The organism is Streptomyces sp. NPDC051243 (genome assembly GCF_044455405.1).
Classification (GTDB): domain Bacteria; phylum Actinomycetota; class Actinomycetes; order Streptomycetales; family Streptomycetaceae; genus Streptomyces.
On the sequence record NZ_JBITES010000008.1, the window covers coordinates 414,562 to 470,109 of the forward strand.

At 67.7% G+C, this 55,548-nt stretch carries 61 protein-coding genes (2 of these 61 cut by a window edge); 9 read left to right on the forward strand and 52 right to left on the reverse strand.

The window, feature by feature from the left end; all coding sequences use genetic code 11:
- From ACIBAG_RS22730 to ACIBAG_RS22930, 41 genes are all read right to left on the reverse strand, one after another.
- Positions 1-600 carry the start of a UDP-glucose dehydrogenase family protein gene (locus ACIBAG_RS22730; RefSeq protein WP_399107312.1) on the reverse strand. The gene continues 711 nt to the left of window position 1, outside the view, so the window shows 600 of its 1,311 coding nt (coding positions 1-600); the start codon lies at positions 598-600; its stop codon lies off the left edge, out of view.
- A 34-nt stretch (positions 601-634) separates the two neighbouring features.
- Entirely contained in the window at positions 635-2,431 is a 1,797-nt protein-coding gene (locus ACIBAG_RS22735) for an ArnT family glycosyltransferase (protein ID WP_399107313.1), read from the reverse strand.
- Complete coding sequence (locus ACIBAG_RS22740) at positions 2,431-3,456, reverse strand: glycoside hydrolase family 26 protein (protein ID WP_399107314.1); 1,026 nt, start codon at positions 3,454-3,456, stop codon at positions 2,431-2,433. Before ACIBAG_RS22740 ends, ACIBAG_RS22735 begins: the two co-directional genes overlap by 1 nt.
- On the reverse strand, positions 3,456-4,874 hold the full coding sequence (locus ACIBAG_RS22745; RefSeq protein ID WP_399107377.1) for a glycosyltransferase family 2 protein: 1,419 nt from the start codon (positions 4,872-4,874) through the stop codon (positions 3,456-3,458). The genes ACIBAG_RS22740 and ACIBAG_RS22745 overlap by 1 nt, the downstream gene beginning before the upstream one ends.
- A gap of 420 nt (positions 4,875-5,294) precedes the next feature.
- Positions 5,295-6,161: a tRNA pseudouridine(38-40) synthase TruA gene (truA, locus tag ACIBAG_RS22750; protein WP_399107315.1), complete on the reverse strand. Its 867-nt coding sequence runs from the start codon at positions 6,159-6,161 to the stop codon at positions 5,295-5,297.
- Positions 6,162-6,324: 163 nt separating this feature from the next.
- Positions 6,325-6,819 (reverse strand): 50S ribosomal protein L17, encoded by a 495-nt coding sequence (gene rplQ, locus ACIBAG_RS22755; RefSeq protein WP_399107316.1) that lies wholly within the window; start codon positions 6,817-6,819, stop codon positions 6,325-6,327.
- Between the two features lie 181 nt (positions 6,820-7,000).
- The gene (locus ACIBAG_RS22760; RefSeq protein ID WP_003966937.1) at positions 7,001-8,023 is read right to left on the reverse strand and encodes a DNA-directed RNA polymerase subunit alpha; all 1,023 of its coding nucleotides are present in this window, start codon (positions 8,021-8,023) and stop codon (positions 7,001-7,003) included.
- A 153-nt stretch (positions 8,024-8,176) separates the two neighbouring features.
- Positions 8,177-8,581, reverse strand: coding sequence for a 30S ribosomal protein S11 (gene rpsK, locus ACIBAG_RS22765; RefSeq protein WP_003956432.1), 405 nt, complete (start codon positions 8,579-8,581; stop codon positions 8,177-8,179).
- 66 nt (positions 8,582-8,647) lie between these two features.
- Positions 8,648-9,028 (reverse strand): 30S ribosomal protein S13, encoded by a 381-nt coding sequence (gene rpsM / locus ACIBAG_RS22770; RefSeq protein ID WP_019753104.1) that lies wholly within the window; start codon positions 9,026-9,028, stop codon positions 8,648-8,650.
- Positions 9,029-9,215: 187 nt separating this feature from the next.
- On the reverse strand, positions 9,216-9,329 hold the full coding sequence (gene rpmJ / locus ACIBAG_RS22775; RefSeq protein WP_003998809.1) for a 50S ribosomal protein L36: 114 nt from the start codon (positions 9,327-9,329) through the stop codon (positions 9,216-9,218).
- A gap of 60 nt (positions 9,330-9,389) precedes the next feature.
- Positions 9,390-9,611: a translation initiation factor IF-1 gene (gene infA / locus ACIBAG_RS22780; RefSeq protein ID WP_003948620.1), complete on the reverse strand. Its 222-nt coding sequence runs from the start codon at positions 9,609-9,611 to the stop codon at positions 9,390-9,392.
- A 261-nt stretch (positions 9,612-9,872) separates the two neighbouring features.
- A complete protein-coding gene (map, locus tag ACIBAG_RS22785) occupies positions 9,873-10,709 on the reverse strand; it encodes a type I methionyl aminopeptidase (RefSeq protein ID WP_399107378.1) in 837 nt (278 codons plus the stop codon).
- 139 nt (positions 10,710-10,848) lie between these two features.
- Positions 10,849-11,511 carry an adenylate kinase gene (locus ACIBAG_RS22790; protein WP_399107317.1) on the reverse strand — a complete coding sequence of 221 codons (663 nt, stop codon included), beginning with the start codon at positions 11,509-11,511 and terminating at the stop codon, positions 10,849-10,851.
- Positions 11,511-12,824: a preprotein translocase subunit SecY gene (secY, locus tag ACIBAG_RS22795; RefSeq protein ID WP_399107318.1), complete on the reverse strand. Its 1,314-nt coding sequence runs from the start codon at positions 12,822-12,824 to the stop codon at positions 11,511-11,513. The genes ACIBAG_RS22790 and secY overlap by 1 nt, the downstream gene beginning before the upstream one ends.
- A gap of 245 nt (positions 12,825-13,069) precedes the next feature.
- Positions 13,070-13,525, reverse strand: a complete 456-nt coding sequence (rplO, locus tag ACIBAG_RS22800; RefSeq protein ID WP_014674382.1) for a 50S ribosomal protein L15 — start codon at positions 13,523-13,525, stop codon at positions 13,070-13,072.
- Positions 13,526-13,527: 2 nt separating this feature from the next.
- Positions 13,528-13,710, reverse strand: a complete 183-nt coding sequence (gene rpmD, locus ACIBAG_RS22805) for a 50S ribosomal protein L30 (protein ID WP_003998814.1) — start codon at positions 13,708-13,710, stop codon at positions 13,528-13,530.
- Positions 13,710-14,315, reverse strand: a complete 606-nt coding sequence (gene rpsE, locus ACIBAG_RS22810) for a 30S ribosomal protein S5 (protein ID WP_003998815.1) — start codon at positions 14,313-14,315, stop codon at positions 13,710-13,712. Before rpsE ends, rpmD begins: the two co-directional genes overlap by 1 nt.
- A gap of 43 nt (positions 14,316-14,358) precedes the next feature.
- A complete protein-coding gene (rplR, locus tag ACIBAG_RS22815; RefSeq protein ID WP_071364959.1) occupies positions 14,359-14,742 on the reverse strand; it encodes a 50S ribosomal protein L18 in 384 nt (127 codons plus the stop codon).
- 3 nt (positions 14,743-14,745) lie between these two features.
- On the reverse strand, positions 14,746-15,285 hold the full coding sequence (gene rplF, locus ACIBAG_RS22820) for a 50S ribosomal protein L6 (protein ID WP_031477828.1): 540 nt from the start codon (positions 15,283-15,285) through the stop codon (positions 14,746-14,748).
- Positions 15,286-15,309: 24 nt separating this feature from the next.
- Positions 15,310-15,708 carry a 30S ribosomal protein S8 gene (rpsH, locus tag ACIBAG_RS22825; RefSeq protein WP_015658459.1) on the reverse strand — a complete coding sequence of 133 codons (399 nt, stop codon included), beginning with the start codon at positions 15,706-15,708 and terminating at the stop codon, positions 15,310-15,312.
- 213 nt (positions 15,709-15,921) lie between these two features.
- Positions 15,922-16,107, reverse strand: a complete 186-nt coding sequence (locus ACIBAG_RS22830; protein ID WP_003948630.1) for a type Z 30S ribosomal protein S14 — start codon at positions 16,105-16,107, stop codon at positions 15,922-15,924.
- A 5-nt stretch (positions 16,108-16,112) separates the two neighbouring features.
- Positions 16,113-16,670: a 50S ribosomal protein L5 gene (gene rplE, locus ACIBAG_RS22835; RefSeq protein ID WP_016434630.1), complete on the reverse strand. Its 558-nt coding sequence runs from the start codon at positions 16,668-16,670 to the stop codon at positions 16,113-16,115.
- On the reverse strand, positions 16,670-16,993 hold the full coding sequence (gene rplX, locus ACIBAG_RS22840) for a 50S ribosomal protein L24 (RefSeq protein WP_031477830.1): 324 nt from the start codon (positions 16,991-16,993) through the stop codon (positions 16,670-16,672). Before rplX ends, rplE begins: the two co-directional genes overlap by 1 nt.
- Before the next feature lie 2 nt (positions 16,994-16,995).
- On the reverse strand, positions 16,996-17,364 hold the full coding sequence (rplN, locus tag ACIBAG_RS22845; RefSeq protein ID WP_003998823.1) for a 50S ribosomal protein L14: 369 nt from the start codon (positions 17,362-17,364) through the stop codon (positions 16,996-16,998).
- Between the two features lie 175 nt (positions 17,365-17,539).
- Positions 17,540-17,824 carry a 30S ribosomal protein S17 gene (rpsQ, locus tag ACIBAG_RS22850; RefSeq protein ID WP_399107319.1) on the reverse strand — a complete coding sequence of 95 codons (285 nt, stop codon included), beginning with the start codon at positions 17,822-17,824 and terminating at the stop codon, positions 17,540-17,542.
- Positions 17,824-18,048, reverse strand: a complete 225-nt coding sequence (gene rpmC, locus ACIBAG_RS22855; protein WP_007494763.1) for a 50S ribosomal protein L29 — start codon at positions 18,046-18,048, stop codon at positions 17,824-17,826. Before rpmC ends, rpsQ begins: the two co-directional genes overlap by 1 nt.
- On the reverse strand, positions 18,048-18,467 hold the full coding sequence (gene rplP, locus ACIBAG_RS22860) for a 50S ribosomal protein L16 (RefSeq protein WP_030967307.1): 420 nt from the start codon (positions 18,465-18,467) through the stop codon (positions 18,048-18,050). Before rplP ends, rpmC begins: the two co-directional genes overlap by 1 nt.
- Positions 18,468-18,472: 5 nt before the next feature.
- Positions 18,473-19,297 (reverse strand): 30S ribosomal protein S3, encoded by an 825-nt coding sequence (rpsC, locus tag ACIBAG_RS22865; protein ID WP_399107320.1) that lies wholly within the window; start codon positions 19,295-19,297, stop codon positions 18,473-18,475.
- Positions 19,297-19,644, reverse strand: coding sequence for a 50S ribosomal protein L22 (gene rplV, locus ACIBAG_RS22870; protein WP_388809630.1), 348 nt, complete (start codon positions 19,642-19,644; stop codon positions 19,297-19,299). The genes rpsC and rplV overlap by 1 nt, the downstream gene beginning before the upstream one ends.
- 43 nt (positions 19,645-19,687) lie before the next feature.
- The gene (gene rpsS / locus ACIBAG_RS22875) at positions 19,688-19,969 is read right to left on the reverse strand and encodes a 30S ribosomal protein S19 (RefSeq protein ID WP_003998828.1); all 282 of its coding nucleotides are present in this window, start codon (positions 19,967-19,969) and stop codon (positions 19,688-19,690) included.
- Between the two features lie 12 nt (positions 19,970-19,981).
- The gene (gene rplB, locus ACIBAG_RS22880; protein WP_399107321.1) at positions 19,982-20,818 is read right to left on the reverse strand and encodes a 50S ribosomal protein L2; all 837 of its coding nucleotides are present in this window, start codon (positions 20,816-20,818) and stop codon (positions 19,982-19,984) included.
- Between the two features lie 40 nt (positions 20,819-20,858).
- A complete protein-coding gene (rplW, locus tag ACIBAG_RS22885; RefSeq protein ID WP_399107322.1) occupies positions 20,859-21,278 on the reverse strand; it encodes a 50S ribosomal protein L23 in 420 nt (139 codons plus the stop codon).
- Positions 21,278-21,931, reverse strand: a complete 654-nt coding sequence (gene rplD / locus ACIBAG_RS22890) for a 50S ribosomal protein L4 (protein ID WP_399107323.1) — start codon at positions 21,929-21,931, stop codon at positions 21,278-21,280. The genes rplW and rplD overlap by 1 nt, the downstream gene beginning before the upstream one ends.
- An 8-nt stretch (positions 21,932-21,939) precedes the next feature.
- Positions 21,940-22,584 (reverse strand): 50S ribosomal protein L3, encoded by a 645-nt coding sequence (rplC, locus tag ACIBAG_RS22895; RefSeq protein ID WP_019753089.1) that lies wholly within the window; start codon positions 22,582-22,584, stop codon positions 21,940-21,942.
- A gap of 18 nt (positions 22,585-22,602) precedes the next feature.
- Complete coding sequence (gene rpsJ, locus ACIBAG_RS22900; RefSeq protein ID WP_003948644.1) at positions 22,603-22,911, reverse strand: 30S ribosomal protein S10; 309 nt, start codon at positions 22,909-22,911, stop codon at positions 22,603-22,605.
- A 444-nt stretch (positions 22,912-23,355) separates the two neighbouring features.
- Positions 23,356-25,062 (reverse strand): hypothetical protein, encoded by a 1,707-nt coding sequence (locus ACIBAG_RS22905; protein ID WP_399107324.1) that lies wholly within the window; start codon positions 25,060-25,062, stop codon positions 23,356-23,358.
- Positions 25,063-25,067: 5 nt separating this feature from the next.
- The gene (locus ACIBAG_RS22910) at positions 25,068-25,535 is read right to left on the reverse strand and encodes an adenylyltransferase/cytidyltransferase family protein (protein ID WP_399107325.1); all 468 of its coding nucleotides are present in this window, start codon (positions 25,533-25,535) and stop codon (positions 25,068-25,070) included.
- Positions 25,532-27,067, reverse strand: a complete 1,536-nt coding sequence (locus ACIBAG_RS22915; protein ID WP_399107326.1) for a fibronectin type III domain-containing protein — start codon at positions 27,065-27,067, stop codon at positions 25,532-25,534. Before ACIBAG_RS22915 ends, ACIBAG_RS22910 begins: the two co-directional genes overlap by 4 nt.
- An 80-nt stretch (positions 27,068-27,147) precedes the next feature.
- Positions 27,148-28,668: an oligosaccharide flippase family protein gene (locus ACIBAG_RS22920; RefSeq protein ID WP_399107327.1), complete on the reverse strand. Its 1,521-nt coding sequence runs from the start codon at positions 28,666-28,668 to the stop codon at positions 27,148-27,150.
- 17 nt (positions 28,669-28,685) lie between these two features.
- The gene (locus tag ACIBAG_RS22925) at positions 28,686-30,341 is read right to left on the reverse strand and encodes a hypothetical protein (RefSeq protein ID WP_399107328.1); all 1,656 of its coding nucleotides are present in this window, start codon (positions 30,339-30,341) and stop codon (positions 28,686-28,688) included.
- Positions 30,338-31,735, reverse strand: coding sequence for a hypothetical protein (locus tag ACIBAG_RS22930; protein ID WP_399107329.1), 1,398 nt, complete (start codon positions 31,733-31,735; stop codon positions 30,338-30,340). The genes ACIBAG_RS22925 and ACIBAG_RS22930 overlap by 4 nt, the downstream gene beginning before the upstream one ends.
- A 232-nt stretch (positions 31,736-31,967) precedes the next feature.
- On the opposite strand from ACIBAG_RS22930, the gene ACIBAG_RS22935 reads away from it, so the two are divergent.
- Positions 31,968-33,215 carry a glycosyltransferase gene (locus ACIBAG_RS22935; protein WP_399107379.1) on the forward strand — a complete coding sequence of 416 codons (1,248 nt, stop codon included), beginning with the start codon at positions 31,968-31,970 and terminating at the stop codon, positions 33,213-33,215.
- A gap of 4 nt (positions 33,216-33,219) precedes the next feature.
- Here ACIBAG_RS22935 and gmd read toward each other — a convergent pair whose 3' ends face one another.
- The 4 genes from gmd to ACIBAG_RS22955 form a co-directional block, all read right to left on the reverse strand.
- A complete protein-coding gene (gmd, locus tag ACIBAG_RS22940) occupies positions 33,220-34,260 on the reverse strand; it encodes a GDP-mannose 4,6-dehydratase (protein ID WP_399107330.1) in 1,041 nt (346 codons plus the stop codon).
- Between the two features lie 153 nt (positions 34,261-34,413).
- Positions 34,414-35,124, reverse strand: coding sequence for a CDP-alcohol phosphatidyltransferase family protein (locus ACIBAG_RS22945; RefSeq protein ID WP_399107331.1), 711 nt, complete (start codon positions 35,122-35,124; stop codon positions 34,414-34,416).
- 113 nt (positions 35,125-35,237) lie between these two features.
- Positions 35,238-36,401, reverse strand: a complete 1,164-nt coding sequence (locus ACIBAG_RS22950) for a glycosyltransferase (protein ID WP_399107332.1) — start codon at positions 36,399-36,401, stop codon at positions 35,238-35,240.
- Positions 36,398-36,985 (reverse strand): putative colanic acid biosynthesis acetyltransferase, encoded by a 588-nt coding sequence (locus ACIBAG_RS22955; protein ID WP_399107333.1) that lies wholly within the window; start codon positions 36,983-36,985, stop codon positions 36,398-36,400. The genes ACIBAG_RS22950 and ACIBAG_RS22955 overlap by 4 nt, the downstream gene beginning before the upstream one ends.
- A 103-nt stretch (positions 36,986-37,088) precedes the next feature.
- Here ACIBAG_RS22955 and ACIBAG_RS22960 point away from each other — a divergent pair, with 103 nt between their 5' ends.
- Positions 37,089-38,063: a GDP-L-fucose synthase family protein gene (locus ACIBAG_RS22960; protein ID WP_399107334.1), complete on the forward strand. Its 975-nt coding sequence runs from the start codon at positions 37,089-37,091 to the stop codon at positions 38,061-38,063.
- 132 nt (positions 38,064-38,195) lie between these two features.
- Here the strand turns inward: ACIBAG_RS22960 and ACIBAG_RS22965 are convergent, their stop codons facing one another.
- Positions 38,196-39,542 (reverse strand): sugar transferase, encoded by a 1,347-nt coding sequence (locus tag ACIBAG_RS22965; RefSeq protein WP_399107335.1) that lies wholly within the window; start codon positions 39,540-39,542, stop codon positions 38,196-38,198.
- Between the two features lie 540 nt (positions 39,543-40,082).
- Here ACIBAG_RS22965 and ACIBAG_RS22970 point away from each other — a divergent pair.
- A complete protein-coding gene (locus tag ACIBAG_RS22970; protein WP_399107336.1) occupies positions 40,083-40,592 on the forward strand; it encodes a hypothetical protein in 510 nt (169 codons plus the stop codon).
- Positions 40,593-40,770: 178 nt separating this feature from the next.
- On the opposite strand, the gene tuf is transcribed toward ACIBAG_RS22970, so the two are convergent.
- The 5 genes from tuf to ACIBAG_RS22995 all read right to left on the reverse strand — a co-directional run bounded on the left by tuf (position 40,771) and on the right by ACIBAG_RS22995 (position 46,154).
- Positions 40,771-41,964, reverse strand: coding sequence for an elongation factor Tu (gene tuf, locus ACIBAG_RS22975; protein ID WP_399107337.1), 1,194 nt, complete (start codon positions 41,962-41,964; stop codon positions 40,771-40,773).
- A gap of 154 nt (positions 41,965-42,118) precedes the next feature.
- On the reverse strand, positions 42,119-44,245 hold the full coding sequence (fusA, locus tag ACIBAG_RS22980) for an elongation factor G (RefSeq protein ID WP_399107338.1): 2,127 nt from the start codon (positions 44,243-44,245) through the stop codon (positions 42,119-42,121).
- Positions 44,246-44,284: 39 nt separating this feature from the next.
- Entirely contained in the window at positions 44,285-44,755 is a 471-nt protein-coding gene (rpsG, locus tag ACIBAG_RS22985) for a 30S ribosomal protein S7 (protein ID WP_003998848.1), read from the reverse strand.
- 2 nt (positions 44,756-44,757) lie between these two features.
- Positions 44,758-45,129, reverse strand: coding sequence for a 30S ribosomal protein S12 (rpsL, locus tag ACIBAG_RS22990; protein ID WP_003948652.1), 372 nt, complete (start codon positions 45,127-45,129; stop codon positions 44,758-44,760).
- Between the two features lie 353 nt (positions 45,130-45,482).
- A complete protein-coding gene (locus tag ACIBAG_RS22995; protein ID WP_399107339.1) occupies positions 45,483-46,154 on the reverse strand; it encodes a DUF1707 and DUF4190 domain-containing protein in 672 nt (223 codons plus the stop codon).
- 301 nt (positions 46,155-46,455) lie between these two features.
- Between ACIBAG_RS22995 and ACIBAG_RS23000 the strand changes: the two genes are divergently transcribed.
- The 6 genes from ACIBAG_RS23000 to ACIBAG_RS23025 all read left to right on the forward strand — a co-directional run bounded on the left by ACIBAG_RS23000 (position 46,456) and on the right by ACIBAG_RS23025 (position 53,259).
- On the forward strand, positions 46,456-47,172 hold the full coding sequence (locus tag ACIBAG_RS23000) for a Crp/Fnr family transcriptional regulator (protein ID WP_399107340.1): 717 nt from the start codon (positions 46,456-46,458) through the stop codon (positions 47,170-47,172).
- Between the two features lie 122 nt (positions 47,173-47,294).
- Positions 47,295-48,062: a hypothetical protein gene (locus ACIBAG_RS23005; protein ID WP_399107341.1), complete on the forward strand. Its 768-nt coding sequence runs from the start codon at positions 47,295-47,297 to the stop codon at positions 48,060-48,062.
- Positions 48,059-50,314, forward strand: coding sequence for a hypothetical protein (locus ACIBAG_RS23010; RefSeq protein ID WP_399107342.1), 2,256 nt, complete (start codon positions 48,059-48,061; stop codon positions 50,312-50,314). The genes ACIBAG_RS23005 and ACIBAG_RS23010 overlap by 4 nt, the downstream gene beginning before the upstream one ends.
- Before the next feature lie 22 nt (positions 50,315-50,336).
- Positions 50,337-51,686: a hypothetical protein gene (locus tag ACIBAG_RS23015; protein WP_399107343.1), complete on the forward strand. Its 1,350-nt coding sequence runs from the start codon at positions 50,337-50,339 to the stop codon at positions 51,684-51,686.
- Positions 51,683-52,204 carry a Pycsar system effector family protein gene (locus ACIBAG_RS23020; RefSeq protein ID WP_399107344.1) on the forward strand — a complete coding sequence of 174 codons (522 nt, stop codon included), beginning with the start codon at positions 51,683-51,685 and terminating at the stop codon, positions 52,202-52,204. Before ACIBAG_RS23015 ends, ACIBAG_RS23020 begins: the two co-directional genes overlap by 4 nt.
- A gap of 32 nt (positions 52,205-52,236) precedes the next feature.
- A complete protein-coding gene (locus tag ACIBAG_RS23025) occupies positions 52,237-53,259 on the forward strand; it encodes a M48 family metalloprotease (RefSeq protein WP_399107345.1) in 1,023 nt (340 codons plus the stop codon).
- A 76-nt stretch (positions 53,260-53,335) separates the two neighbouring features.
- Here the strand turns inward: ACIBAG_RS23025 and ACIBAG_RS23030 are convergent, their stop codons facing one another.
- A protein-coding gene (locus tag ACIBAG_RS23030; RefSeq protein ID WP_399107346.1) for a DNA-directed RNA polymerase subunit beta' crosses the window boundary here: on the reverse strand, positions 53,336-55,548 show its 3' portion. The gene runs 1,687 nt beyond the window's last position; the window shows 2,213 of its 3,900 coding nt (coding positions 1,688-3,900); the start codon falls outside the window, past its right edge — the gene reads right to left on this strand; the stop codon is at positions 53,336-53,338.

Below are 55,548 nucleotides of genomic sequence, written 5' to 3' on the forward strand. Positions count from 1 at the left end.
GACCAGCTCGGCGGTCGGGAAGTCGGCGGTGACGAGCGGGGTGCCGGCGGCGAGTACGGGGGCGTACACGGCGCGCAGAATCGTTTCGGCACGCTCCGACCGCACCCCGAACACCAGCCGGTCCGGCCGCAGCGTGTCCTCGACCGCGAACCCTTCCCGCAGGAACTCCGGGTTCCAGGCGACCTCGACCCCGGCGTGCGCCTCGGCGAGCCGCCCCGCCGTCCCCACCGGCACGGTCGACTTGCCGACCAGCAGCGCGTCGGGTCCGGCGTGCTCGGCGAGGGCCGCGAAGGCGGAGTCGACGTACGTCAGATCCGCTCCCTCGGAGTCCTTCCGCTGCGGCGTGCCGACACACACGAAGTGCACGTCGCCGAAGGCCCCGGCCTCCGCGTAGGAGGTGGTGAAGCGGAGCCGGCCGCTCGCCGTGTGCTTCGCGATCAGCTCGGGCAGCCCGGGCTCGTGGAACGGCACCCGGCCCGCCCGCAGCGCGGCGACCTTGTCCGGGTCGACGTCGACTCCGAGGACGTCGTGGCCCAGTTCCGCCATGCAGGCGGCGTGGGTGGCACCGAGGTAGCCGGTGCCGATGACGGTGAGCCGCATACGTACGGCCTTTCTTGCTTCCGCGCGGATGCGCTCAGGAGGTCTTGATCCAGATGCGGTACTCGCTGGTGCCGTTCGCGTTGCGGAACGGGATCTCGGCCAGCAGCCGGTAGTGCGAGTTGCCCTTCACCTCGGCGGCGATGATGTCGTCCACCCTCGGGTTGGTGAGCCCGTCGAGGACGATCAGGTCGAAGTCGCCGTCCTTGACCGCCGCCTTGTAGGCCTCGTCACCGCTGTAGTACTTGCCCTTCTCGTCCTTGTACTCCATGCCGAAGAGGCTGTGCCACTGCCGGTGGCTGGACTTGTCGTACAGGTAGTAGACGGGCACCTCGGGCGTCGAGGCGAGGTAGTTGCCCTCGCGGTCCACATGGGACTCGATGGCGTTGATCATCTTCGTGGAGTTCGGCCAGATGTCGAAGCGCCAGTCGGCCTGCTGGATGCCCAGGCACAGCACGGCGGTCCAGAGCATGATGCCGAGCTGCGGATAGCGGAAGTGCGCGCCCACCAGCCGGGTCACTCCCACACCGGCCATCGGCGCGGCGAAGAGCAGACCGAAGCCGACGTGCTTGAACAGCGAGACCACGGTCCCCAGATGGATCTGGTACGCCGGTGCCAGGACGGCCGTGCCGCACAGGACCAGGCCCAGCAGGGCCCGCCAGCGCCAGCCGGGGTTGCCGAGGCGCAGAGCCAGCGGTGACTCGTTCATCCGGCTGCGCCGGACGTACGAGACGGCACCGCCGACGGCCGCCAGGAACATCAGCCCGCCCCACTTGACGGTCTGCTCCAGCAGGAACTCGGTGGTGTCGGTGCCATGGGCGCGGTTGGTGGTGGTCTGCCGCACACCGTCCATCAGGTCGGTGGTGTACATGCCCGCGGCGAGCAGACCGCCGATGCCGAGCGCGAGCAGCACCATACGCGCGAACGCCTTGCCGCCCTTGTGCGGCCACGCGGTGAGCAGCGCGAGCACGACGATGGTCGGCAGGTACAGCGCGGACGCGTACTTCACGCCGACCGCCAGCACCCCGATGGGTGCGGCCAGCAGCACGGCGATCACGGGCGCCCGGTCGGTGCGCACGACGATCCACGTCGTCAGGGCAAGCAGGAACACCGCGGCCGCGTCGTAGGTGGCGAAGTAGCCCATGACGACGGTCGACTGCAGCACCGCGAAGAGCGCGGCGCCGGCCAGCGCGGCCCGCTCGTTGAACAGGCGCCGCGTGAACGAGTACAGCAGCCCGGTCGTGCAGAGCATGAAGAACAGGCTCAGGCTCCGCGCCCCGGCGAGCCCGAACCTCGCGTCCACGATCGCGGCGAGCACCGGATACAGCTGCGGCGAGCCGGAGAAGTACGCGGCGTAGTCGCGGGGCATCTCGGTGCCGTTGAGCAGACGGTCCAGCTCGGCGTGGCCGGCCGCCAGGTACAGCGCCTCGTCCTGGAACGCGGTGTTGGACAGCCGCAGCGACAGCGCCGCCTGGATGGCCATGATGCACAGCAGTACCGCCCGGCTGACCCAGGCCCGCCGCCTGCTCGCCGCCATCTCCCAGCCGGCTTCCGGCGTTTCGGGGATGTGGTACTCGGGCTCGTCCGGCACCTGCTGGTACTGGACCGTGCGCAGGGCGTAGGTCGGCTGGTCGTCGTGCATCCCCTGCGGCTGCTGGGGGACGGCTGCCGGGTACGGCGCCTGCTGCTGTTCGTAGGCCTGGTACTGGTCGTCGTACGCATAGCCCTGCTGAGCGGGGCGCCGCCCGTTCGAGTTGAACCAGGTGGAGGCGTCCTCCTCCTCGGCGTACGGATCGAAGGGCTGAGGTGTGTAGTGGTCGTGTCGGGAGGTCATCACGGCTTCCGTACGTCGAAGCCGAAGCTGTCGTCGGCGGCCAGGCGCTTGAACTCCTTCAGCGCCAGCGGGCTCGCCTCAAGTCGCCAGTCGGCACGCTTTTTGTGGTTGAACCAGACGAAACCGAGCATGTCGTCGTCCGCCGTGACGCCCGCGAACAGGTTGCGGATGTCGGCACGCCGCCGCTCACCCGCCATAGCGGCGGTCTCCAGCAGGATCATCGGCTTCTTGGTGAAGGTGCGGACCTGGTCCCGGGTCGCCCCGAAGACGCTGTCGAAGGCGCTGTCCTCCTCGATCGTCCAGTAGCCGATCAGGCCGACCCAGTCGACGTAGGCGTCGCCCGGGTAGTACGGCTTGAGCTTGACGCTCTTGACCGGGTTGACGATGTTGGGCGACCAGGCCCAGATGACGTTCGAGGCGCCGACGTCGACGAAGGTCTCGTGGAGGTGCCGCCAGGCGGCCACGTAGTCCGCGGGGGTCACGTTCTTCGTGCCCCACTTCTCCCAGTGCCCGTTGAACTCGTCGGCGAAGGAGATCACGACGGGCAGGTTCAGCTTGCGGACGGCGGTCGCGTACTCCTTGATGTACGCGTCCGACTTGCCGGCCGCGATGTCGGCGACGGGCGTGTCGAAGGGCTCCCACGACATCAGCGTCATGGCGCCCTCACGCCAGGCGTTGCGCACCCCGGTGGCGTCGAAGCCGTCACCCCAGGCGGCGTAGTACTCGATGAGGTTCGGCTGCTTGCCGACCATGCTCGTGTACGTGTCGATGCCCGTCATGGAGTTGGGAGCGCCGTCGACGGCGGCCCCGAAGTACTTCTTGTCCGGCTTCAGCAGGGGTACGACGTCGTAAGGGATGTCTGCCTCGGAGCTCTCCGAGGAGTCCGCGCCGGCCTCGGCCTCACCGGCGCCGGCCGAGGCGGAGCCGTCCGAGTCCTCGCCGAGGACCGAGCAGCCGGTGAGGGCGAGCGCGCCGGCGAGCAGGCAGGCCGCCACAGCCGTACGGACACGGGTGAACGTCCGCATCAGGCAGCCACCTCCTTCTCCCGCGGCTGCACCAGGACCCGGCCCACGACCAGGGCGTAGAAGAGCCCGGAGGACAGGATCAGCGCGAAGTCGGGAGCGTCCATGGTGAACGTCCGGTAGACCGCTCCCAGGACCCAGATCAGCGCGGTGCCGCCGCTCCAGACCCACATGCCGATCCAGAAGCGCCGGGTCTTGTTCTTCTTCGCGCCGGAGGAGCCGGTCGGCTGCCAGCCCATGCGGTTCTTGCGCAGGATGTCCCAGATGGCGAAGACGTGGGCCCAGCCGTACATCAGCCGGGCGGCCCAGGCCTCCAGGCGGTAGGGCGCCTTGTGCCACATCGGGAAGACGATCGTGGTGTAGATGATGCTGGGCAGCACCAGGGCAAGGTGCTCGACCATCAGCTTCTCCGGCATCATCAGCAGCAGCACGATCGGGATGACCGGGGCGGCGAAGGTGAACAGCGCCGTGTGGATGTAGTAGAAGAAGCCGGACATGTAGCACAGGCGGCTGGAGAGCCTGATCTTCGCCTGCCAGAACTTGCGGCTGCCGAGCAGGCTCATCGAGCCGGAGCACCAGCGGTACTGCTGGTTGAAGAAGGCGCCGGCCGTGTCCGGGCACACGCCCGTCGACACCGCGACCGGCACGTACCGCAGATCCCAGCCGAGCCCCCGCAGATCGAACCCGGTGTGCACGTCCTCGGAGTGCTCGATCAGCGTCGTACCGCCGTTGGTCTCCAGCGCCGCCCGCCGGTACACCGCACAACTGCCCACGCAGATGGCGCCGTCGCTGCCCTGCCGAGACACCTGCACCGACCGGTAGAACAGCTCCTGCACCGCACCGGCCCCGCGCTCGATCCAGTTCTGCGAGTCCAGCACCCGGAAGTACTGCGGCGACTGGACGATCCCGATGCGCGGGTCCGCCTCCATGTACGGCAGCAGCTCCTGGAGCAGGTCGGAGCGCGGGGTGAAGTCGGCGTCCAGGATCAGGATGTACTGCCCGTCGGACTGCCCGAACCCGAAGTGCAGGTTGCCCGCCTTCTTGAACCAGCCGCGGTTCTCCCGGGTGCCGTAGCGGAACCCGAAGTCCCGGGCCATGGCGGCGAGTTCGGGACTTGCCCCGTCGTCCAGCACGAACGGAACGCACACTCCCGGATACCGGTCGGCCATCTCCCGCACATGCCGCCAGGTGTTGTGCAGCACCTCGATGGGCTCACCGCACACCGGAAGGAAGACATCGACCGTCGGATACACGTCCGGCCGCCAGTTGTGCACGAGCCGCTTGTGGTGCGCGATGTCGAAGTCCCGGGTGAATCCGTTCACCCGCAGCGACACCAGGTAGTACAGCACCGTGAAGACGAGCAGCGGCGTGTAGATCCACAGCACCGGCGTCGACTGCGCCAGCTTGAACTGGCTCACCACCAGACAGCAGAAGCTGATCAGCGAACTGATCGTCAGAATCCACAGATGCCGTCTGGCGTAGGAGTACTTCTCCTTGTCCGTCGGCGGCAAGGGCAGCAACCCCAGCGGAGCGCCCTCACCTCGCCCCGCCTTCCGCCGTCCACCACCACTGTTCTGGCGCACGGCACGGCGCCCCCCGGTCCGCGCAGGACCAACTGAACTCATGAAAGACCCACCCCCGGGCCCGGATACGGCCCGTTGACCCCCACCCTCTGCTCGGCCTTCCCCATGTCGATTTCTCGAACAACGGCCAAGCAGCTCGAACTACCGCCCGAGAGGCGAAAGGCTATACGAGAGGTAAGAAGGTCGTAAGGGGCATCAAGCAGACTTACGCCCGGTAAGTCCCGACATGTGCACTATCTGGCCTCAAATGTCAGGTAACTAACAGGTTTCGCATCCAGACGTCCCGGGCAGGGATCGCCTGTTTCGCGCTTCCTTGTTCCGCGCGGCCAGCAACTCGTCGGCCGGGTACCCGACCTCTTCGAGGGTCAGCCCGTGCGGCCGTACGACATGCACGGCGGAGTCCCTGACCCCCGCGGCGAGCACCTTGCCGGGCCAGTCGGCGGGCCGGTGCCCGTCCCCGACGAACAACAGCGCCCCGATGAGCGACCGCACCATGTTGTGGCAGAAGGCGTCGGCCCGGACGGTGGCGGTGATGATCCCGTCGTCCCCCCGCACGAGACTCAGCTCCTGAAGCGTACGGATGGTGGTGGCCCCCTCCCGCTTCTTGCAGTACGCGGCGAAGTCATGCTCCCCGAGCAGCCCCCGCGCCGCCTCGTTCATGGCATCGACATCGAGGGGCCAGTCATGCCACAGCACATGACCGCGCAACAGCGGATCAACCCCACCGGGATTGTCGGTGACGCGGTACGCGTACCGCCGCCAGACAGCCGAGAACCGCGCGTTGAACCCACTCGGCGCCTCCCTGAGCGCCCACACCCGCACATCCTTGGGCAACCGCCCGGCAAGCCGCTTGAGCAACTTCTCGTGATGCTCCCGCCAAACTCCCTCCGGCAGATCAACATGCGCGACCTGCCCCCGCGCATGCACCCCGGCGTCCGTCCGCCCGGCCACGGTCAGTTCGTACGTCGTGCTCCCCGACCGCGTGACGGTCCGCAGCGCGTCCTCGACCTCCCCCTGCACGGTCCGCCTACCGCCGGCTTGCTTGGCCCAGCCGTGGAAGGCGGAGCCGTCGTACGACAGATCAAGACGGATACGAACGTGACCGGGTGCTACTTCATCACTCACGGAGAGATCCTCTCAGGAACACAAGAGCGGGCCCGCTCCTCGAAAGGAACGAGCCCGCCAACGCCCTTCAGGGGCGCGGGACTGTGTCGATATGCGGCTCCGCGTGGGCGCGAACAACCACGACTGCGCCGCAGCCGCACGACAGCAGCCACCCGGCAGACGCTTAGGCGTCCTTCGACTCCTCGGCGGCAGCCTCGTCGTCGGCCTTGGTCGTGTCGACCTTGGCCTCAGCAGCCTCGGCGTCCTTGGCAGCGCGCTTCGTCGCGGCCTCGGCCTCACCCGTCGCCTCCTGCGCAACCGTCAGCGCCTCGACCAGCTCGATGACAGCCATGGGCGCGTTGTCGCCACGGCGGTTACCGATCTTGGTGATGCGGGTGTAGCCACCCGGACGGTTCTCGTACCGCGGGCCGATCTCGGTGAAGAGCGTGTGGACGACGCCCTTGTCCGTGATGACCTGGAGCACCTGACGGCGGTTGTGAAGGTCACCCTTCTTCGCCTTGGTGATCAGACGCTCGGCGTACGGCCGCAGACGACGGGCCTTCGCCTCGGTGGTGGTGATACGGCCGTGCTCGAAGAGGCTCTTCGCCAGGTTGGCGAGGAGCAGCTTCTCGTGCGCGGCGCTGCCGCCCAGACGGGCACCCTTGGTGGGCTTCGGCATTGTTCTTCTCCTGTGTGTCTGCCCCGGCCGTGTCAGGTACCGGGGTCAGTATCTGAGCAGACGGTTGTCTGTCAGAGATCCGGGAGCCGCCCCGAAGGGGCGCTCCCGGAAGGGGCGCGGGGAACTGCGCGATCAAGCACAGCGCACCCGCGCCCAAGTACGGACCGGAAGGCCCGAGCTCTTAGTACTGCTCGGTCTCCACAAAGCCCGCGTCCGCGTCGTCGTCGGCGCCAAAGGCATCCGCGGCGGCGGTCGGGTCGAATCCGGGCGGGCTGTCCTTGAGCGCCAGGCCCATGCCGGCCAGCTTCGCCTTGACCTCGTCGATCGACTTCGCACCGAAGTTGCGGATGTCGAGCAGGTCGGCCTCGGAACGCGCCACGAGCTCACCCACGGAGTGGATGCCCTCGCGCTTGAGGCAGTTGTACGACCGAACGGTGAGCTCGAGCTCCTCGATCGGCAGAGCCAGGTCGGCGGCGAGCGCGGCGTCCGTCGGGGACGGACCCATGTCGATGCCCTCGGCGTCGATGTTGAGCTCACGGGCCAGACCGAACAGCTCGACCAGCGTCTTACCGGCCGACGCCATGGCGTCACGCGGACGCATGGCCTGCTTGGTCTCGACGTCGACGATCAGCTTGTCGAAGTCGGTGCGCTGCTCAACACGGGTCGCCTCGACCTTGTAGGTGACCTTGAGAACCGGCGAGTAGATCGAGTCGACCGGAATACGACCGATCTCCTGACCGACCTGCTTGTTCTGCACGGCGGAGACGTAACCACGGCCACGCTCGACCGTGAGCTCCATCTCCAGCTTGCCCTTGCCGTTGAGCGTGGCGAGGACGAGGTCGGGGTTGTGCACCTCGACACCGGCCGGGGGCGCGATGTCGGCGGCGGTGACCAGACCCGGACCCTGCTTGCGCAGGTACATCACCACGGGCTCGTCGTGCTCGGACGACACGACCAGCTGCTTGATGTTGAGGATCAGGTCGGTGACGTCCTCCTTGACGCCCGGCACGGTGGTGAACTCGTGCAGGACACCGTCGATGCGGATGCTGGTGACAGCAGCGCCGGGGATCGACGACAGGAGGGTGCGGCGGAGGGAGTTGCCGAGGGTGTAGCCGAAGCCCGGCTCCAGCGGCTCGATCACGAACCGGGAGCGGAACTCGTCGACGACCTCTTCGGTCAACGAGGGACGCTGAGCGATCAGCATGTGTGGATCAGATCCTTCTTTCGTGGACGCCCGCTATTTGACGCCCGACGGAAACCGCACCCGGTGAAAAGTGCGGGTACTGCAAGGGTACGGGCGATACGGCCCTACAGAGCCGTACCGCCCGCGACCAAGCCTGCTCGAAGCAGCCGTACGTCAGACGCGACGACGCTTCGGCGGACGGCAGCCGTTGTGCGGGGTCGGGGTGACGTCCTGGATGGAGCCGACCTCGAGGCCCGTGGCCTGCAGGGAGCGGATCGCGGTCTCACGACCGGAACCCGGGCCCTTCACGAACACGTCGACCTTGCGCATGCCGTGCTCCTGGGCGCGGCGGGCAGCCGACTCGGCGGCCATCTGCGCGGCGAACGGCGTGGACTTCCGGGAGCCCTTGAAGCCGACGTGGCCGGCGGAGGCCCAGGAGATCACGTTGCCGGACGGGTCCGTGATGGAGACGATCGTGTTGTTGAACGTGCTCTTGATGTGCGCGTGGCCGTGAGCGACGTTCTTCTTTTCCTTGCGGCGCACCTTCTTGGCAGCGCCCTGACGACCCTTGGGGGGCATCTGTACTCCTACGGGAGGTGGTCGGTCCTACAGCGAAGACCGCTGGACGGCGAAGTCCGCTGTGGACTACTTCTTGCCCGGCTTCTTCTTGCCGGCGATGGCGCGACGCGGGCCCTTGCGGGTGCGGGCGTTGGTGCTGGTGCGCTGACCGCGGACGGGCAGACCGCGGCGGTGGCGCAGACCCTGGTAGCAGCCGATCTCGACCTTGCGGCGGATGTCGGCCTGGATCTCGCGACGGAGGTCACCCTCGGTGCGGATGTTGTTGTCCACGTACTCGCGGATCGCGACGAGCTGCTCCTCGGAGAGGTCGCGAACGCGGGTGTTCGGGTCGACGCCGGTCGCGGCCAGCGTCTGCTGCGAAAGGGTCCGGCCGATGCCGAACACGTAGGTGAGGGCGACCTCCACGCGCTTGTCGCGCGGGATGTCAACACCGGAAACGCGTGCCATTCAATGGCTCCTGGTGATCTTCGGAGGTCTTCCGCAGAACCGACTCCCAGCCGCCGTACCAGGTACGAACTGGGTCCCCGGCCTCCGAACCGGGGGTGTCAGACGCCGAAGCGTCTGGATCCTGCGTATGAACATATTCAGCTCGCGTCGCGCGAAGTCCTGCGAATGCAGAAAGGTGATCGTGCGGTCAGCCCTGGCGCTGCTTGTGGCGCGGGTTCTCGCAAATGACCATGACCCGACCGTGACGGCGGATCACCCTGCACTTGTCGCAGATCTTCTTGACGCTCGGCTTGACCTTCATTGGGTGAGGTTCTCCGGGTCAGTGCCATCGCCTCGGGAGGACCCGGGGCGGGGGCAAGATCTACTTGTACCGGTAGACGATCCGGCCACGCGTCAGGTCGTACGGAGACAGCTCCACCACGACCCGGTCGTCAGGGAGGATGCGGATGTAGTGCATGCGCATCTTGCCGCTGATGTGTGCCAGGACCTGGTGGCCGTTCTGGAGCTCGACCTTGAACATGGCGTTCGGCAGAGACTCGACGACAGTGCCCTCGATCTCGATGGCACCTTGCTTCTTGGCCACGCTTCGCCCTTCGGAATCGACTACCTTGATCGACCCGTGCACTTTTCCTGTGTCTCGGAGATACAGGCGCATGCAGACATGCGGGTACACAAGAGCCGACGAGTCAGTCTACGTCAGCGCACCCGGAAAGACGAATCGAGGAAGCCTGCCCCGCTTGGAAGATCCGTAAGCGCAGCGAACGCAGGGGCGCGGGGAACTGCGCGAACAACCACGACGAAGCCGCGGCCGCCGACCAGCGGGCCCGCCCTCCCCGGAAGGCGCTCAGCCCAACGGATCCGGCGCGGCAACGATCCCGAGCTCCGCCAGCTTCGCCTTACCCCCGTCGGGAGCGGTGAGCACCAAGGGCCCCTCCGCCGTCAGCGCGACCGAGTGCTCCCAGTGGGACGACCACGTGCCATCAGTCGTGATGACCGTCCAGTCGTCCGACAGGACCTCCGTCTTCGGCGTGCCCAGGGACACCATCGGCTCGATCGCGAGGCAGAACCCCGGAACCAGCTTCGGCCCCTTGCCCCGCCGCCGGTCGACGTAGTTCAGCAGATGCGGATCCATGTGCATCTCGGTACCGATGCCGTGGCCGCCGTAGTCCTCGATGATCCCGTACTTGCCGCCACCGGGCTTCGGCTGCCGGCGGATGTACGTCTCGATGGCCCGCGACACATCGATCAGCCGATTGCCCTGCTTCATCGCCGCGATGCCGGCCCACATCGACTCCTCGGTCACCCGGGAGAGCTCGACCAGCTCCGGAGCGTGACCGGAGCCCACGAAGGCGGTGTACGCCGCGTCGCCGTGCCAGCCGTCGATGATGGCGCCGCAGTCGATGGAGATGATGTCGCCGTCCTTGAGGACGACGTCCTCGGACGGGATGCCGTGCACGACGACGTCGTTCACGGAGGTGCAGATCGTCGCGGGGAAGCCGCCGTAGCCGAGGAAGTTCGACTTGGCGCCGTGCTCCGCGAGCACCTTCCGCGCGACCTCGTCCAGATCCTTGGTGCTGGCCCCGGGTACCGCGGCCTCGCGCGTGGCCGCGTGGATGGCGGCGACGACCAGCCCCGCCTCACGCATCTTGGCGATCTGCTCGGGGCTCTTGATCTGCACCATGGGGACGGGGGCCTTTCTCGGACCGGACACGGGGACTGCTTCAACCATAAGGGCGGAGTCGGCACACCCACCCCACACAGCAGCCGCGGCCCCCTCACCGGGAACCGCGGCCTGAGCTGCGTACGCGCTGCGGACGCTCCTACTTGCCGTCCTCGTCGCGCTGGAGCGCCTCCATCGCGCGAGCCGTGACCTCTTCGACCTTACCCAGCGCGGAGATGGTGACCACCAGCCCCTGCGCCTTGTAGTAGTCGATGATCGGCTCGGTCTGCGTGTGGTAGACCTCCAGCCGCTTGCGGACGGTCTCCTCGGAGTCGTCGTCCCGCTGGTACAGCTCGCCGCCGCAGGCGTCGCAGACGCCCTCCTTCTTCGGCTGGCTGTACGTCACATGGAAGACGTGGCTGGAATCCTTGCGGCAGATCCGCCGCCCGGCGATCCGCTTGACGACCTCTTCCTCGGGGACTTCGAGGTCCAGCACCGCGTCCAGCTTCATGCTCTCGGACTGCAGCATCTCGTCGAGCGCCTCGGCCTGGGAGACATTGCGCGGGAAGCCGTCCAGCAGGAAGCCGCCCTCGGCGTCCGGCTTCTCCATACGGTCCTTGGCCATCCCGATGGTGACCTCGTCCGGCACCAGGTTGCCCGCGTCCATATAGGACTTCGCGAGTTTCCCGAGCTCCGTCTGCTGGCTGATGTTGGCGCGGAACAGGTCGCCCGTGGAGATGTGCGGGATCGACAGGTTCTTGGCCAGGAACGCGGCCTGCGTTCCCTTCCCGGCACCCGGCGGCCCGACGAGGACGATTCGCATCAGCGGAGGAACCCTTCGTAATTGCGCTGCTGGAGCTGGCTCTCGATCTGCTTCACGGTCTCGAGACCGACACCCACGATGATCAGGATGCTGGTCCCGCCGAACGGGAAGTTCTGGTTTGCCCCGAAACCAGCCAACGCCATCGTCGGCACGAGAGCGATCAGACCCAAGTACAGCGAGCCCGGCCAAGTGATCCGGTTGAGCACATAGGAAAGGTACTCAGCGGTCGGTCGGCCAGCCCGGATGCCCGGGATGAAGCCACCATACTTCTTCATGTTGTCCGCGACTTCCTCGGGGTTGAACGAGATGGCCACGTAGAAGAAAGCGAAGAAGATGATCAGGAAGAAGTAGAGGACGATGTGCATCGGCGCGTCCGTCTGCGCCAGATTCTTCTCGATCCACACCTTCCAGTCGGCGTTTCCTCCGGAGAACTGCGCGATCAGAGCCGGGATGTAGAGCAGCGACGAGGCAAAGATCACAGGAATGATGCCCGCCTGGTTGACCTTCAGCGGAATGTACGTCGACGTACCGCCATAGGACCGACGGCCGATCATGCGCTTCGCGTACTGCACCGGAATACGGCGCTGAGCCTGTTCGACGAAGACGACCAGGCCGATCATCACCAGGCCGACGGCGACCACCGTGCCGAACTCGATCCAGCCGTCCGCCAGGCTGCCCTGCTGCTTGATGGCCCACAGCGCGGACGGGAAGGTCGCGGCGATCGAGATGAACATCAGGATCGACATGCCGTTGCCGATGCCGCGGTCGGTGATGAGCTCACCGAGCCACATGACGGTGGCCGTACCGGCGGTCATCGTGATGACCATCACGACCGTGGTGAAGATCGAGCGGTCCGGCACGATCTGGCCGGCCACCTGGCAGTTCGGGAAGAGCGAGCCGCTGCGGGCGGTGGCCACCAGGCCGGTGCCCTGCAGGATGGCGAGCGCCACCGTCAGGTACCGGGTGTACTGCGTGATCTTCGCCGTGCCGGCCTGGCCCTCCTTCTTCAGGGCTTCCAGGCGCGGGATCACGACGGTCAGCAGCTGCAGGATGATGCTCGCCGTGATGTACGGCATGATGCCGAGCGCGAAGATCGTGATCTGCAGCAGCGCGCCGCCGCTGAACATGTTGACGAGACCGAACAGGCCCTGGTTGGTGCTCGCCTGGTCGATGCAGACCTGAACGGCCCTGTAGTCGACGCCGGGGATCGGGATGTGTGTACCGATCCGGTAGATCACGATGATGCCGAGCGTGAAGAGCAGCTTCTTGCGCAGGTCGGGCGTCTTGAACGCCCGGGCGAACGCGGTGAGCACGGTGCCTCCTGCGACCCCCGCGCTACTGCGTCAAGGGTGACGGTCTTGAGGTTCGACTAATAGGAACGACTTAGCTAACGGTCAACTGCCGCTCAGAGTGCCCCACAAGAAGCACTCCGTAAAAGTGGGCAGTGCAGGCCACCTTACCGGCGAGACTGCCCCCCTTGGAACGACCAACCGGGGATACCCCATTTGTGGGGTATCCCCGGTCGGGATCGCTCAAGTCATCAAGACGCCTGATGGGTTCAGACGAGCTCGGTGACGGTACCGCCGGCGGCGGTGATCTTCTCCTTGGCGGAGCCGGAGACGGCGTCGACCGTCACCTGCAGCGCTACGGAGATCTCGCCCTGGCCGAGGACCTTGACGAGGCTGTTCTTGCGAACGGCACCCTTGGCAACGAGACCCTCGACGGTGACCTCGCCACCCTCGGGGTACAGCGCGGCCAGCTTGTCGAGGTTCACGACCTGGTACTCGGTCTTGAACGGGTTCTTGAAGCCCTTCAGCTTCGGGAGGCGCATGTGGAGCGGCATCTGGCCACCCTCGAAGCGCTCCGGAACCTGGTAACGGGCCTTCGTACCCTTCGTACCACGACCGGCCGTCTTACCCTTCGACGCCTCACCACGACCGACACGGGTCTTGGCGGTCTTGGCGCCCGGGGCGGGACGGAGGTTGTGGATCTTCAGCGGGTTCTGCTCCGCCATGATCAGTCGACCTCCTCGACCGTCACGAGGTGGCGGACGGTGTGCACCATGCCGCGGAACTCGGGGCGGTCCTCCTTGACGACCACGGTGTTGATCCCCTTGAGACCAAGCGACCGCAGGGTGTCACGGTGGTTCTGCTTGCTGCCGATGTAGGACTTGACCTGCGTGATCTTGAGCTGAGCCATCACGCACCCACTCCGGCACGGGCACGCAGCAGAGCCGCGGGCGCGACGTCCTCGAGCGGCAGACCACGGCGAGCCGCGATCTCCTCGGGACGCTGCAGACCCTTCAGGGCCTCCACGGTCGCGTGCACGATGTTGATCGCGTTGTCGGAGCCGAGCGACTTCGACAGCACGTCGTGGATACCGGCGCACTCGAGCACGGCACGCACCGGACCACCGGCGATAACACCGGTACCCGGGGACGCGGGCTTGAGCAGCACGACGCCGGCAGCCTTCTCACCCTGGATCGGGTGCGGGATGGTGCCCTGGATCCGGGGGACCTTGAAGAAGTGCTTCTTGGCCTCCTCAACGCCCTTGGCGATGGCGGCCGGCACCTCCTTGGCCTTGCCGTAACCGACACCCACGGTGCCGTCACCGTCGCCCACCACGACCAGCGCGGTGAAGCTGAAGCGACGACCACCCTTCACAACCTTGGCGACGCGGTTGATCGCGACGACGCGCTCAACGTACGCGGTCTTCTCGGCGGCAGCTGCGCCGCCGTCACGGCCCTTCCGGTCCCGCCGCTCGCCGCCACCGGCACCGCCACCGCGGCGCTGGGGTCCAGCCATTGGAATTACCTCTCTCTGTCTCCGCTAGCTACGGAACCAGGACTCAGAACTTGAGTCCGGCCTCGCGGGCGGCGTCCGCCAGAGCGGCGATGCGCCCGGCGTACTGGTTACCACCACGGTCGAATACGACGGCCTCGACACCGGCGGCCTTGGCACGCTCGGCGACCAGGGCGCCGACCTGCTTGGCCTGCGCGGACTTGTCGCCCTCGCCACCGCGGATCGAGGTGTCCAGGGTGGACGCCGACGCAAGGGTGTGACCCTTGAGGTCGTCGATCACCTGGGCCACGATGTGGCGGTTGGAGCGGGTAACGACCAGACGGGGACGCTCCGCCGTACCGTTGATCCGCTTGCGGATCCGGATGTGACGGCGCTTGATCGCGGCGCGCTTGTAGGCGTCGCCCTTCAGGATCTTCTGTCCGTATGCCATGGCTTACTTACCCGCCTTTCCGACCTTGCGGCGGATGACTTCGCCCTCGTACTTGACGCCCTTGGCCTTGTACGGGTCGGGCTTGCGCAGCTTGCGGATGTTGGCCGCGACCTCGCCGACCTTCTGCTTGTCGATGCCCTCGACCGAGAAACGCGTCGGAGCCTCGACCTTGAAGGTGATGCCCTCGGGGGCCTCGACCAGGATCGGGTGGCTGTAACCGAGCGCGAACTCGAGGTTCGAGCCCTTGGCGGTCACGCGGTAACCGACACCGCTGATCTCGAGCTTCTTCACGTAACCCTGGGTCACGCCGGTGATCATGTTCGCCACCAGCGTGCGGGACAGGCCGTGCAGGGCCTTGTTCTGACGCTCGTCGTTCGGGCGGGTCACCTGCAGGGTGCCGTCCTCGCCCTTGGCGACCTCGATCGGCGCCGACACGGTGTGGGTCAGCTCGCCCTTGGGGCCCTTGACCTTGACCGTACGGCCGTCGATGGTGACGTCCACGCCGGCGGGAACCGCGATGGGGAGCTTGCCGATGCGCGACATAGCTGTTTCCTCCGTTCCCTTCTGCTACCAGACGTAGGCGAGGACTTCTCCGCCTACGCCCTTCTTGCCGGCCTGCTTGTCGGTGAGGAGCCCGTGGGACGTGGAGATGATCGCCACGCCGAGGCCGCCGAGCACCTTCGGCAGGTTGGTGGACTTCGCGTAAACCCGCAGACCGGGCTTGGAGATCCGCTTGATGCCCGCGATGGAGCGCTCACGGTTGGGGCCGAACTTCAGCTCCAGGACGAGGTTCTTGCCGACCTCGGCGTCCTCGACCTTCCAGCCCGTGATGAAGCCCTCCTGCTGGAGGATCTCCGCGATGTGCGACTTGATCTTCGAGTGCGGCATCGCCACGGTGTCGTGGTACGCCGAGTTCGCGTTCCGCAGACGCGTAAGCATGTCTGCGATCGGATCAGTCATGGTCATGAATTGGCCTTCGGCCTCTCTCGCCGGGGTTTCCTGGTGCGCCATCCCTCTCCCCGATCCGAGACGGGACGGGTGCGGCGCGGTGGACCTACGGCGTAGTAAGTCGTACGGGCGTGACAGGCGCCCAACCCCACAAGCCTAAGCCATGCGGGGGTGGGCCCCTGTCCACCCAGATGCTTACCGAGAGCTTCCGGAATCCCTAAATAACGGGGATTACCAGGAGCTCTTGGTCACGCCCGGCAGCTCGCCACGGTGAGCCATCTCACGAAGGCACACGCGGCACAGGCCGAACTTGCGGTACACGGAGTGCGGACGGCCGCAGCGCTGGCAGCGGGTGTAGCCACGCACACCGAACTTGGGCTTGCGAGCAGCCTTAGCGATCAGAGCCTTCTTCGCCATCTCGCTCACGCCTCCTTGAACGGGAAGCCGAGGTGACGAAGGAGCGCGCGGCCCTCAGCGTCGTTGGTCGCCGTGGTGACCACGGTGATGTCCATACCCCGGACGCGGTCGATCTTGTCCTGGTCGATCTCGTGGAACATGACCTGCTCCGTGAGACCGAAGGTGTAGTTGCCACGGCCGTCGAACTGCTTGGGGGACAGACCACGGAAGTCGCGGATGCGCGGCAGCGCGAGCGACAGGGTGCGGTCCAGGAACTCCCACATGCGGTCGCCACGGAGCGTGACGTGGGCACCGATCGGCTGGCCCTCACGCAGCTTGAACTGCGCGATGGACTTGCGGGCCTTGGTGACGGCCGGCTTCTGACCGGTGATCGTGGTCAGGTCGCGGATGGCGCCCTCGATCAGCTTGGAGTCGCGGGCGGCGTCGCCCACACCCATGTTGACCACGATCTTGACGAGGCCGGGGATCTGCATGACGTTCTCGTACTTGAACTCGTCACGCAGCTTGCCCGCGATCTCCTCGCGGTACTTCTGCTTCAGACGCGGAGTCGTGGTGGTAGCCATCAGATGTCCTCACCCGTCCGCTTGGCAACGCGGATCTTGTTGCCTTCGTCGTCGAAGCGGTAACCGACACGCGTGACGACCTTGTTGCCGTCCTTCTCAACGACCAGCTGGACGTTGGAGACGTGGATCGGCGCCTCGGTCGTGACGATGCCGCCGGCCTGCGAACCGCGAGCGGTCGGACCGGCCTTGGTGTGCTTCTTGACCCGGTTGACACCCTCGACCAGGACACGCTCCTCGCGCGGGTAAGCGGCAATGACCTTGCCCTGCTTGCCCTTGTCCTTACCGGTGATGACCTGGACCAGGTCGCCCTTCTTGATCTTCATGCTTACAGCACCTCCGGCGCGAGCGAGATGATCTTCATGAACTTCTTCTCGCGCAGCTCACGGCCGACCGGGCCGAAGATGCGGGTGCCGCGAGGGTCGCCGTCGTTCTTCAGAATGACGGCGGCGTTCTCGTCGAAGCGGATGTACGAGCCGTCCGGACGGCGGCGCTCCTTGACGGTGCGAACGATGACCGCCTTGACGACGTCACCCTTCTTCACGTTGCCACCGGGGATCGCGTCCTTGACGGTGGCGACGATGACGTCACCGATGCCCGCGTAGCGGCGACCGGAGCCACCGAGCACACGGATGCAAAGGATCTCCTTCGCACCAGTGTTGTCGGCGACACGCAGTCGCGACTCCTGCTGGATCACGTCTATCTCCTGTTTGTCTGCCGGTTCCCTCCGGGGGTTGAGCCGGAGAGCCTGGCGGAACCGTCCTGCGGGGAGTGCCCCGCAGGAATTACTTGCGCCTCTTCGGGCGGAAACCCACGCCGGGGTCCGGGACCGGAGCCCCGGCGGGGGTCAGCGGGGGCGGAGCCCCCGCTTATTACTTCGCCTTCTCGAGGATCTCGACGACGCGCCAGCGCTTCGTCGCGGACAGCGGCCGGGTCTCCATGAGGAGGACGCGGTCGCCGATGCCCGCGGCGTTCTGCTCGTCGTGCGCCTTGAGCTTGTTCGTACGGCGGATGACCTTGCCGTACAGCGCGTGCTTCACACGGTCCTCGACGGCGACGACGACGGTCTTGTCCATCTTGTCGCTGACGACGAGACCCTCACGGGTCTTGCGGAAGCCGCGCGCCTCTGCGTTCTCAGTCACGTTCTTCTCGCTCATCAGGCGTTCTCCACCGTTTCGATGCCCAGCTCACGCTCGCGCATCAGGGTGTAGATCCGCGCGATGTCCTTGCGGACCGCCTTCAGACGGCCGTGGTTCTCGAGCTGACCGGTCGCCGCCTGGAAGCGGAGGTTGAACAGCTCTTCCTTGGCCTCGCGAAGCTTCGCCAGAAGCTCCTCGTTGCCCAGCTCGCGCAGCTCGGACGCCTTGGTACCGGCCGACATCACGCTTCACCTGCCTCGCGCTTGACGATCCGGCACTTCATCGGCAGCTTGTGGGCCGCACGAGTCAGCGCCTCACGGGCGATCTTCTCGTTGGGGTACGACAGCTCGAACATCACGCGTCCGGGCTTGACGTTGGCGATCCACCACTCCGGAGAACCCTTACCGGAACCCATGCGGGTCTCAGCGGGCTTCTTGGTGAGCGGACGGTCCGGGTAGATGTTGATCCAGACCTTGCCACCACGCTTGATGTGACGCGTCATGGCGATACGAGCGGCCTCGATCTGACGGTTCGTCACGTAGGCCGGGGTGAGCGCCTGGATGCCGTACTCGCCGAACGCAACCGTCGTGCCACCCTTGGCAGCGCCGGAGCGCTTCGGGTGGTGCTGCTTGCGGTGCTTGACCCTACGGGGGATCAGCATGTCGGTCAGGCCTCCGTTCCGGTGCTCTCAGCCGGAGCGGACGCGGGAGCCTCGGCCTTGGGGGCCTCGGAACCGGCAGCCTGCTGCGGCTTGCGACCGCGCCGCTCGCCACCGCGGCCACCACGGGCCGGGCGGTCGCCAGCGCCACCGCGGGCCGGGCGGTTACCCGCACGGGCGGCAGCGTTCTCGGCGCGGACCTCGGCGATGTTCTTGACGTCGCCCTTGTAGATCCAGACCTTCACACCGATGCGGCCGAAGGTCGTCTTGGCCTCGAAGAAGCCGTAGTCCACGTTCGCGCGGAGCGTGTGCAGGGGCACACGGCCCTCGCGGTAGAACTCCGAGCGGGACATCTCGGCGCCGCCGAGGCGGCCACCGCACTGGATCTTGATGCCCTTGGCGCCGGCCTTCATCGCCGACTGCATGCTCTTACGCATGGCGCGGCGGAAGGAGACGCGGGAGGAGAGCTGCTCGGCAACGGCCTGGGCAACCAGCTGAGCGTCGGTCTCGGGGTTCTTGACCTCGAGGATGTTCAGCTGGACCTGCTTGCCCGTGAGCTTCTCGAGGTCACCGCGGATGCGGTCGGCCTCGGCGCCACGGCGGCCGATGACGATGCCCGGACGCGCGGTGTGGATGTCCACGCGGACACGGTCACGGGTGCGCTCGATCTCCACCTTCGAGATACCGGCGCGCTCCATGCCGGACGTCATCATCCGACGGATGGCGACGTCTTCCTTGACGTAGTCCTTGTACAGCTTGTCGGCGTACCAACGCGACTTGAAGTCGGTCGTGACACCGAGCCGGAACCCGTGCGGGTTTACCTTCTGGCCCATTACCGGGTTCCTTCCTTGCTGGCGACGACCACGGTGATGTGGCTGGTCCGCTTGCGGATCCGGTAGGCACGGCCCTGGGCGCGCGGACGGAACCGCTTCAGGGTCGGGCCCTCGTCGACGTACGCCTCGCTGATGTACAGCGAGGAGGCGTCCGGGTGGTCGTAGTTGTGCGCGGCGTTGGCGATGGCGCTGTCGAGCACCTTGCCGACCGGCACAGAGGCAGCCTGCGGAGCGAATCGCAGGACCGCCTGGGCCTCCGTGGCGTCCATGCCACGGATGAGGTCCACCACACGGCGGGCCTTCATGGGCGTGACGCGGATGTACCGCGCCTGGGCCCTGGCTTCCATGGTTGTCCCTTCAGTTACTTACGTGTCTGAATGCGATCCGCTACTAGCGGCGCTTCGACTTCCGGTCTTCCTTGACGTGACCCCGGAAGGTGCGCGTCGGCGAGAACTCGCCGAGCTTGTGGCCGACCATCGACTCGGTGACGAACACCGGGATGTGGGTCTTGCCGTTGTGCACCGCGAGCGTGTGGCCGAGCATGGCCGGCACGATCATGGAGCGACGGGACCAGGTCTTGATGACGTTCTTGGTGCCGGCTTCGTTCTGGGCTTCCACCTTCTTGATCAGGTGGTCGTCGACGAAGGGCCCCTTCTTGAGACTGCGCGGCATCTAAACCCGCTCCTAGCGCTTCTTGTTCGTCTTGCGGCGGCGGACGATGTACTTGTTCGACGCCTTCTTGGGCGAACGAGTACGACCTTCCTTCTGACCCCAGGGGCTGACCGGGTGGCGACCACCGGAGGTCTTGCCCTCACCACCACCGTGGGGGTGGTCAACCGGGTTCATCGCCACACCGCGAACGGTCGGGCGGACGCCCAGCCAGCGCTTACGGCCGGCCTTACCCCAGTTGATGTTGCTCTGCTCGGCGTTGCCGACCTCGCCGACGGTGGCGCGGCAGCGCACGTCGACCAGGCGGATCTCACCGGAGGGCATGCGGAGGTGGGCCATCGAGCCCTCCTTCGCGAGCAGCTGCACGGAGGCACCGGCGGAGCGGGCGAACTTGGCGCCGCCACCGGGACGGAGCTCGATCGCGTGGATCGTGGTACCGACCGGGATGTTGCGCAGCGCCAGGTTGTTGCCCGGCTTGATGTCGGCCCCGGGACCGTTCTCGACGCGGTCACCCTGCTGCAGGTTGCGCGGGGCGAGGATGTAGCGCTTCTCGCCGTCGGCGTAGTGCAGCAGCGCGATGCGCGCGGTGCGGTTGGGGTCGTACTCGATGTGCGCGACCTTCGCCGGCACGCCGTCCTTGTCGTGACGACGGAAGTCGATCACTCGGTAGGCGCGCTTGTGTCCGCCACCCTGGTGGCGAACGGTCACACGACCGGCGTTGTTACGGCCGCCCTTGCTGTGCAGCGGGCGGACCAGCGACTTCTCCGGCGTGGACCGCGTGACCTCGACGAAGTCGGCGACGCTGGAGCCACGACGGCCCGGCGTAGTCGGCTTGTACTTGCGGATTCCCATTTCTCAGTCCTCGTCCGATATCGGACGATCCGGACCGCCCTTAGGCGGTCGGACCGCCGAAGATGTCGATACGGTCGCCCTCGGCGAGGGTCACGATCGCGCGCTTGGTGGCGGCACGCTGGCCGAAGCCCGTGCGGGTCCGCTTGCGCTTGCCCTGGCGGTTGATCGTGTTGACCCCGGTGACCTTGACCGAGAAGACCGCCTGGACGGCCTGCTTGATCTGGGTCTTGTTGGCGCTCGGGGCGACGATGAACGTGTACTTGCCCTCGTCGAGGAGCGCGTAGCTCTTCTCGGAGACGACCGGCTTGAGCAGCACGTCACGGGGGTCCGTGAAGGACTTGCTCGCCGGGGTCTCGACGGTGTTCTTGCCCTCGGCGGCGTGGCGACGCGCCTTGGCGACGCGCGCGGCCTTGGCGGCCTTCGCAGCCTTGGAGGCAATGCTCGGGTGACGCGTAGCCATCAGGCCTCGCTCCCTTCGGTGTCAGCGGCCTTGGGGCCAGACACGAAGGACTCGAACGCGGCCTGGGTGAAGACCACGTCGTCCGAGACGAGAACGTCGTACGTGTTCAGCTGGCCCGGCTCCAGGATGTGGACCTGGGGCAGGTTGCGGGCGGACAGCCACGCGGCCTCGTCGGCGCGCTCGACGATCAGGAGCAGGTTCTTGCGCTCCGAGATCTTGCCGAACAGCGTCTTGGCGGACTTCGTGGACGGGGTCTCGCCCTCGATGACGCCGGAGACGACGTGGATGCGGTTGTTGCGGGCCCGGTCGGTGAGGGCACCGCGCAGGGCGGCGGCCTTCATCTTCTTCGGGGTCCGCTGCGAGTAGTCGCGCGGCACGGGACCGTGCACGACGCCACCACCGGCGAACTGCGGCGCGCGGGTCGAACCCTGGCGGGCGCGACCGGTGCCCTTCTGGCGGTACGGCTTCTTGCCACCACCACGGACTTCACCGCGGGTCTTGGTCTTGTGCGTGCCCTGGCGGGCAGCGGCCAGCTGCGCGACGACGACCTGGTGGATCAGCGGAACGCTGACCTTGGCGTCGAAGATCTCCGCGGGGAGCTCGACGGAACCGGCCTTCTCGCCCGCCGGCGAAAGGATGTCAACAGTGCTCATCGGTTACCTCAGGCCCCCTTGGCCGCGGTGCGGACCAGGACGAGGCCGCCGTTCGGACCGGGAACCGCGCCCTTGATGAGCAGCAGACCCTTCTCCGCGTCAACGGCGTGGACGGTCAGGTTCTGGGTGGTGACCCGCTCGTTGCCCATGCGACCCGCCATGCGGAGGCCCTTGAACACACGGCCCGGGGTGGCGCAGCCACCGATGGAACCGGGAGAGCGGTGCTTGCGCTGGGTGCCGTGACCGGCGCCGAGGCCACCGAAGTTGTGACGCTTCATGACACCGGCGAAGCCCTTGCCCTTGCTCTTGCCGGTGACGTCGACCTTCACGCCGGCCTCGAACACCTCGGCGGTGACTTCCTGGCCGAGCGTGTACTCGGAGGCGTCCGCGGTGCGGATCTCGACGAGGTGACGACGGGGGGTGACGTCGGCCTTCGCGAAGTGGCCCTTGAGGGGCTTGTTCACCTTGCGCGGGTCGATCTCGCCGAAGGCGAGCTGGACGGACTCGTAGCCGTCGACGTCGTTGGTACGAACCTGGGTGACGACGTTGGGGCCGGCCTTGACGACGGTGACCGGAACAACACGGTTGTTCTCGTCCCACACCTGCGTCATGCCGAGCTTCTCGCCCAGGATGCCCTTGATCTGCTTAGCCATCTCTCAGATCACCGCGCCTCAGAGCTTGATCTCGATGTCGACACCGGCCGGGAGGTCGAGTCGCATCAGAGAGTCAACGGTCTTGGGGGTCGGGTCGAGGATGTCGATCAGGCGCTTGTGCGTGCGCATCTCGAAGTGCTCGCGCGAGTCCTTGTACTTGTGCGGCGACTTGATGACGCAGTACACGTTCTTCTCAGTGGGCAGCGGCACCGGGCCCGCGACCGACGCACCAGTGCGGGTCACCGTCTCGACGATCTTCTTCGCCGAGGAGTCGATGACCTCGTGGTCGTAGGCCTTGAGCCGGATGCGGATCTTCTGTCCCGCCATGGCTACTCAGTAGTCCTGTCTCTCTTACGCTCCGGAACCCGGTGTTCCAGCCCTTCTCCTCCGACCCACGCGGTCGGGCGTGTCGCGCTCCCGCTGACACAGATGCCCCTTGTTCGAACATCCCTGCTTGGGAGCACGGCCCTTCCGGAACCGCAGGCCGGGAGCCGAGAGGCCCACCGGGTGCCTGGCCGGTGCCGCGCCGACGCTTCCCGGAAGATTCCCGTACGTCCGCCCCAGCGCTGCCTTACGGCAGTTAGGGCGACGAGTACTGTGGGACTCGCTTCCGGTCCTCCCGGCGGGAGGCGCGCAGCATCAACACTCGACCGAGCAACTCGGACAGTCTGCCATATGGGGCCGGGGCTCCGCCAATCGAGCCGGAGAGAATACCCCGAGGGTGACGCAGGTCAAACCCGGCCCGCAGGGGTGAGCCCCCGCTCGACTCGGTCAGAGAAGCCGGCAGACCGGATCGGCATCCAGGGAACGGATGTACCGCTCGTCGACCTCGGCGCCACGGTAGCGGAGCGAGCGCGCTTCGTCGGGGGTGATGGGCGCGCATCGTGAGTCGAGCGCCCGGCGCAGGTCGTTTCGCAGGTACATCCACATCCCGCGAACGGCGACCGGTGTGTAGTTGTCGCGGAAGTAGGCGACGTCGTAAAGCTTCGAGGCCTCCGACCACATGCCGTGCGTCTCGACCAGATCGGGTTTGCCGGCCGCCAGGTAGGTCGGCAGCCCGTCGAATCCGTCGCGAGCGAGCTCGGTGTTGGCCAGCAGGGCGAGGTCGAGGATTTTCAGTTTCGAACAGCAGAGACTCGACCCACCGACATCCGGCGTCAACACGGTCAGCGCCTGCTGCCCCAGCTTCGCCCGCACAGCGTCCATCGCCTCGCCGGTCTCCCGGTAGACCGCGGGAGTGACCGCCGCCTGACTCTGCGGGTGGAGCTGTGCGGCGATGAATTCTCTTTCGATGCCACAGGTCGCGACCAGAAGCATCAGCGCGAAGGCGAGAAGGCGGCGCGGCGCTGCTCTCAGAGATCGCATGAGGCGAGGCCTCGAAAGAACAACCGCCACCACGCCCAGCGCGATCGCGGACTGTTCCATTCGCCCGATATAGCCCCAATTCCGACCGATGGCCATGTTGAATGCCGCGACACCCGCGATGTATCCGACGCTGAAACCCACCACGGGATCCACGCCCCGTGAGCGAATGCGCGTGAAGACTGCGGTGCCCGTCGACCTCAGTGCGCCGCGCATGCCTGTCAGCGCCGCGATGGCGATGACCGCCGCCGGCAGCAGCACGTAGAGGATCTCGACCCCGGCCATGAACATCTGCACCAGGTGCTTGACCGACGAATCCGCGCTGTAGGGACTGGACTGCTTCGCGATCATCGTGTTCGGCAGGGGCGAGCCGAAAATCGCCAGGCGAACCGCTGTGAGCAGCACAAGGGAGAGAACGGCCCCCGCGGCCAGCGCCCACGCCCGGCGGTACTCCCTCGACAGGAGCACCAGCGCCACAGCGCCGGCGACGACGTAGCCGGCGGCTTCCATCCGGATCCACGGGGCTGCGGCGGCCGGCAGCGTCAGCATGATCGACGTATGGCGACGGCCGCTGCGCAACAGCCACACGATCGCGAGCGCGACCGCGGACAGCGCCGTCATCTCCATTCCGTTGACGGTTTCGTGGAGGAACGGGCCGTAACCGAAGAGCACCAGGCTGATGATCCAGGCAGGGGCGCGACCGTACTGGCGCATCATGCCGTGCACCAGCACCGCGCCGATGGCCGCGAAGATCCCGGCCCACAGCTGGCCGGCCAGAATCATGCCGTCGAAGTCCAGCGGAAGCACCCGGAAGGTGCCCGCCATCAGCAGGAACCAGAAGGGACTGGAGAATCCCTCGACTGTCTCCGACGGCGGCGTCAGCGCGATCTGACCGGACTCGGCGAAGGTGCGCGCGAACGCCAGCGTGATGGATCCGTCGTCCCAGCCGTCGGCTCCGACGAGCAGAGCGAGGGCCGCGTGCATGAACAGGACCGCACAGAACAGTGCGCAGGAAAGAACCCGGGGGCTTCCTTTGTCCGCCCGGCGGGGCAGTGAGGCGGGATCGTCGGTGGTCCGGGTGATCTCAGGATCGACTGTCGTCTGATCAGCGTGCATGCCGTCTATTCCCGGGACGTCAGGATCTCTTTGTCGGCGGGCACCGCGCGCTGGGCGATGAGGCTGAGCGCGTCACGCAGAAGGGTGCTCGAGGTGTGTCTGGTGTAGGGGAAGTAGACGACCTCCACGCCGACCTTCGAGAATTCGGCTTCGAGCGTCGTCCAGAGGTCCGTACCGAGCCAGTCGTCCCCTTTGAAGATGACGTCGAAGCCGATCTCCCGCCAGATCTCCAGTTTGTTGTCCACGGTGGCGACAAAGGTCTCGTCCACGTAGCGGACGCTGCTGACGATCTCCAGTCGCTCGGAGAGCGGTACGACCGGCGGCCTGCCTTTCAGGCGTACCACCAGGTCGTCGGTGCAGACGCCCGCGATGAGGCGATCGCAGTGTTCCCGGGCCCGGCGCAGGATGTTGAGATGGCCCACGTGGAAAAGGTCGAATACCCCTGGCGCGTAGCCGAGACGTTCTCCCATCAACGCTCTGCCTGCGACCGCTCGCCGGCGGCCGAGGTCACTTCGAGCGGCTCAGACCGGGGCGAGGTGTTCTCACCGTCGGTCACGGCGATCCGGTACCGGTGACGAGAGCCGGGGGCGACGGAGTCCGTGTACGTCATCTCGGGGCGGTTCCAGTGGGTGGACCGCTGCGTCGGCGAGGCCACGAGTCTGCCGTCCCGGTAGATCAGATACTTGAGCTCCGCGTCGTCCCGGTCCCACGCGGCGCGCCAGGTGAGCGTCACCTTGCCGGCGCCGGCGCCCGAGGCCTTGAGCGCGGGGGGCTCCTCCGGGGCTCCGGTGTCGGGCCCGGCCCCGAAGCGCGTCAGGCTCTGCTGCGGTTTGCCGTTGACCTCGGTGAACTCGCCACCCACCCAGAGGACGTCACCGGCCGTCTTCAGCACTCGGGGGCCGTTGCCCTCGCTGATCCCGCCGTCCGTGTCGGGGAACCAGTGCAGGATGTGCCGGTCCCGGGCCGACTGGGCGAGGAGGTGCTGGCGGTTGTTGTGCTCGGGGAAACCGCCGGGTGTGTCCCTGCAGTCGTGGGCGTGGGATCCGCTGTAGACGACACCGTTGTGCACGGCGATGGCCTGGGTGGCGCCCAGGCAGGTGTCCTTCCACACCAGCTGCCCGTTGCCGAGGTGGCCGGCGAGGCGGCCGTCGAAGATTCCCGTGCCCCGGCCCTCGGCCGCGGCGTAGAAGTTGGTCTTGTCGCGGGCCAGCGCCTTGACGGACGATCTCGCCGGCAGCCAGTCCGCGTAGGAGGTCACCGTCTTGCCGGTGGCGGGATGCAGGGCGATGAGGGACTTCTCCAGCTCGCCGTTGACCATGTAGAAGTCGCCGCCGACCAGGACCTTGCCGTGTTCGGGCGCGGCGACGATGGCCCGTACGGGATGGTCGATCTCCGCCTTGAACGGCAGCAGGGAACCGTTGGGGCGGAACGCCGCGACGCTCTGCCTCTCCTGACCGTCGACGACCGTGAAGTCGCCCCCCAAATAGACCGCGGAGTCCGTGGTCTCGATGGCGCGGACGAACGACGTCACGGCGGGGCGGAAGTCCTTGCGCAGCGAGCAGTCGGCCGTGTTGAGCGCGACCGCGCTGGCCACGCCGGCCTTGCCGACCTGGCCGAACGAGCCGCCGACATACAGCACCTTGCCGTCGGGTGAGGCCTTGAGCGCCAGTACGGCTTCACCACCGCCGGTGAAGGAGTGGGTGCACGGCAGCAGCTTGCCGGTGTCGGCGTCGAAGGCGGCGAAGTTCTTGCGTGGGACTTCCTTCTCGCCGCGCTTCGCGCCCGGTGGGCGGACGCTGTTGAACGTACCGCCGACGTACACGACACCGCGTGCGTACTCGATGGACCAGACGATGCCGTCCGTCTGCCATGTGGACAGGGGGTCGGCGGTCAGGGTCTTCTCGTCGCCGTCGGCTGCCGAGGCGGAGGCGGTGATGAGCGAAGCGGCCGCGAGGACGCCCACTGCGGAAGCCGTGGTGACTGCCCTCGTCGTGCGAGTTTTCATGCGCATGCACTGTCCCGGGATGCAGATGGATCGGGTGGTGGAAAGAAGAGGTTCTGCGTGAATTGGTTTCTGCGACGGTCCTACGGGGCGCGTGTGCGGAGCACGCCGACCAGCTCGCCCACTTCCAGCGTTCGAAAACGGTGCAAACTTATACCGAGTACGGCAGTTCCCAAGGCAATTCCAGCGGCGAGTCCGATTGTTGTATCTCCTGCCATGAGCCTGGCGGGAATGACCAGAACCGCCGTGAAGCAAAGGCCGACAACGGTCGCGGCCCGGTAACCGCGATCGACGGTCGTGAACCCCGGATGGCGCCGCACCATGGCCGCTGCCACGAGGTTTTCCACGACGATGGCCGCTCCCCAGGACAGTGCCGCTCCCAGCACCCCGAAACGGGGAATGGTGAGAACGCCGACGACCAACTGCACCCCGAACGCCGCGCCGGTGACCGCGAGATGCCAGGAACTCTTCCCCGCCATGAGCAGCACTGTCTGTGCATTGCCGACCCCGGCATTGATCGCGGAGGCGAAACACAGAACGACCAGGGCATCCGCTCCCTGTGCGAATTCCGGTCCGAAGAATGAAAGGACGGTGCCGGGGAAACTCGCGAGGAGGATGAACAGCGGCCAGGAGAACAGCGCGATCCAGCGCGTCGAGACACGATGCAGGTGGCACGCCTGCGGGTTCTCCGCCACGGCCAGGAGCCGGCTGATTTCCGGAGCGACGGCCAGCCGGATGGCCAGCTGGAGCAGCGTCGCGGCGGCGACGACCCGGCCGACGGCGGCATAGACTCCCGCCTCTTCGCTCGACGCCAGGCTCGACAGCAGGATGACGCCCATCCAGATCGAGCTGATGTCGAAGACGGAGGAGATCGCCCGGGGTGCGGCGAACGCCCAGAACCCCCGCCGCGCGGCGGCCGCTTCACACCCCGACGCGGGTCTTCGGATCGTACGGCGGCACCGGCGCAGCGCGATCCAGGCGACGAGGGCCCCGCCCAGGGAGGGGATGAGCCAGGCGGCGGCCAGACTGAGCACACCCGGAGCCAGCAGCGCGACCGGTACGGCGATCAGGACGCGCAGGACCGGCTTGCCGATCTGCTCGACACCGACGAACGGCACCATCGTGCCGTAACCCCGGGTGGCGCCGAGCAGGATCATGGTGACCGTGGCCACGGGAAGGAACAGGGCGAAGAGCCGGACCAGGGTCACCGCGTCCTCGGTGGCGAGGTTCGGCAGCAGTGAGGTGGCCGTCGCCGGGGACACGAACAGCAGGACCGCTGCCGCGGTGCTCGCCGCCGCTCCCGGTACGACGGCGCTGCGCAGGAGGGCGGACACCTGGCGGCCGCCGTCCGTGGCCACGTCGTGGGACACGAACCGCACCAGCCCCGTGTCCGCACCCAGCTTGCAGGTGTGGCTGAGGATGGTGAAGACGGCGACGCCGGTGAACACCGCTCCCGACCCGTGCGCCCCCAGGGCGCGGGTGACCAGGGTGAAGAGGAGGTAGCCGAACACGGTGCTGACCATGGAGCCCAGAAAGCCCCACCACCCGCCGCGCGCGGTGGCGGCTACCCCGCTCCGGGTGTCCGTCACGGCGGTGGCGGACATGGTCCTTCCGGGAGCACTCATCCTCTGGAGGCGGTGAGGGTCTCGTCGGGCGAGCCCTGCTTCGGCCGGGAGAGCGTCTCGTCCTGCACCACACCGTCGCCTTGACGGGCGGACAGCTCCCCGATGTCCTCGGCACTCGTCGTCCCCGGCTTCCTCAGCCGTCGGGCCAAGCCGCTGTCCATGGCGCCGCGCAGCAGGCTCCGCCGGGTACCGGTGTCGAGTACCGCGCCCACGACGCGGCCGCCCGCGCAGTCGATCAGCTCACGAACCCGCCTGAGGTCGTCGCGCCTGACGTCGTCCAGGCCGCCCACCACGAGGACGTCGTTCACGTGCTGGGAGATCGCGAGAGCGTCCGCGTGCTCGAGCAGCGGACGGGAGATGACGAGCGTCGCCGTTCCGGGGTCGGCGCTCGGCAGGGCGCGGCTGACGGTGGGGGACGTCGCGAGGTCGTCGGTGGTGGTGCCGCGCCCGCCGGGGAAGAGGCGGAATCGTCCGGCCGTACCCGCGTCCACGACGACCCTGTCCTCGGGGACGTCAGCCGTCGCGGAGTCGGCGTCGCGGTCGTCGGTCACCAGCGGCAGTCGTGCCGAGAGGCCGGGTGTTGTCGCCGTCGCGTCCACCAGCAGTACGTCGTCGCCGGACTCGGCGAACGCGGCCGCGAGGTTCACCGCGGCGGCCTCGGCGTCGGGGTCCTGCTTGGGCGCCACGATCAGCAGGGCACCGCCGGTCTTGCGGCCCTCGCCTTGGCGTAGGCGGAAGGCCATGGTCCGGTAGACCTCGGCTCGGCTGCCGGCGACCCGGCCGACCTCCAACAACTCGTCGTCGGCGCACCGGCCCGGCAGGATGCCCAGCACCGGGGCGCCCAGCGCCTGCTGGACCTCGCCGAGCGTGCGGGCCCGCGGTTCGAGGGCGGACCGGATCCAGGCGAGCACGATTCCCATGAGGAGGCCGCCCAGCAGCGCGACGCAGATGAGCCAGGCGGGGCCGGGACCCGAGGGCCGCTTCGACGGCTCGGCCCTGCGCACGATGTCGCCACCGGTGGTGTCGTAGGACTTGATGTCCGAGACCCGCTTCTGCAGTGCGGCGAGTTGCTCGCGCAGGCCCGCGTTCGCGGACGCGGCGTCGTCGGACTTCACCTTGAGCCGCTTGTTCAGGTCGGCGATCTCCGTGGTCAGCCCGTCCGCCAGACGCGTCGCCATGGACTTGGTCCGCTCCCCGCGATCGGCGAGGTAGGCCGTCGCGAACGCGTTGGCCACCCGGGCAGCACGCTTCGCGGCCCCCGCCGAGTACTCGAACCGCAGGACCATGGTGTTCGGCGGATTCGTGACGCGCAGGTTCGCCAGCAGCGCGTCGGCACGGGACGGTTGGCTCAGCGCCTTCGCCGCGCGGGCCGCGACGGTGGCGCTCTGCGCGATCTGCCGCTCGGTGCCCATGCTCACCTGGCTCTCGACGGACACCCCGAACGTGTTGAACGGGTCCTGTCGCGGGCGGACGACCACCTCACTGGTGGAGCTGTAGCTGCCCGCGCGAAACAGGACCAGCACCAGCCCGGCGAGCAACCCCAGTGCGATACCCAGCGCGATGGTCGTGCGATACCTCAGCAGCTGACGCAACTGGTCGCGCAACTGGTCCGGTTCCTCGTACCGGTCGTCGAAGCTGGTGGGGCTGCTCACGGATGCCTCCTGTTTCCGGGGATCGGTGCGTGGCCTGCGGTGGCGGGCGGCCGCGCCGGTGCGGGGAACCCGGACGGCCGGGCGGTGCGGCGGGTGGTGATGAACAGCGGGACGGCCAGGAGCAGCATCAGGGGTCCGACGATCGCCACGAGGCTGCCGCGCAGGAGGACCATCTGATAGAAGGCGAATGCCGGGACGAGCAGCACCGCCAGAGTGGCCTGCCGGTCCCCCAGCCGCTCCCGGACGTCGTCCAAACGGCGTCCGACCGCGCCCAGCAGGCAGAAGACGACGACGACACACGGCGCCCCGGCCCACAGGTAACTCTCGATCCACAGTGGTGAGGAGAGGTTGTGGAAGTCGTAGCCCGCGTACTGGGCGATTTCGCTGCCGACAGGATGCGGCTTCTCGGGCCACAGGGTGCGCGGCACCATGAACAGAAGGGGGCCGAGGGCGGCCGACGGTGAGAAGCCGTAGTCCCTGGCGTAGTCGAGGCCGGTCTGCATCTGCTGAAAGGCGTCGTAATCCATGTTCGTGGTGAACTGCTCGACCAGCGCCACCACATGGACGGCTTCGCGTTCGTCGTAACGGAAGTAGTCGCTGTAGGGGAAGACGAACAGCACCACGGCCGTCACCGCGGCCGCGGTGATGCGAAAAGCCTTTGGGTGGCTGAACCGCTTCCATGAGAAAAGCAGGACCAGAAGCACGGTTCCGGCCCAGAATCGCGGTTTGCTGATCGGGTTGTTGACTGCCACGTTGACCACGAGGAGGAGCGGAAGCAGCATCCAGCGGATGCAGCGCAACAACCGGTCGCCCGTCTTCAGGAGGGGCAGGTGCAGCAGCGCCACCAGGGCCCAGAACGCGGGGACGGCCAGGGACCAGGTACGCAGCACCCGTGCCGATTCGTCGTCGGCTCCGGACCCCCGCATGGCCTGCCTGCTGGTGAAGAAGGCCTGCCAGCCCCCTTCCTGCTGGGGAATCAGCACGATCGCGAGAAGCAGGGAAAGGGCGCACAGGAGGAGCACCGGCAAGGGTGACACCCGGCGGGACAGCAGCGGTTCGACGACGACCGACCGCGCGGCGGCGCGTCTGGCGGCGACCGCCGTTCCCGCGCAGTAGGCGAGCAGCCCCAGTTCGGTCAGGACGGTGGCGGCGAAGGCGGTGTTCTCACCGGTCCGGTACTCGAGCGGGTAGGTGTCGGTGGCGAGCATGGCGAGGGGTGCCAGCCCCAGCCACACATAGCTGAAGAGCCAGAAACCGAAGGCGACAAGGCGCACCGACGTATCGGTGAGCACCCGGGTGAGCGCTCCCCCGGTGTGCGCCACGACGAAGCACTGCACGGCGAGTGCCGCCCCGAAATGCACATCGCGGGCCTGCAGGATCAGCCCCGGCAGCAAGCCGATGAGAACAACCGCCCAGCTGCATACCGCGGCAGGGCTGCGCGTACGACCGCCCTGCAATCTGCACCCCCTCACGGAGCGAATAGGCATGAATATGCGTAAAACGAGTTATAGCCGATGAACGGTATATATCAGCCATGGTTGAGAGGGTGTTTCGTCGAATGACGTGCGTCGCTCGCGCCGTATCGTGCAGCGGGTGGATGAGTCGCTCACCGGTCGCCGCCTGCTCCTGATCTCCGCCAACTACGCGCCCGAACACGCCGGAATCGCGCCCTACTCGACGCGTACGGCCGAGCATCTGGCGGCCTGCGGAGCGGAGGTGGAGGTCCTCGCCGGCATGCCCCACTATCCGGCCTGGCGGGTGCACGAGGACTACCGGGGCCGCTGGCGGATGGTCGAGACCCGCGCGGGAGTACGGGTCCACCGTCGCCGCCATTTCGTCCCGTCACGCCAGACGGCGCTGCTCAGAGCGCTCTACGAGGTCAGCTTCCTCGCACACGCCTCGCTCGCGCCGCCCGCCGGACGACCCGACCTGGTGATCAGTCAGATGCCGGCGCTCGCCGGGGCCTTCGCCGGCGGCCGGATCGCCCGTCGGCACGGGGTGCCGCACGTGGTCGTGGTGCAGGACCTCATGGGTGCGGCGGCCGCACAGAGCGGGATCCGCGGCGGTGACCACGTGGCGTCGCTCGTGGCCGGTGTGGAGGCGAAGGTCCTCCGTACGGCCTCCCTGATCGGCGTGGTCCATGAGTCCTTCGTGGAGCCCGTCACCGCCAGGGGCGTGCCGGCACCGCGGGTCAGGGTCGTGCCCAACTGGACCCATGTGGCGGCCCCGACCGCCGACCGCCGGGCGGTACGGGCGCGACTCGGCTGGAGCGAGGAGGAGTTCGTCGTCCTGCATTCCGGCAACATGGGCCTGAAGCAGGGGCTGGAGGTGCTGGTCGACACCGCCCGGGTGGCGGCCCGCGCGACCCCTCGCATGCGGGTCGTGCTCATGGGGGACGGCAGCCGCAGGGCCGACCTTCAACGTCTCGCCACGGACCTGCCGAACGTGGACCTGCTCCCGCCCGCGGCCGACTCCGACTTCCCGGACGTACTGGCCGCCGCGGATGTTCTGGCGGTCACCCAGCGGGCGTCCGTGGTGGACATGAGCCTGCCGTCCAAACTCACGTCCTACTTCGCGAGCGGCCGCCCGGTGGTCGCCTCGGTCGCCCCGCACGGCGGCACGGCGCAGGAAGTGCGTCGTGCCGGAGCGGGACTCGTGGTACGCCCGGAAGACCCCGAGGCGTTGCACGACGCCGTAGCGGAACTGATCCGGGATCCCGAACGGTCGGCCGCGCTCGGCGCGCGCGGGCCCGCGTACGTCCGCGAACGGCTGAGCCCGCAGGCCGGACTGGCCCGTATCACCGCGATGGTGTCCGAGGCGCTGGCCCACTCGGCGGGAGAGCCGGAAGCCCGCCCGGCCTCGGCACCTCGGTGAGAGGTCAGCGCAGAGCGACGCCGGGAGGGGCGGACGATGTGGCCAGGTCCGCGGGCCCGCGGGGATGCGCCACGGTGCTGAGCTCGGCGTCCACCATCAGACGGGCCAGTTCCGGGGTGTGCACCGTGGGACACCAGCCGAGGGCCCGCTCCGCCTTGGAAGCGTCGCCGACCAGGTGGTCGACCTCTGTCGGGCGCAGGTAGCGCTCGTCGAAGCGCACGTGGTCACGCCAGTCGAGGCCCACGTGGGCGAAGCAGTGCTCGACGAAGTCACGCACGCTGTAGCTGGTGCCCGTGGCGATGACGTAGTCGTCCGGATCGTCCTGCTGCAGCATCAGCCACATCGCCTCGACGTACTCGGCGGCATAACCCCAGTCCCGACGGGCTTCGAGGTTGCCGAGGTGCACCACGTCCTGCAGGCCGGCCTTGATCCGGGCGGCGGCCGCGGCCACCTTGCGGGTCACGAACGTGGGGCCCCGGCGCGGGGACTCGTGGTTGAACAGAATGCCGTTGACCGCGTAGATCCCGTACGCCTCCCGGTAATTACGGGTGACCCAGTACGCGTACACCTTTGCCGCGCCGTAGGGTGAGCGCGGCTGGAAAGAAGTGAGTTCGTGCTGGGGCGGCGGAGCGGATCCGAACATTTCCGAGCTGGAAGCCTGGTAGAAGCGGCAGGTAAGTTTTGTGCTCCTGATCGCTTCCAACAGCCGTGTCGTGCCCAGTCCCGTGGTGTCCCCGGTGAATTCGGGTTCGTCGAACGACACCCGGACATGCGACTGGGCCGCAAGGTGGTACACCTCGTCGGGTTGCACCTGCTCCAGGAGGCTCGCCAGCCGGGTCCCGTCGGTGAGGTCGCCGTAATGCAGGAAAAGGCGGGCGTCGGGGTCGTGTGGATCTCGGTAAAGGTGGTCAATGCGCTGGGTGTTGAAGGTGGACGCACGGCGGATGATTCCGTGTACCCGGTAGCCCTTTTCCAGCAGCAGCTCCGCTAGGTACGAGCCGTCCTGGCCCGTGATACCGGTGATGAGCGCCGTCTTGGTGGTCACACGCACTCCCTGGCTGGCGGGTGGACAAAGGTGCGCTGAATGCGCCTGTTCAATGCCCGGCACCCCAGCACACGCCATATTAGGGATCACTTCCGCTTTCGGAATGATGCAGCGCGGCAACTGGCCCGACTGTTCCCGCGCCCGCCTGTTTCCTCAGGTGAGCTCCCGGAACCACTTGACGAAGAAAGCCGGTACGAACACCGCGTGCACCGCGAGCAGCGTGACGTAGAGCGCCAGGAAGAGTTTCTGGTTGCCCAGGAACACGAAACTCAGGCACAGCAGGCCGAAATCAACGGGCAGCAGTGCCATGCCCCGAATTGCGGAGGGCGCGGGCACCTGGCCGGTGCGCTCGCCGGACCTGCGCATTCTCAGCTGTTCCGTCAGCATCCCTCCGAAGAACAGCATGACGGCAGCGAACTGGAAGACGACCGGGGCGAGCAGCAGGGCGGGATGCGGCAGGTCGAAGAAACGGTAGAAGGAGACCAGAACAGCCGCGTGGATTCCCAGGAGTTTCGCGCAGTCCACGACATGGTCCATCCACTCTCCGGAAAGGCTGGCCGACCGGTGCAACCGGGCGAGCTGCCCATCGGCGGAATCGAGCGCGAAACCGAGAAGCAGGGCAAGGCTGACCCACTGCCCGAGTGCGTATGACGGACGGCAGAAGGCGGTGGCGGCAATGGCCGCGAAGGTGACCAGCGCGCTCACCGCGGTCACATGGTTGGGCGAAAGCCCGAGCCGATGCGCCGCCGCGGCGAACAGCCTGCCCACGGGCCGGTTGACGAACCGCGCGTAGAGAGGAACACCCCGGGCCGGTTTCTGGACCTCGGAGAGCTGCCTCAGCGCGCTGGAGAAATCCACTCTCATCTTCCCGAAAGTAGGCGCCTGGGGCCGACTCGCCGGGCGCGGCAGGCAGGCTTGCCGTGAGATCCGTCCGATTGTCCGGCACTCATCTCAGCTCCCGGTTCGACGGCCCTCGGTCACCGTGGCGTGGCGGGGGCGAGTACGGGTTGTCCCTGGCGGCCGAGCCGGCCGAGATGACCGTAGATCTCCTCCAGTCGGTCCATCACCACGCCGATGGAAAAGGCCTCTTCGACGGCGCGATGACCGGCTTTCACGAGCGAGTCCCGCTTCTGCCCGTCGGTCAGCACCTCGCACACCGCGTCGGCCAGCCCCTGCGGACTGCCGTCGGTGACCATCGCGGCCCCCCGGCGGGCCAGTTCCTTCGCGATGCCGCAACCATCCGTGCACACCACCGGGGTGCCCACGGACAGCGCCTCGATCAGGGCCATGGGGAACTGCTCGTCGATGCTCGGCAGCACGTACACCGCCGCCCCCGCCTGGGCACGTACCGCTTCCGCGTGCGGCAGCGCGCCGCCGTAGGAGACGACACCCTCCAGCCCCAGGGCGGCGATGAGCCGGCGCACAGCCGGCAGTTCGCCCTCGTCCGCTCCGTGGAGAGTGAAGCGGGTCTCGGGCATCTTCCGGTGCACCCGGGCGGCCATCTCGATGAACGCCTCCGGACGCTTGATCGGGTGCAGCCGGGCCAGGAAGAGCACGTCCCGGCCCTCGCGCCGGTGCTCCGGCTCCCCTCCACGCCGCGTTCGCACGCCGTTGGGCAACGTCAGCAGCGGCGGACCGCCGGCGCCGATGACCTCGGCCAGGGCCCGGCGCTCGTGCTCGGTGAGGACCAGGCAGCCTCGGGCCCGCCGCAGCAGAGGCACGTACATGCTGTCGAACAGCCGGACGACGGCCGCGCGCCGGGGCTGCACCATGCCGTGTGTCTGCGCGACGAACCTCTTGCGCCGCAGGGCGGCGATGGCGAGCGCGGTGAGGGAGACGAGGTCTCGTCCCGCGTGGACGTGCACCACATCGGCCCGTCCGATCGACCGCCACAGGTCTGCGACCAGCAGCGGGTGCATCAGCCCGGTGAAGCGACCCGGGAGCACGGCGCGCGCCGGTCGCGTCCGCAGCGGCACCGAGCCGATACGTGCCGGCGCCGAGGACCTTCCCCGCCACAGGGAGACCAGCGTGACCTCGTGGCCTCGGGCGGCGCACTCCTCGAGCTGCCCGGCGGCCACGCTCGTCGGACCGCCGTACGCCCCGTCGTCGCTGACGAGCGTCACCACATGGACGACCCTCATGACGCGGCTCCCCCGGTGACGACCTCGCCCGGCCCGAGGTCGCGGTGGGCGACCGCCGAGGCACCCACCACCGCGCCGCGGCCGACGGTGACGCCGCGCAGCACGACGGCCCGCGCGGCGACCCATGCTCCCGGCTCCAGGCGGATGGGCGCGTTGTCGAACTCGAACGTGGGGTGGCGGCGTTGGTGGCTCCCGGTGCAGAGCAAGGCGTCCTGGGAAACGCATACATTGCTGCCGATCACGATCTGCTCCAGGTTCAGCAGCCAGGCGCCCTCGCCGATCCACACGTCGTCACCGACGTGCAGCCGCCACGGCCAGTGCACACGGACGCCGTGCCGGATCAGCACCCTCTGCCCGATCGTCGCCCCGAAGGCCCGCAGCACGGCCGGCCGCCAGCGGGCGGGGAACCACCAACGAACGAACACGAGATGGAGTACGGCGAACCAGGCGGCCTGGGCGAGCAGGGGGCGCCCCTTGTCGTAGCCCGCTCCCGTGAAGCCCCGCAGGGAACGCTCCACCGCGGCCCTGTGGTCGGACTCGCCTGTGCGGGTGGGCGTGCCGGGCGGCGCTGTGGCTTCTGCCATGACGTGAAACCTTCCAATCTGATGATTATCTAGTAATGCAGATTTAAAGGCGTTATCGCTGTAAATCAGGGCATACTGGCGTGTTGCTGGCAGACTTGACGCCATGGGAGATCTGCTGAGCACACCCGCCCGCGTGTACGTCGCCGGGCACCGAGGCCTCGTCGGTGCCGCCGTGGCCCGGCGCCTGGTGTCAGACGGGCATGAGGTCGTCGTACGAACCCGGTCCGAGCTGGACCTTCGCGACGCGACCGCCACCGCCGCCTTTCTCCGGGACACCCGGCCGGACGCCGTCGTCCTGGCCGCCGCCAGGGTCGGCGGCATCATGGCCAACAGCACCTACCCGGTGCCGTTCATCGAGGACAATCTGCGGATCCAGCTGAGCGTGATTCCGGCGGCGTACGCGGCCGGGGTACGCCGTCTGCTCTTCCTCGGGTCCTCCTGCATCTACCCCAGGCTCGCGCAACAGCCGATCCTGGAAGAGGCCCTGCTCACGGGTCCGCTGGAGCCGACCAACGAGCCCTACGCGCTTGCCAAGATCGCGGGCATCGTTCAGGTGCGGTCCTATCGGCGGCAGTACGGCGCCTCCTACATCTGCGCGATGCCGACCAATCTCTACGGTCCCGGTGACAACTTCGACCCGGAGTCCTCACACGTCCTGCCCGCCCTCATCCGCCGTTTCCACGAAGCGAAGCGGGACGGGCTCGACGAGGTGGTCCTGTGGGGAAGCGGCTCCCCTCGCCGGGAGTTCCTGCACGTGGACGACCTCGCCGACGCGTGCGTGCGGCTGCTGCACGACTACGACGACGACATGCCTGTCAACGTCGGATGCGGCGAGGATCTGACGATCCGTGAACTGGCGGCGGCGATCGGAGAGATCGTCGGCTTCCGGGGCCGGATCACCTTCGACACGACCAAGCCCGACGGCACACCGCGCAAGCTGCTGGACGTCTCACGCGTCACCGCGCTCGGCTGGAAGCCGAGGATCCCCCTGAGGGAGGGGATCGCGTCGACCTACGCGGCGTGGCTGAGTGCCACCGGGCAGTCTCGGGCCGAGGCCCGCTCGACCGTGGGCACCTGAGTTTCCGTAGGCGGTTCGGAGGCATTTCGACAGGTATCTCAACAGCATCTCGACAGGCATCTCGGCAGGCATCTCGGCAGCATCTCAACAGGCATCTCGGCAGGCATTTCACCAGGCTTTTCAGCGGGCGTTTCAGTAGGCCCCGCGCCCGTCCAGCACAGCGCGGACCGTGCGGGCCATGACCCTCATGTCCCAGCCCCACGACCAGTTGTCCACGTACCGCAGATCGAGCGAGACGGTCTCGTGCCAGGACAGGTCGGACCTGCCGCTCACCTGCCACAGTCCGGTCAGGCCGGGTTTGACGCTCAGCCGGCGCATCTCCGTCTGGTCGTAGCGGGCGACCTCCTCGGGCAGCGGCGGGCGCGGTCCCACCAATGACATGTGACCGAGGAGAACATTGACCAACTGGGGCAGCTCGTCCAGCGAGTAGCGGCGCAGCAAGCGCCCGACCGGTGTGACCCGCGGGTCCCGGCGCAGCTTGAACATGTGCCCGTCGTGTTCGTTCGCCGCCGCCAGGTCGCCCTTCATCCGGTCCGCGCCCACCACTATGGTCCGGAACTTCCACATGGGGAAAGGCGTTCCGTTACGGCCGACGCGCTCCTGGCGGTAGAGGACCGGCCCCGGCGAACTCACGCGCACGGCGAACGCCAGCAGTGCGAAGAGCGGAGCCAGCACCATGAGCAGGAGGAACGAGCCCACTCGGTCGGTGGCGGCCTTCAGCAGTGCCGGGAGGCCACCGCGCGCCGGTGGTGAGATGTCCAGCAGAGTGAGCCCGGCCGCCGAGGCGATCCTGACCCTGCGCCGGGCCACGTCGACGACGCCGGGCAGCACCATCAGCCGACGGCCCCGGTCGTGCAGGGCCCAGGACAACCGCCGAAGCCGGTCCCCGCCCATGTGCCCGCCCGTGGTGACGAACACCAGGTCGGCATCGAGCACTTCGGCCGCTTTCGCCACGGGCGCGGCATCCTCGTGCGCAGCGGTCGGCGCGCCGACCCGCAGCCGGGCGGACACCGGCACACCGGACAACACCTCCCCCTCACCCAGCACACAGGCCCCGACCACCACGTACCCGTGGTCGGTACGCTCGGCCAGTTGCCCGACCACGGCGTCCACGGCCCCGGACTCACCGATGACGAGGACCCGCCGCAGGCTTCGGGCGCGGCGGCGTACCGCCAGGATGTGGAGGTGGACCGCCTTGCGGCAGAACACGGTGGCCGCCAACGACGGACACAGCGCGGCAAGAACCGCGGCGGGTGCGTCACCCAGCCCGAACACGGCACGCAGCACGGCGAGAAGGCCGAGCAGCACCAGCCAGTCCCGGACGAGCGGTCCGACCGGGGCGCCCTCGCCCCAGGTCCAGGAGGTGTAGCGGCCGGCGGCGAGGCCCACGAGGACCCAGACGACCGTGACCGCCACCGCCTGCTGCACGGGGTGGGCCACACCGATCGCGGAGAAGGCCGCCGCAGCAGGCAGCGCCATACCGGCGGAGTCGGCACAGACCGCGACCGGCACATGCCACCTGTCCGGTCGCCCAACCGGTACACCGGACCGGCCGTTGGGCGTGGTTGTCCGATGCGGTGTGAGGGGCACCGCCTGCCCTGACACCGTGCTGGTGGGCTGCCGCATGGTTCTCCCTGTGACCCCGGCCCTCGGCGACGACGTAGGGCGCAGCCGCGTTCGAGTAGCGGCTCACGCCCGACGTGAGGGTTATACCAGGACATTTTGCATGTATGTCCTACTTACCCGACTTTCCACCTGGTTTGCATGACGCACCGCCCGGGCGTGGCTCATTCGCCGAGAGGCTCGCTCGCGGCCGGCCGGGACCGCCGACACTCGGCCTTTCCGGTGCTCTGGAACCCGGAAGGCCTAGGCAGCGGTATGCCATGGAGTGGCGTTGATCAGATTGTGTAAATGATCAGATTCCCGGCAGCGGTTACGAATCACCACTCGAATGCCCGAAGGAAGAGGCACGCGAGTCCGCGAGGTCCGGTACACCCAGAACAAGAAGGAGTACTCGTCATGCGAGTAACCACTCGAGCCAGCCGAGCGAAGAACGGTACGAGACGTGCGGGACTCGGAGCGAAGCTGCTCGGCGTCGGCGTGACCACGGCGGTGGCCATCGGCATCTCCGCCAGCCCCGCGGCCGCCGCTGCGGTGAATCCCGTTTTCGTGCCGGGCAATCCACCGCTGGTGTGCCCCGCCGGCGCGGAAGGGTTCACGATCGACCCGCCCGTGGACACGACAGTCCCGGTCACCGTTGACAGCGCAAGCGGCGATGTCATCGTCGACTTCAGCGAAGATCTCCTCCAGGTCAGCTTCAACACCACAGGCAACCTCGCGATCCGCCAGGTCACCGTCAAGGGCGCGGATGACGCCAACCGCTACATCTACGATGCCAATTCCACTCCGCAGAGCTTCCCCAACGGCATTGCGGCCGACACCGGGCTCGTCGCACCCATCAACATGGGCGGCAATCCCCCCGAGATCAGCAACGTCGACTTCTGCGTCATCCCTGGCGACGGCAGCTGAGCCCACGCCCCCGGCCGTCGAGCCCGTGACCGGGTCCACCGCAACCCACGGCACCGACATCCGTCCGTAGCATCGCCGGCCGAAGCCTCCCTGCGCACGGCAAAGGGGCCCGTACGACCGAAGTCGTACGGGCCCCTTCAGGAGCTCGCGCTGGAGCTACCAGGTCAAGTCAACAAGCTCACTTGTTGATCTTGGTGACCTGGCCGGCGCCCACGGTCCGGCCACCCTCACGGATGGCGAACTTCAGGCCCTCCTCCATGGCGACGGGCTGGATGAGCTCCACCTTCATCTCGGTGTTGTCACCCGGCATGACCATCTCGGTGCCCTCGGGGAGGGTCACGACGCCGGTCACGTCCGTCGTACGGAAGTAGAACTGCGGACGGTAGTTGTTGAAGAACGGCGTGTGGCGGCCACCCTCGTCCTTGGAGAGGATGTAGGCCTGCGCCTCGAACTCGGTGTGCGGGGTGACCGAGCCCGGCTTGATGATGACCTGGCCGCGCTCGACGTCCTCGCGCTTGATGCCGCGGAGCAGCAGACCGACGTTCTCACCGGCCTGGCCCTCGTCGAGCAGCTTGCGGAACATCTCGATGCCGGTGACCGTGGTGGTGGTCTTCTCGGTCTTGATGCCGATGATGTCGACGGTCTCGTTGACCTTGAGGACACCACGCTCGATACGGCCGGTGACGACCGTACCGCGACCGGTGATCGTGAAGACGTCCTCGATCGGCATCAGGAACGGCTTGTCGACGTCACGCTCCGGCTCCGGGATGGCGGAGTCGACGGCGTCCATCAGGTCCAGGACCGACTGGCCCCACTCCTTGTCGCCCTCGAGCGCCTTGAGCGCCGAGACCTTGACGACCGGAACGTCGTCGCCCGGGAACTCGTACTCGGAGAGGAGCTCACGGACCTCGAGCTCGACGAGCTCCAGGATCTCCTCGTCGTCCACCATGTCGGCCTTGTTCAGGGCGACGACGATGTACGGAACGCCGACCTGGCGGGCCAGGAGCACGTGCTCCTTGGTCTGCGGCATCGGGCCGTCGGTGGCGGCGACCACGAGGATGGCGCCGTCCATCTGGGCAGCACCGGTGATCATGTTCTTGATGTAGTCCGCGTGACCCGGGCAGTCGACGTGGGCGTAGTGACGCGCCTCGGTCTGGTACTCGACGTGCGCGATGGAGATGGTGATACCGCGCTGGCGCTCCTCAGGAGCCTTGTCGATCTGGTCGAAGGCCGAAGCCTCGTTCAGGTCCGGGTACTTGTCGTGCAGCACCTTGGTAATGGCGGCCGTGAGGGTCGTCTTACCGTGGTCGATGTGACCGATGGTGCCGATGTTGACGTGGGGCTTAGTCCGCTCGAACTTCGCCTTCGCCACGGGGTCCTCCTGTGGAGTGGTTCTGAACGCCTTGCTTCATCGGCGCCAGGTGATCTTTGCTGGAAAGCCCGGGGCCGGGGGCATTCCCCCACGAATGCGGGTGAATGCCCCGGGCGGCTCCGGAGTCAAGCCTAAAGCGTGTGAACGCGGAGCGTTACTCGCCCTTGGCCTTCGCGATGATCTCCTCGGCGACGTTCCGCGGAACCTCGGCGTAGGAGTCGAACTGCATGGAGTAGCTGGCCCGGCCGGACGTCTTGCTGCGCAGGTCGCCGACGTAACCGAACATCTCCGAGAGAGGCACGAGGCCCTTCACGACGCGGGCACCCGCCCGCTCCTCCATGGCCTGGATCTGGCCACGGCGGGAGTTGATGTCGCCGATGACCTCACCCATGTAGTCCTCGGGCGTGGTGACCTCGACGGCCATCATCGGCTCGAGCAGCACAGGGCTGGCCTTGCGCGCGGCCTCCTTGAAGGCCTGCGAACCGGCGATCTTGAACGCGAGCTCGGAGGAGTCGACCTCGTGGTAGGCACCGTCGTGCAGGATGACGCGGACGCCGGTCATCTCGTAGCCCGCGAGGATGCCGAACTGCATGGCCTCCTGGCAGCCGGCGTCGACCGAAGGGATGTACTCCTTCGGGATGCGACCACCGGTCACCTTGTTCACGAACTCGTACGACGTGTCGCCGCCCTCGAGCGGCTCGATGCCGATCTGCACCTTGGCGAACTGGCCGGTACCACCAGTCTGCTTCTTGTGCGTGTAGTCGACGCGCTCCACGGGCTTGCGGATCGTCTCGCGATACGCGACCTGCGGCTTGCCGACGTTGGCCTCGACCTTGAACTCACGGCGCATACGGTCGACCAGCACCTCGAGGTGCAGCTCGCCCATACCACCGATGATGGTCTGGCCCGTCTCCTCGTCCGAGTGGACCTGGAAGGACGGGTCCTCCTCGGCCAGGCGCTGGATCGCGACGCCCAGCTTCTCCTGGTCGCCCTTCGACTTGGGCTCGATGGCGACCTGGATGACCGGCGCCGGGAAGTCCATGGACTCCAGGATCACCGGGGACTTGTCGTCGCACAGCGTCTCACCGGTCGTGGTCTGCTTCAGACCCATGACGGCGATGATGTCGCCGGCGCCCACCGACGCGATCTCCTCACGCTTGTTCGCGTGCATGCGGTAGATCTTGCCGATGCGCTCCTTCTTGCCCTTGACGGAGTTCAGCACCGAGGTGCCGGACTCCAGGCGGCCGGAGTACACGCGGACGAAGGTGAGCTTGCCGAGGTGCGGGTCGCTCATGATCTTGAACGCCAGCGCCGACAGCGGCTCGTCCTCGGAAGGCTTGCGCTTCACGACCTCCTCGGGGTCGTTCACCGCGTGGCCCTCGATGGCCTCGATGTCGAGCGGGGAGGGCAGGTAGCGGACCACCGCGTCGAGCAGGGGCTGAACGCCCTTGTTCTTGAACGCGGTACCACAGAACACCGGGGTGACCGTGGTGTCGCTGGACTTGCCGGAGGCGATCGTGATGCGGCGGATGGCCGCGTACAGCTGCTCCTCGGAGGGCTCCTCGCCCTCGAGGTACAGCTCCATGATCTCCTCGTCGTTCTCCGCGACGGCCTCGAGCAGCTTGCCGCGCCACTCCTCGGCAGCCTCGGTGTGCGTGGCCGGGATGTCGACGACGTCGTACATCTCGCCCTTGGTCGCCTCGGCGGACCACACGAGCGCCTTCATGCGGACCAGGTCCACGACGCCCTTGAAGTCGGCCTCGGCACCGATCGGGAGCTGCATGACGAGCGGCTGGGCACCCAGACGGTCGCTGATCATGTCGACGCAGCGGTGGAACTCCGCGCCGGTACGGTCCAGCTTGTTGACGAAGCAGATACGCGGAACGCGGTAGCGGTCCGCCTGACGCCACACCGTCTCGGACTGGGGCTCAACGCCGGCGACGCCGTCGAACACCGTCACGGCACCGTCGAGCACGCGCAGGGAGCGCTCCACCTCGACGGTGAAGTCGACGTGACCCGGGGTGTCGATGATGTTGATGGTGTGGTCGACGTCCTCCAGCGGCCAGTGACAGGTGGTGGCAGCAGAGGTGATCGTGATGCCACGCTCCTGCTCCTGCTCCATCCAGTCCATGGTGGCAGCGCCGTCGTGGACTTCACCGATCTTGTACGAAACACCGGTGTAGAACAGGATCCGCTCGGTGGTGGTCGTCTTGCCCGCGTCGATGTGGGCCATGATGCCGATGTTGCGCACCTTGGCCAGGTCAAGCGAAGTGGTAGCCATAAGGCTTCAGTCTTCTCTCGGTTCTCGATGGGGTAGCGACTACCAGCGGTAGTGCGCGAAGGCCTTGTTGGACTCGGCCATCTTGTGCGTGTCCTCGCGCTTCTTCACAGCGGCACCGAGGCCGTTGCTGGCGTCGAGGAGCTCGTTGAGCAGACGCTCGGTCATGGTCTTCTCGCGACGGGCGCGGGAGTAACCGACCAGCCAGCGCAGCGCCAGGGTGTTGGCACGGCCGGGCTTGACCTCGACCGGAACCTGGTAGGTGGCGCCACCGACACGGCGGGACTTGACCTCGAGGGTCGGCTTGATGTTCTCGAGAGCGCGCTTGAGCGTGATGACCGGGTCGTTGCCGGTCTTCTCGCGCAGGCCCTCCATGGCGCCGTAGACGATGCGCTCGGCGGTGGAGCGCTTGCCGTTCAGCAGCACCTTGTTGATGAGCGACGTGACCAGAGGAGAACCGTAGACCGGGTCGATGATGACCGGGCGCTTCGGGGCGGGGCCCTTACGAGGCATTCTTACTTCTCCTTCTTGGCGCCGTAGCGGGAGCGAGCCTGCTTGCGGTTCTTCACACCCTGGGTGTCAAGCGAACCACGGATGATCTTGTAGCGAACACCCGGCAGGTCCTTCACACGGCCGCCGCGCACGAGCACGATGGAGTGCTCCTGCAGGTTGTGTCCCTCACCCGGAATGTAAGCGGTGACCTCGATCCCGCTGGTCAGACGCACACGCGCGACCTTACGCAGGGCCGAGTTCGGCTTCTTCGGGGTGGTCGTGAACACACGCGTGCAAACGCCGCGACGCTGAGGGGAACCCTCGAGTGCGGGCGTCTTGTTCTTCTCGACCTTGTCCTGCCGGCCCTTGCGGACCAGCTGCTGGATCGTAGGCACTACTTCTCCGGTTTCTGTGTGCCGATGGGTACAGCTAACCTGGAACGTCGCCGACCCACGCGGTCGGGTGTGTCGAATCCGGCGGACTCCCGCCGCGAGGCGAAAAGAGCACAGATTACGGTGGCCGCTCACAGCTCGCTATGCGGTTTGAAGGCACGCACGAGAGCCAGGGCACACCCCAGGCACAAGGTCTGAGCGTACCTACCTCATTCGCTGCGGTCAAAACAAATGGGCGGCGCCCGCATCGCCATACGGCCGATGTCAAGACCGCACGGCGTGTTTGATCTTCGAATCACCGATCCGGGCATGTCAGAGCCCCGTCCGCTCACCCCTCGCACGAGCCGCCCACGAGGCTATGCGGACAGGGCCATGGCCACGATCATCAGCGTCAGCAGAGCCGCCCAGGCGGCGTTCGACAGCCACCCGAGCACTAGCCCGGTCAGCGCGAGCGCGTCACCGCCCTCTCCGGTGCGGCGTATCTCGGACCGCGCCGCGTGCCCCAGCACCACGGCCGGAATCCCGGTCAGCCCGAAGCTCACCAGGCACAGCACCCCGCAGAGGGCGGACCCGACCGCTTTGCCGTTGGTCTGCGGCCGGGCCACCGGCAGAAAGGTCCGCGGCACAGGTGTGACGGGCGCCGGCTGCGGCACGGGACCGAGGGGCAGATCGGCGACGAGCAGCGCCAGCTCGCCCACCGTACGGGCCGCATACGCCCGCCCGACCCGCAGATCGAACTCATCCTTCTCCAACCGCCCCTCCCCGAACCCGGCCCGCAGCACATCCACGGCCCGCTCACGGTCGGCATGCGAGGCCAGCATCCGCGAACCGCCCTGCTCGGCCCACGGCAACGGCCCACCACCACCGCCCGGCCACCGCTGCGGTCCACCACCACCGCCCGGCCACGGCTGCGGTCCACCACCGCCCGGCCACGGCTGCGGGGCACCGCTCCCCGGCCACGGCTGCTGGGCGCCCTGTTCCTGCGACGACTGCCAGGGCTGCCAGGGCTGCGACGACGGCTGCGTCATGGAGCACCTCCCCCGTACTGGTCGGATCCCCCGTACTGGTCGGAGTCCCTCCATCATCCGCCGAACGGGCATTTACGGCATCGGGGTCCGACCCGGAGATAACCCGGAGCCGAATCTGAGCCGAATCCCTGACCCGGCCCCGGTGACGCCCGAGGCCACCCACCGGAAGGTCGTGGTAGCCGATGCCGCCGCTTCGGCCACCACGGCCGGTTGTCGCCGGTTTACCGCGCGTCCCCTGCGAGTACGTTGACTGATTGGCAGGGCAGAGGCATCGGCGCAGGTGAACACGGGGGCGACAGACATGGCTGGGAGGCAGACACGCGCGTGGGACGACGACGGCTTCGACGACAGGGTGCCGTTCCTGGCCCGGCTGGAGAAGGACGACCGCCTCGCCCTGCTGGACATCGGCCGCCCGCTCCGCTATCCGGCGCGCAGCGTCATCATGCGCCAGGACGAACCGTCCGCCCATGTGCTGCTTCTCCTGAACGGCTGGACCAAGGTCACAGCCCTCGCGGCCAACGGATACGAGGCCCTTCTCGCCCTGCGCGGCCCCGGTGACATCGTCGGCGAGGGCGCGGCCCTCAGCAGACGTCAACGCTCGGCGACGGTGACGGCGCTGGAGCCGGTCAACGCGGTCGTCATCGAGCAGAGCCGTTTCACCGGCTTCCTCTCCCGCAATCCCCAGGTGGCGTTACAACTGCTGAGCCTGACCACCGACCGGCAACGCTCCACCGACCGCCGCCGAGTGGAATGGGCCGCCCTCAGCGTGCGCGAGCGGCTGGCCGTCCTGCTGCTCGAACTCGTCCGCACACACGGCAACCGGACCGACGAGGGCATCGAGCTCACGATAGGGCTCAGCCAACAGGAGTTCGCCGGCTCGGTCGGTTCCTCCCGCGAGGCCGTCGCCCGCCTCCTCAAGGAACTGCGCACACGCCAGGTCGTGGCTACCAGACGCCGCCGCATCGTGGTCCTGCGCCCGGACATCCTGCGTCGGATCATCGGCGAACACTCGGACTGAGGCACAACGGGCCCTGCCGTTCCATGCACACGGTCACAGTTCGTCCGTGTCATCGGCTCTCTGAGACGCGTTCGCGGCCCGCCATCGTGCTGGGCAACGGACCGACTCGCGAGAGGCAGCCAATGACCGACCACATGTACCGCACGATCCTTCTCTTCGACATCGAGCAGTACGGCTCACGCGACGACGTGGAACAGGCGTACCTGCGGCGAGTCCTCTACGACGTTGTGGACGCCACCTTGCTGGGCGCCTCGGTCGACGACACGGCCCGTCTGCGCGCGGATCGCGGTGACTCGGTCATGGAGCTCATCGACACCCAGGTTCCCGTGCCGGTACTGGTGAAGACCCTGCTGACCGAGACACCGGCTCTCCTCCACAACAAGAACCGCCTGCTGGCGAGGAGTGCGCAGATGCGCCTGCGGATCGTGCTGTCCGCCGGCTACGTCGCCGTCGACGAGCTCGACGGCTGGGTCGGCTCCGACCTCAACCACGCCGTGCGCCTGCTGGACTCCGCTCCCCTGCGCACCGCCCTCAAGCAGCGGGACGCCGACAGCGTCCTGTGCGTGTCCGACGGCATTTATCAGGGCGTCGTCCGCCACGGCCCGCTGGGCGTGCGGCCGAAGGAGTTCCACCGCGTCACGGTGGAGACCAAGGAGGGACCGACCGTCGCCTGGCTGCACGGAGAGCCGTCACCCGCGGGCAACCCGGGTGAGAAGCAGCAGGAGGAGCAGGGAGAGGCTCGCCGTCCCCGCCCCGCCTCCGTCGACCTCGGCAACGCCTCCTTCGGCGGCAGTTACGTCGCCGGCAACCAGCACGGCGTCAGCGGCGGCCAGGTCACCGGCGACGTGGTCATGGGCAGCAAGACCACCGAGCGGGGTGGGCGGGAATGAGCGCGGACGCACCAGGAGCCCAGCCCGTGGGCTCCGGACCGCAGCAGGGCGGGGACAAGGAGCCGCACGGCGGTGCTCCGCCATCCGGTACGGAAGGGCCTGACCCGGAGGGCGCCAGGGAGGAGGAAGAGGAACGCGACCGGCCTCAGGACGCCTGGTCGGCCCGCCGGGACCTGGTGGACCACAGCCCCAGGGCGATGGGGGTCGGCTCCAACTCACGGTTCGGTGGGAGCCTGGTGGCGGGCGACCAGCACGGCGTCAGCGGCGGACTGGTCGCCGGCGACGTGATCATGGGCAGCAAGACAGAGATCGTCTACCAGTTCGGCATCACCGCCGCATCCCACGGCTCCGGCGAGGTTCCGCAGTCGACGCTCGACCGCCTCGCCCCGTACTTCGTCACGGACGAGGGCGTCTTCGAGAGCCTTGTCGCGCGCCTGCGCGCGGAAAGGGTCGTCGTGCTCGCCGGTCCGCACTTCACTGGTCGGCGTACCGCCGCGCTGATGCTTCTGCACCGGCTGCAGGCGTCCCCGGTCCGCATCCTGGTCCGAGATACGTCACCGGCGCAGCTCGTCCAGCAGCTCGGCGACAAGGAGCACCGGGCCAAGGGCTATGTGCTGTGCGATCTGACAACGCGTCGGGACGAGCCCCTGCGGGAACCTCATCTGCTCGCTGCTCGCGCCCAGTTGGCCAAGGAGGACGCCTACTTGGTGATCACGGTCGGGCCCACGGCCGCGCTGGAGGACATCACCCCCGTCGCCTGGAATCCGCCAGGCGCCGACGACGTACTGAAGGCTCATCTGCGCGAGCTGACCGACGAGGCCACCTCACACCGGCTGCTGGCGTTGCCCGCGGTCAGGGAATTCCTCGGCCGAGACCACCAGCTGCGCGAGGTCGAGGCCTTCGCCAAGCAGTTGAAGCGGTACGCGGACGGCGAGGTCGACGAGGCGCAAGTCGCGGCCTTCTCCCTGTTCAGCCTGGAAAGCCAGGTCCAGGAGTGGTTCGAGGAGGACGAAGAGCGAGTCCCCTTGCGGGACAAGGCATTCCTCGTCGCCCTGGCGGCCTTCGACGGAGGCCCCTACGCCCTCACCGCCGAACTGAGTGACGTCCTCTACAACTTCCTCCAGAACACAGCGGATTCAGGGCTCCAGCCGCAGGTCCCGGTGTTCGGAACGCACATCGGCAAACGGCTCCAACTCGCCCGCGCCAAGCTGTACCAGGAGGAGGAGAACACGGAGTGGGGACCGGTCGTCCAGTCCAAGGCCGCATTCCGGGACGACCGGGTCTCTCTCGTGCTGCTGCGCGAGGTGTGGACCGGCCATCCCTCGGCCAGGCCCGCCCTGGTGGACTGGCTTCGGCGGCTCGCCGACGACGGGCGCCCCCTGGTCCGCACCCGCGCCGCGTCGACTGTCGCCGTGCTCGCCTATACGGATCTGCCCTCCACCATGGCCCTGATCGTCGAACGGTGGGCGGACTCCCGTCTGTTCCGCCACCGACTCGTCGCGGTCAACGCGCTGACGCTCGCGCATCTGCTGGACGCGCCCAACATTCCGCACATCCTCGACGACTGGTGCGGACTCGATGTCGAGGAGGTGGGCCGACGCTGGGTGGCCATCCGGGCGTACGGTCTCATCGGGGCGGAGCAGCCGGAGCGAACCCTCGCCGCGCTGCGCGCGGCCGTCCGCAAGGAGTACGCCGGAACCGACGAAGAGAACGACCTGAACCAGCTGATGATCGGCCAGCTGGCCCAGTCGGTGGAGATGCTGCTGCTCTCGCCGGCCCGTGACCGGGTCCTCGCCGAGCTCTTGGCGAAGTTCGACGACGACCGGCCCGCCCACGTCCTCGCCCTCGGCGGCTTCCTCAGCGCCTGCGCACGCAACCAGGACGGCGAGCGGTACGGCAGGCCGCTGCTCCTCGACTGGTACGCCACCTCGGCGGAGTGCGGCGACCCCGCGGCCGACGGCATCACCAGGCTGTGGCGCACGGCTCTCGCCGACCGCCAGCACACCCGGGAGGCCCTGAGGGCGCTCGGCGCCTGGGTCCACATCGCCGACCGGGACCCGGCGACCGAATGGGCCCTCGCCTCGCTGTTGCGGGCACTGGTCACCACCCCCGCCGAGCACCAGCGCCTGAGTCACCTCCTACGCACCCTGCGCGGCGACGACAGCGCAGACCCACCGGACGTGGCGGCCCGGCTGCTGGCCGTTCTGCCCGCCCCCGACACGGCACACCCGTCACTTCAACCGACCCTGTGAACCGGGCAAGGAGACAAGCGTCATGGCTGAATTCCGCAAGCAGCGCCCGGACTTCGAGCAACCGGCCGACCGGCACACCCCACTGGTCGATCCCGTCATCACCGTACGGCAGCTCTCCCGCTGGGGGTTCACCCGCAGGACGCTGACCCGCATCGAACATGCCTTGGTCTTCTCGACACCCAAGGGCGATTACGACGAATTCCTCCCGCCGGTGCGCCCCCGTCGCAGGGAGGCTGCCGCCAGGCGCTACACGGCGGTCTACGAGGTCGACATGGGGGTACACCCCCACCGGGCGGAGATCTCGCTGCCGAGCGACAACGACGCCTTCGAGTTCACCGCGACGATCGAGTTGTCCTGGCAGGTCATCGCTCCCAGGGCCTTCGTACGGAGCGGTCACCGGGATGTCCCCGCCCTGCTCCTCGGCGAACTACAGCAGGCGGCTCGCCCGCTCACCCGCACGTTCGCCATCGACGACAGCGCACGCGCCGAGGCGGAACTCTTGCGGGTTCTGAGCGCCCCGGAGCGCCCGCCGCTCGGTGCCACCGCGGGGCTGAACGTGGTCTGGACCCTGCGTCTGCGCCGGGACCAGCAGGAGATCGAACACCAGAAGCGCCTGCAGGCCATCGGCCATGCCACGGCCGAACAGATACGGACCGAGGAACTCGGCAGTGCCTACGACACCGTGCTCGACCGGCGCGCCCGTCGGCAGGACGAACTGCAGCTGGAGCGTGCCACGGAGTACGGCCGCATGGAGCACGAGCTCAGCGTTCAGCGGCTGGACTGGCAGCAGGACCAGGAGCGGCTGCGTGCCGAGCACCAGGCCGAGCTCCAGCAACTTGAGGCCGAGACGATCGCGTTCTACCAGAAGTACCTGGACGAGGGCGGTGTGGTGGCCTGGGCCCTGCACCTCGCCGCCCATCCGGAGGACACCCGGCTCGTGATCGACAGCATGCGCGAGGACCAACTTCGTTTCATCCAGGCCAAGATGGAGCTGGCGAAGGCACTGTTGAGCGGCGACAGCGCCGAGGAATACGAGCTGGAAGGGCCCCGGCGGCTGGCCCTCGACGCCGTGTACGAGATCTTCAATCAGCACTTGCCGGGCGTCCCGCGCGGCCGGTCCTCCTCCCCTCCGCTGTCGTCGTCCGCGAAGGTACCGCTCGACAAACGGAACGATGACGCCCCACCCGCGGGCGATCCCGGCTCTGCGTCCCCGGCTGACAGCCCGGGCGACGACCCCGCGAACGACAATCGGAGCGCCGCCTTCCCGGACTGGCAACCGCCCCCGGGCTACGGCAACTCACCGGTGGGGCCGTCCTCCCCCACCGAGGCGCGCAAGCCTGACGACGGCACGTCCGATGGGCACACCCCATGAGCGACACCGCCTCAGGAACTCCCCCGCCCCTGGCCGGCGCGGCGGCGGAGCGCCTTCTCGCCGACCTTCGATCCGAGATCGCCCGCGCGGATGCGAAAGCGTCCGTGCTCGTGGCCGCGCTTGGAGCGGCGACCGGGGCCCTCGGCGGCGTGCTGGGGGGACATTCCTTGGTACCGCCCCGGCTCTCCGCGCTCGGCACGGCGGTCTGGTGTTCGGGGCTTGTCGCGCTCGCTGCCACACTTCTGGCCTTGCTCATGGCCGTACTCCCGCGCCACAGCAGCAACGGGTGGACGCCGGGAGCACCGCTCTCCTACTACGGCGACATCCACCGGGCTGTGCGCAGCAGCCACCTCGCCCAAGCCCTGGCCGAGGCCGAACGCGCCCCAGCGGCAGGCACGTTCACCGCACTGACCGAGACCAGCCGCATCGCCGTACGCAAGCACCAGTGGATCCGCGCCGGGCTGCTCGCCCTGGGCGTGGCCGTGGTGACGTTGCCCCTCTCCCTGCTCATCGGCTGACCTCCGCCCTTCCGCTCACCCAGGAGTCCCCTGTGCCCGATCCCACCGACCCTCGTAACCCCGACGAGAATCCGCCTCCGGAAGTCCCCCCGTCACCGCCCGCCGACGACCTCGACTACCGGCACGGCACGGGCCGGCTTCACTTCACCGCACGCCAACGCGGGCTGGACGCCACTACGCTCGGTCAGCTTGTCCTGTATCTGCCCGGCACCGTGACGAGCCTTCTGGTGCTGCTGCTGATCTCGGGTGGACTGGACGCCTGGCTGGGCGTCCCCTTCTGGATCCTGCCCCTCGTCTGGCTGCTGTCGGGGGTTCTGCTCTTCCACCGCCCCGTCGAGGACTTCCTCGCCCGCCATCTGCTGCGGCTGCAACGTCCCTTACCCGACGAGTACGCGCGGCTCGCCCCGATATGGCGCGAGGTCACCGCACGTGCAGGCGTCGACGGCCGAACGTACGAGCTGTGGGTCGAGGACAGCGACGACCTCAACGCCTATGCCGCCGCAGGGCACATCGTCGGCGTCACCCGGTTCGCGCTGGACAACCTGTCCAGCGGACAGCTGGCCGCCGTACTGGCCCACGAGTTGGGCCACCACACGGGCGGGCACGTCTGGTCGTCGTTGCTGGGCGAGTGGTACGCGCTGCCGGGCAGGCTGACCTGGCGTGTGATCAGGTACGCGATGGCGCTCGCGATGGCCTGGGCGAGCTACTGCTCCTGGCTGGCCACGGCTCTGCTGATCTTCGTGACCGGCCTGCTCGCCATCTCGACGCTCGAGAAGCTCTACGGGCTTCCCCTCGTCCTGCTGGTCACGCCCTATCTCATCGCGGCCGTAGGCCGAAGGGCGGAACTGCGTGCGGACCAGCACGCCGCCGTGCTGGGTTTCGGCCGGGAACTCGCCGGGGTACTGCAGGCCATGCACGAGGCCGAGCGAAAGGCGGGTCTCGCGGCGAGGGCCGCTGCCGGCGTCGAGGACACGCAGCCCGGCTTCCTGGATCGCCTTATGGCGACCCATCCCGACTACCCGACGCGGCTGCACCGGCTTCGTCCCTACCTGTAACCCGACCTGCCAGTGGAATGCGAAACGCCGAAGGGCGGCCACCCAAAAGGTGACCGCCCTTCAGTGGACGTAGGCCTTACTGGTTGTACGGCCCGTAGTCGTAGTCCTCCAGCGGCACAGCCTGACCGGAGCCCGTGCCGAACGGCGAGTAGTCGATGTCGTCGTAACCGACGGCCGAGTACATCGCGGCCTTGGCCTCCTCGGTCGGCTCGACCCGGATGTTGCGGTAGCGGGACAGGCCCGTACCGGCCGGGATGAGCTTACCGATGATGACGTTCTCCTTGAGGCCGATCAGGGAGTCGGACTTGGCGTTGATCGCCGCGTCCGTGAGGACCCTGGTCGTCTCCTGGAAGGACGCCGCCGACAGCCAGGACTCCGTGGCCAGCGAGGCCTTGGTGATACCCATGAGCTGCGGACGACCGGAGGCCGGGTGACCGCCCTCCTGGACCACACGACGGTTCTCGTGCTCGAACTTCGAGCGCTCGACCAGCTCGCCGGGCAGCAGCTCGGCGTCGCCGGACTCGATGATCGTCACACGGCGGAGCATCTGCCGGATGATGATCTCGATGTGCTTGTCGTGGATCGACACACCCTGCGAGTTGTACACCTTCTGGACCTCGCCGACCAGGTGGACCTGGACGGCACGCTGACCCAGGATGCGCAGCACGTCGTGCGGGTTGGTGGCACCCACGGTGAGCTTCTGGCCCACCTCGACGTGCTCGCCCTCGCTGACCAGGAGTCGGGCACGCTTCGAGATCGGGTACGCCGTCTCGTCGCTGCCGTCGTCCGGGGTGACGACGATCTTCTTGGTCTTCTCGGTCTCCTCGATCCGGACGCGGCCGGTGGCCTCGGAGATCGGGGCGACACCCTTCGGGGTACGGGCCTCGAAGAGCTCGACGACACGCGGCAGACCCTGGGTGATGTCGTCACCGGCCACACCACCGGTGTGGAAGGTACGCATCGTCAGCTGGGTACCGGGCTCACCGATGGACTGGGCGGCGATGATGCCGACCGCCTCACCGATGTCGACCAGCTTGCCGGTGGCCAGCGAACGGCCGTAGCACATCGCGCAGGTGCCGACGGCGGACTCGCAGGTCAGGACCGAGCGGGTCTTGACCTCCGCGACGCCGTGGCGGACCAGCTCGTCGATGAGCACGTCGCCCAGGTCGGTACCGGCCGGGGCCAGCACCTTGCCGTCGACCACGATGTCCTCGGCGAGGCAGCGCGCGTACACGGACGTCTCGACGTTGTCCGCCTTGCGCAGCACGCCGTCCGCGCCGACCTCCGCGATGTGGAGCTTGAGGCCACGGTCGGTGCCGCAGTCCTCCTCGCGGATGATGACGTCCTGGGAGACGTCGACCAGACGACGGGTCAGGTAACCCGAGTCGGCGGTACGGAGGGCGGTGTCCGCGAGACCCTTACGGGCACCGTGCGTGGAGATGAAGTACTCCAGCACGGAGAGGCCCTCGCGGAAGCTCGCCTTGATCGGACGCGGGATCGTCTCGTTCTTCGCGTTCGACACCAGACCACGCATACCGGCAATCTGACGCATCTGCATCATGTTGCCTCGTGCACCCGAGTTCACCATCATGAAGATCGGGTTGGTCTTCGGGAAGTTGTCGTTCATCGCCTCGGCGACCTCGTTGGTCGCCTTGGTCCAGATCGCGATGAGCTCCTGCGTGCGCTCGTCCTTGGTGATCAGACCGCGCTCGTACTGCTTCTGGACCTTCTCGTCCTGCGCCTCGTAGCCGCGGACGATCTCCTTCTTCGCCTCGGGAACGACGACGTCGGAGATGGCGACGGTGACGCCGGAACGGGTGGCCCAGTAGAAGCCGGCCGCCTTCAGGTTGTCGAGCGTCGCCGCCACGATGACCTTCGGGTAGCGCTCGGCGAGGTCGTTGACGATCTCGGAGAGCTGCTTCTTGCCGACTTCGTAGTCGACGAACGGGTAGTCCTCGGGCAGCAGCTCGTTGAAGAGCGCACGACCCAGCGTGGTCTTCAGACGGAAGCTGTCACCCTGCTGCCACTCCGGCTCGCCCTCCTCCTGCGCCGGCGGGGTCCAGCCGCGCGGCGGGATGGTGCCGACCGGGAAGCGGATGTCGATCTTCGACTGGAGCGAGAGCTCGCCCGCGTCGAAGGCCATGATCGCCTCGGCCACGGAGGAGAAGGAGCGGTCCACGCCCTTCACGTCCCGCATCTCGGAGTCCGTGGTGAGGAAGAACAGACCGAGGACCATGTCCTGGGTCGGCATCGTCACCGGACGGCCGTCGGCGGGCTTGAGGATGTTGT

Coding starts and splice junctions, on each gene's coding strand:
- ACIBAG_RS22735 (WP_399107313.1), bottom strand. CDS start 2,431: ATGACCTCCCGACACGACCACTACACACCTCAGCCCTTCGATCCGTAC.
- ACIBAG_RS22740 (WP_399107314.1), bottom strand. CDS start 3,456: ATGCGGACGTTCACCCGTGTCCGTACGGCTGTGGCGGCCTGCCTGCTC.
- rplQ (WP_399107316.1), bottom strand. CDS start 6,819: ATGCCGAAGCCCACCAAGGGTGCCCGTCTGGGCGGCAGCGCCGCGCAC.
- ACIBAG_RS22760 (WP_003966937.1), bottom strand. CDS start 8,023: ATGCTGATCGCTCAGCGTCCCTCGTTGACCGAAGAGGTCGTCGACGAG.
- rpsK (WP_003956432.1), bottom strand. CDS start 8,581: ATGCCCCCCAAGGGTCGTCAGGGCGCTGCCAAGAAGGTGCGCCGCAAG.
- rpsM (WP_019753104.1), bottom strand. CDS start 9,028: ATGGCACGCGTTTCCGGTGTTGACATCCCGCGCGACAAGCGCGTGGAG.
- rpmJ (WP_003998809.1), bottom strand. CDS start 9,329: ATGAAGGTCAAGCCGAGCGTCAAGAAGATCTGCGACAAGTGCAGGGTG.
- map (WP_399107378.1), bottom strand. CDS start 10,709: ATGGTGCAGATCAAGAGCCCCGAGCAGATCGCCAAGATGCGTGAGGCG.
- ACIBAG_RS22790 (WP_399107317.1), bottom strand. CDS start 11,511: ATGCGAATCGTCCTCGTCGGGCCGCCGGGTGCCGGGAAGGGAACGCAG.
- rplO (WP_014674382.1), bottom strand. CDS start 13,525: ATGGCGGAGCAGAACCCGCTGAAGATCCACAACCTCCGTCCCGCCCCG.
- rpmD (WP_003998814.1), bottom strand. CDS start 13,710: ATGGCTCAGCTCAAGATCACGCAGGTCAAGTCCTACATCGGCAGCAAG.
- rpsE (WP_003998815.1), bottom strand. CDS start 14,315: ATGGCTGGACCCCAGCGCCGCGGTGGCGGTGCCGGTGGCGGCGAGCGG.
- rplR (WP_071364959.1), bottom strand. CDS start 14,742: ATGGCATACGGACAGAAGATCCTGAAGGGCGACGCCTACAAGCGCGCC.
- rplF (WP_031477828.1), bottom strand. CDS start 15,285: ATGTCGCGCATCGGCAAGCTCCCCATCGCGGTTCCCGCCGGCGTGGAC.
- rpsH (WP_015658459.1), bottom strand. CDS start 15,708: ATGACCATGACTGATCCGATCGCAGACATGCTTACGCGTCTGCGGAAC.
- ACIBAG_RS22830 (WP_003948630.1), bottom strand. CDS start 16,107: ATGGCGAAGAAGGCTCTGATCGCTAAGGCTGCTCGCAAGCCCAAGTTC.
- rplE (WP_016434630.1), bottom strand. CDS start 16,670: ATGGCTACCACCACGACTCCGCGTCTGAAGCAGAAGTACCGCGAGGAG.
- rplX (WP_031477830.1), bottom strand. CDS start 16,993: ATGAAGATCAAGAAGGGCGACCTGGTCCAGGTCATCACCGGTAAGGAC.
- rpsQ (WP_399107319.1), bottom strand. CDS start 17,824: ATGAGCGAGAAGAACGTGACTGAGAACGCAGAGGCGCGCGGCTTCCGC.
- rpmC (WP_007494763.1), bottom strand. CDS start 18,048: ATGTCGGCCGGTACCAAGGCGTCCGAGCTGCGCGAGCTGGGCAACGAG.
- rplP (WP_030967307.1), bottom strand. CDS start 18,467: ATGCTGATCCCCCGTAGGGTCAAGCACCGCAAGCAGCACCACCCGAAG.
- rpsC (WP_399107320.1), bottom strand. CDS start 19,297: ATGGGCCAGAAGGTAAACCCGCACGGGTTCCGGCTCGGTGTCACGACC.
- rplV (WP_388809630.1), bottom strand. CDS start 19,644: ATGGAAGCCAGGGCCCAGGCGCGGTACATCCGCGTCACGCCCATGAAG.
- rpsS (WP_003998828.1), bottom strand. CDS start 19,969: ATGCCGCGCAGTCTCAAGAAGGGGCCCTTCGTCGACGACCACCTGATC.
- rplB (WP_399107321.1), bottom strand. CDS start 20,818: ATGGGAATCCGCAAGTACAAGCCGACTACGCCGGGCCGTCGTGGCTCC.
- rplW (WP_399107322.1), bottom strand. CDS start 21,278: ATGGCTACGCGTCACCCGAGCATTGCCTCCAAGGCTGCGAAGGCCGCC.
- rplD (WP_399107323.1), bottom strand. CDS start 21,931: ATGAGCACTGTTGACATCCTTTCGCCGGCGGGCGAGAAGGCCGGTTCC.
- rplC (WP_019753089.1), bottom strand. CDS start 22,584: ATGGCTAAGCAGATCAAGGGCATCCTGGGCGAGAAGCTCGGCATGACG.
- rpsJ (WP_003948644.1), bottom strand. CDS start 22,911: ATGGCGGGACAGAAGATCCGCATCCGGCTCAAGGCCTACGACCACGAG.
- ACIBAG_RS22905 (WP_399107324.1), bottom strand. CDS start 25,062: ATGCACGCTGATCAGACGACAGTCGATCCTGAGATCACCCGGACCACC.
- ACIBAG_RS22915 (WP_399107326.1), bottom strand. CDS start 27,067: ATGAAAACTCGCACGACGAGGGCAGTCACCACGGCTTCCGCAGTGGGC.
- ACIBAG_RS22920 (WP_399107327.1), bottom strand. CDS start 28,668: ATGTCCGCCACCGCCGTGACGGACACCCGGAGCGGGGTAGCCGCCACC.
- ACIBAG_RS22945 (WP_399107331.1), bottom strand. CDS start 35,124: ATGAGAGTGGATTTCTCCAGCGCGCTGAGGCAGCTCTCCGAGGTCCAG.
- ACIBAG_RS22950 (WP_399107332.1), bottom strand. CDS start 36,401: ATGAGGGTCGTCCATGTGGTGACGCTCGTCAGCGACGACGGGGCGTAC.
- ACIBAG_RS22955 (WP_399107333.1), bottom strand. CDS start 36,985: ATGGCAGAAGCCACAGCGCCGCCCGGCACGCCCACCCGCACAGGCGAG.
- ACIBAG_RS22960 (WP_399107334.1), top strand. CDS start 37,089: ATGGGAGATCTGCTGAGCACACCCGCCCGCGTGTACGTCGCCGGGCAC.
- ACIBAG_RS22965 (WP_399107335.1), bottom strand. CDS start 39,542: ATGGCGCTGCCTGCTGCGGCGGCCTTCTCCGCGATCGGTGTGGCCCAC.
- ACIBAG_RS22970 (WP_399107336.1), top strand. CDS start 40,083: ATGCGAGTAACCACTCGAGCCAGCCGAGCGAAGAACGGTACGAGACGT.
- fusA (WP_399107338.1), bottom strand. CDS start 44,245: ATGGCTACCACTTCGCTTGACCTGGCCAAGGTGCGCAACATCGGCATC.
- rpsG (WP_003998848.1), bottom strand. CDS start 44,755: ATGCCTCGTAAGGGCCCCGCCCCGAAGCGCCCGGTCATCATCGACCCG.
- ACIBAG_RS22995 (WP_399107339.1), bottom strand. CDS start 46,154: ATGACGCAGCCGTCGTCGCAGCCCTGGCAGCCCTGGCAGTCGTCGCAG.
- ACIBAG_RS23000 (WP_399107340.1), top strand. CDS start 46,456: ATGGCTGGGAGGCAGACACGCGCGTGGGACGACGACGGCTTCGACGAC.
- ACIBAG_RS23005 (WP_399107341.1), top strand. CDS start 47,295: ATGACCGACCACATGTACCGCACGATCCTTCTCTTCGACATCGAGCAG.
- ACIBAG_RS23010 (WP_399107342.1), top strand. CDS start 48,059: ATGAGCGCGGACGCACCAGGAGCCCAGCCCGTGGGCTCCGGACCGCAG.
- ACIBAG_RS23015 (WP_399107343.1), top strand. CDS start 50,337: ATGGCTGAATTCCGCAAGCAGCGCCCGGACTTCGAGCAACCGGCCGAC.
- ACIBAG_RS23020 (WP_399107344.1), top strand. CDS start 51,683: ATGAGCGACACCGCCTCAGGAACTCCCCCGCCCCTGGCCGGCGCGGCG.